This window comes from Pseudomonas sp. LBUM1668 (genome assembly GCF_059695715.1).
Genome location: NZ_CP166787.1, coordinates 3951722 through 4008637 on the forward strand (window position 1 = coordinate 3951722; position 56916 = coordinate 4008637).

52 protein-coding genes (2 of these 52 only partly in view) are annotated in these 56916 nt (G+C 58.7%); 19 read left to right on the top strand and 33 right to left on the bottom strand.

Translation table 11 applies throughout. The features are described from left to right. From ACA061_RS17805 to galE, 3 genes are all read right to left on the bottom strand, one after another. A protein-coding gene (locus ACA061_RS17805; protein WP_210699617.1) for a polysaccharide biosynthesis/export family protein crosses the window boundary here: on the bottom strand, positions 1 to 23 show its 5' portion. 1093 nt of this gene lie to the left of the window's left edge; 23 of the gene's 1116 nt are visible here — the first part of the coding sequence; the start codon lies at positions 21 to 23; its stop codon lies beyond the left edge, outside the window. Between the two features lie 91 nt (positions 24 to 114). Beyond that, positions 115 to 351, bottom strand: a complete 237-nt coding sequence (locus tag ACA061_RS17810) for a hypothetical protein (RefSeq protein WP_497299771.1) — start codon at positions 349 to 351, stop codon at positions 115 to 117. A 231-nt stretch (positions 352 to 582) separates the two neighbouring features. After that, positions 583 to 1599, bottom strand: coding sequence for a UDP-glucose 4-epimerase GalE (galE, locus tag ACA061_RS17815; protein ID WP_150604476.1), 1017 nt, complete (start codon positions 1597 to 1599; stop codon positions 583 to 585). Positions 1600 to 1989: 390 nt separating this feature from the next. Here galE and galU point away from each other — a divergent pair, with 390 nt between their 5' ends. Both galU and ACA061_RS17825 read left to right on the top strand, forming a co-directional pair. Then, on the top strand, positions 1990 to 2823 hold the full coding sequence (gene galU / locus ACA061_RS17820) for a UTP--glucose-1-phosphate uridylyltransferase GalU (RefSeq protein WP_042560129.1): 834 nt from the start codon (positions 1990 to 1992) through the stop codon (positions 2821 to 2823). 47 nt (positions 2824 to 2870) lie between these two features. Continuing rightward, complete coding sequence (locus ACA061_RS17825; RefSeq protein ID WP_150617585.1) at positions 2871 to 3281, top strand: phosphohexomutase domain-containing protein; 411 nt, start codon at positions 2871 to 2873, stop codon at positions 3279 to 3281. A 262-nt stretch (positions 3282 to 3543) separates the two neighbouring features. Here the strand turns inward: ACA061_RS17825 and ACA061_RS17830 are convergent, their stop codons facing one another. From ACA061_RS17830 to ACA061_RS17865, 8 genes are all read right to left on the bottom strand, one after another. After that, entirely contained in the window at positions 3544 to 4674 is a 1131-nt protein-coding gene (locus tag ACA061_RS17830) for an SGNH/GDSL hydrolase family protein (protein WP_497299772.1), read from the bottom strand. A gap of 153 nt (positions 4675 to 4827) precedes the next feature. After that, complete coding sequence (locus ACA061_RS17835; RefSeq protein ID WP_150604479.1) at positions 4828 to 5871, bottom strand: acyltransferase family protein; 1044 nt, start codon at positions 5869 to 5871, stop codon at positions 4828 to 4830. 12 nt (positions 5872 to 5883) lie between these two features. Further along, positions 5884 to 6987 carry a hypothetical protein gene (locus ACA061_RS17840; protein ID WP_150604480.1) on the bottom strand — a complete coding sequence of 368 codons (1104 nt, stop codon included), beginning with the start codon at positions 6985 to 6987 and terminating at the stop codon, positions 5884 to 5886. After that, positions 6978 to 8210 carry an MATE family efflux transporter gene (locus tag ACA061_RS17845; RefSeq protein WP_497299773.1) on the bottom strand — a complete coding sequence of 411 codons (1233 nt, stop codon included), beginning with the start codon at positions 8208 to 8210 and terminating at the stop codon, positions 6978 to 6980. The genes ACA061_RS17840 and ACA061_RS17845 overlap by 10 nt, the downstream gene beginning before the upstream one ends. Continuing rightward, the gene (locus ACA061_RS17850; RefSeq protein ID WP_150592508.1) at positions 8207 to 9319 is read right to left on the bottom strand and encodes a polysaccharide pyruvyl transferase family protein; all 1113 of its coding nucleotides are present in this window, start codon (positions 9317 to 9319) and stop codon (positions 8207 to 8209) included. Before ACA061_RS17850 ends, ACA061_RS17845 begins: the two co-directional genes overlap by 4 nt. 15 nt (positions 9320 to 9334) lie before the next feature. Continuing rightward, the gene (locus ACA061_RS17855) at positions 9335 to 10417 is read right to left on the bottom strand and encodes a glycosyltransferase (RefSeq protein ID WP_497299774.1); all 1083 of its coding nucleotides are present in this window, start codon (positions 10415 to 10417) and stop codon (positions 9335 to 9337) included. 27 nt (positions 10418 to 10444) lie between these two features. Continuing rightward, positions 10445 to 12673 (bottom strand): polysaccharide biosynthesis tyrosine autokinase, encoded by a 2229-nt coding sequence (locus ACA061_RS17860; protein WP_150617581.1) that lies wholly within the window; start codon positions 12671 to 12673, stop codon positions 10445 to 10447. A gap of 39 nt (positions 12674 to 12712) precedes the next feature. Beyond that, entirely contained in the window at positions 12713 to 13153 is a 441-nt protein-coding gene (locus ACA061_RS17865) for a low molecular weight protein-tyrosine-phosphatase (protein ID WP_150604485.1), read from the bottom strand. A gap of 291 nt (positions 13154 to 13444) precedes the next feature. Between ACA061_RS17865 and ACA061_RS17870 the strand changes: the two genes are divergently transcribed. Together ACA061_RS17870 and tal are read left to right on the top strand one after the other, a co-directional pair. After that, a complete protein-coding gene (locus tag ACA061_RS17870; RefSeq protein ID WP_210553165.1) occupies positions 13445 to 14407 on the top strand; it encodes a cellulase family glycosylhydrolase in 963 nt (320 codons plus the stop codon). A gap of 202 nt (positions 14408 to 14609) precedes the next feature. Beyond that, complete coding sequence (tal, locus tag ACA061_RS17875) at positions 14610 to 15536, top strand: transaldolase (RefSeq protein WP_064392803.1); 927 nt, start codon at positions 14610 to 14612, stop codon at positions 15534 to 15536. Between the two features lie 205 nt (positions 15537 to 15741). Here the strand turns inward: tal and rssC are convergent, their stop codons facing one another. After that, complete coding sequence (gene rssC / locus ACA061_RS17880) at positions 15742 to 16224, bottom strand: anti-sigma factor antagonist RssC (protein WP_042560140.1); 483 nt, start codon at positions 16222 to 16224, stop codon at positions 15742 to 15744. After that, positions 16224 to 17405: a two-component system response regulator RssB gene (gene rssB / locus ACA061_RS17885; protein ID WP_210553166.1), complete on the bottom strand. Its 1182-nt coding sequence runs from the start codon at positions 17403 to 17405 to the stop codon at positions 16224 to 16226. The genes rssC and rssB overlap by 1 nt, the downstream gene beginning before the upstream one ends. Before the next feature lie 274 nt (positions 17406 to 17679). Between rssB and ACA061_RS17890 the strand changes: the two genes are divergently transcribed. Further along, positions 17680 to 17979 carry a PilZ domain-containing protein gene (locus tag ACA061_RS17890; protein ID WP_042560142.1) on the top strand — a complete coding sequence of 100 codons (300 nt, stop codon included), beginning with the start codon at positions 17680 to 17682 and terminating at the stop codon, positions 17977 to 17979. A gap of 55 nt (positions 17980 to 18034) precedes the next feature. On the opposite strand, the gene ACA061_RS17895 is transcribed toward ACA061_RS17890, so the two are convergent. Further along, positions 18035 to 18724, bottom strand: a complete 690-nt coding sequence (locus ACA061_RS17895) for an MlaA family lipoprotein (RefSeq protein ID WP_150604489.1) — start codon at positions 18722 to 18724, stop codon at positions 18035 to 18037. Between the two features lie 197 nt (positions 18725 to 18921). Between ACA061_RS17895 and pcrP the strand changes: the two genes are divergently transcribed. Next, entirely contained in the window at positions 18922 to 19542 is a 621-nt protein-coding gene (pcrP, locus tag ACA061_RS17900; RefSeq protein ID WP_210553167.1) for an HAD superfamily inactivated hydrolase PcrP, read from the top strand. A 109-nt stretch (positions 19543 to 19651) separates the two neighbouring features. Continuing rightward, on the top strand, positions 19652 to 19915 hold the full coding sequence (locus ACA061_RS17905; protein ID WP_150592516.1) for a DUF4404 family protein: 264 nt from the start codon (positions 19652 to 19654) through the stop codon (positions 19913 to 19915). 134 nt (positions 19916 to 20049) lie between these two features. On the opposite strand, the gene queF is transcribed toward ACA061_RS17905, so the two are convergent. Both queF and copI read right to left on the bottom strand, forming a co-directional pair. Continuing rightward, positions 20050 to 20880 carry an NADPH-dependent 7-cyano-7-deazaguanine reductase QueF gene (queF, locus tag ACA061_RS17910; RefSeq protein WP_210699612.1) on the bottom strand — a complete coding sequence of 277 codons (831 nt, stop codon included), beginning with the start codon at positions 20878 to 20880 and terminating at the stop codon, positions 20050 to 20052. A 61-nt stretch (positions 20881 to 20941) separates the two neighbouring features. Further along, positions 20942 to 21475, bottom strand: coding sequence for a copper-resistant cuproprotein CopI (gene copI, locus ACA061_RS17915; protein ID WP_497299775.1), 534 nt, complete (start codon positions 21473 to 21475; stop codon positions 20942 to 20944). Between the two features lie 174 nt (positions 21476 to 21649). On the opposite strand from copI, the gene ACA061_RS17920 reads away from it, so the two are divergent. Both ACA061_RS17920 and ACA061_RS17925 read left to right on the top strand, forming a co-directional pair. Further along, on the top strand, positions 21650 to 22330 hold the full coding sequence (locus ACA061_RS17920; RefSeq protein WP_150598069.1) for a heavy metal response regulator transcription factor: 681 nt from the start codon (positions 21650 to 21652) through the stop codon (positions 22328 to 22330). Further along, positions 22330 to 23679: a heavy metal sensor histidine kinase gene (locus ACA061_RS17925; protein ID WP_497299776.1), complete on the top strand. Its 1350-nt coding sequence runs from the start codon at positions 22330 to 22332 to the stop codon at positions 23677 to 23679. The genes ACA061_RS17920 and ACA061_RS17925 overlap by 1 nt, the downstream gene beginning before the upstream one ends. Positions 23680 to 23778: 99 nt before the next feature. On the opposite strand, the gene ACA061_RS17930 is transcribed toward ACA061_RS17925, so the two are convergent. The 3 genes from ACA061_RS17930 to ACA061_RS17940 form a co-directional block, all read right to left on the bottom strand. Next, a complete protein-coding gene (locus ACA061_RS17930) occupies positions 23779 to 25023 on the bottom strand; it encodes a lipoprotein-releasing ABC transporter permease subunit (protein WP_497299777.1) in 1245 nt (414 codons plus the stop codon). A 63-nt stretch (positions 25024 to 25086) separates the two neighbouring features. After that, complete coding sequence (gene lolD / locus ACA061_RS17935) at positions 25087 to 25770, bottom strand: lipoprotein-releasing ABC transporter ATP-binding protein LolD (protein ID WP_191626485.1); 684 nt, start codon at positions 25768 to 25770, stop codon at positions 25087 to 25089. A gap of 7 nt (positions 25771 to 25777) precedes the next feature. Next, positions 25778 to 27028 (bottom strand): lipoprotein-releasing ABC transporter permease subunit, encoded by a 1251-nt coding sequence (locus tag ACA061_RS17940; RefSeq protein ID WP_150604496.1) that lies wholly within the window; start codon positions 27026 to 27028, stop codon positions 25778 to 25780. Between the two features lie 94 nt (positions 27029 to 27122). Here ACA061_RS17940 and ACA061_RS17945 point away from each other — a divergent pair, with 94 nt between their 5' ends. Both ACA061_RS17945 and ACA061_RS17950 read left to right on the top strand, forming a co-directional pair. Next, positions 27123 to 27704, top strand: a complete 582-nt coding sequence (locus ACA061_RS17945; RefSeq protein ID WP_210553171.1) for a PilZ domain-containing protein — start codon at positions 27123 to 27125, stop codon at positions 27702 to 27704. 14 nt (positions 27705 to 27718) lie between these two features. Continuing rightward, complete coding sequence (locus ACA061_RS17950) at positions 27719 to 28441, top strand: glycerophosphodiester phosphodiesterase (RefSeq protein ID WP_042560155.1); 723 nt, start codon at positions 27719 to 27721, stop codon at positions 28439 to 28441. A 42-nt stretch (positions 28442 to 28483) separates the two neighbouring features. On the opposite strand, the gene sthA is transcribed toward ACA061_RS17950, so the two are convergent. Both sthA and ACA061_RS17960 read right to left on the bottom strand, forming a co-directional pair. Further along, positions 28484 to 29878 carry a Si-specific NAD(P)(+) transhydrogenase gene (gene sthA / locus ACA061_RS17955; RefSeq protein ID WP_007907752.1) on the bottom strand — a complete coding sequence of 465 codons (1395 nt, stop codon included), beginning with the start codon at positions 29876 to 29878 and terminating at the stop codon, positions 28484 to 28486. A 201-nt stretch (positions 29879 to 30079) separates the two neighbouring features. Next, positions 30080 to 31126: an FAD:protein FMN transferase gene (locus tag ACA061_RS17960; protein WP_497299778.1), complete on the bottom strand. Its 1047-nt coding sequence runs from the start codon at positions 31124 to 31126 to the stop codon at positions 30080 to 30082. Between the two features lie 74 nt (positions 31127 to 31200). Here ACA061_RS17960 and ACA061_RS17965 point away from each other — a divergent pair, with 74 nt between their 5' ends. After that, positions 31201 to 32499 (top strand): MFS transporter, encoded by a 1299-nt coding sequence (locus tag ACA061_RS17965; RefSeq protein WP_210553173.1) that lies wholly within the window; start codon positions 31201 to 31203, stop codon positions 32497 to 32499. Between the two features lie 185 nt (positions 32500 to 32684). Here the strand turns inward: ACA061_RS17965 and ACA061_RS17970 are convergent, their stop codons facing one another. Next, positions 32685 to 34148, bottom strand: a complete 1464-nt coding sequence (locus tag ACA061_RS17970; RefSeq protein ID WP_497299779.1) for a glyceraldehyde-3-phosphate dehydrogenase — start codon at positions 34146 to 34148, stop codon at positions 32685 to 32687. A gap of 354 nt (positions 34149 to 34502) precedes the next feature. Between ACA061_RS17970 and mfd the strand changes: the two genes are divergently transcribed. The 3 genes from mfd to ACA061_RS17985 are packed head-to-tail and all read left to right on the top strand — an operon-like array spanning position 34503 to position 41231. Then, positions 34503 to 37952: a transcription-repair coupling factor gene (gene mfd / locus ACA061_RS17975; protein ID WP_150604501.1), complete on the top strand. Its 3450-nt coding sequence runs from the start codon at positions 34503 to 34505 to the stop codon at positions 37950 to 37952. A 10-nt stretch (positions 37953 to 37962) separates the two neighbouring features. Beyond that, positions 37963 to 38529, top strand: coding sequence for a CsiV family protein (locus ACA061_RS17980; RefSeq protein ID WP_150604502.1), 567 nt, complete (start codon positions 37963 to 37965; stop codon positions 38527 to 38529). A gap of 11 nt (positions 38530 to 38540) precedes the next feature. Further along, positions 38541 to 41231, top strand: a complete 2691-nt coding sequence (locus ACA061_RS17985; RefSeq protein ID WP_210699607.1) for a DEAD/DEAH box helicase — start codon at positions 38541 to 38543, stop codon at positions 41229 to 41231. A gap of 137 nt (positions 41232 to 41368) precedes the next feature. Here ACA061_RS17985 and ACA061_RS17990 read toward each other — a convergent pair whose 3' ends face one another. The 3 genes from ACA061_RS17990 to ACA061_RS18000 all read right to left on the bottom strand — a co-directional run bounded on the left by ACA061_RS17990 (position 41369) and on the right by ACA061_RS18000 (position 43995). Further along, complete coding sequence (locus ACA061_RS17990; RefSeq protein WP_210553177.1) at positions 41369 to 42106, bottom strand: S-methyl-5'-thioinosine phosphorylase; 738 nt, start codon at positions 42104 to 42106, stop codon at positions 41369 to 41371. 12 nt (positions 42107 to 42118) lie between these two features. Further along, positions 42119 to 43129: a beta-N-acetylhexosaminidase gene (gene nagZ / locus ACA061_RS17995; protein WP_497299780.1), complete on the bottom strand. Its 1011-nt coding sequence runs from the start codon at positions 43127 to 43129 to the stop codon at positions 42119 to 42121. A 158-nt stretch (positions 43130 to 43287) separates the two neighbouring features. Continuing rightward, complete coding sequence (locus ACA061_RS18000) at positions 43288 to 43995, bottom strand: TetR/AcrR family transcriptional regulator (RefSeq protein ID WP_150604506.1); 708 nt, start codon at positions 43993 to 43995, stop codon at positions 43288 to 43290. Positions 43996 to 44224: 229 nt separating this feature from the next. Between ACA061_RS18000 and lexA the strand changes: the two genes are divergently transcribed. Together lexA and sulA are read left to right on the top strand one after the other, a co-directional pair. Then, positions 44225 to 44833, top strand: a complete 609-nt coding sequence (gene lexA / locus ACA061_RS18005; RefSeq protein WP_016775490.1) for a transcriptional repressor LexA — start codon at positions 44225 to 44227, stop codon at positions 44831 to 44833. A gap of 10 nt (positions 44834 to 44843) precedes the next feature. Further along, positions 44844 to 45317, top strand: coding sequence for an SOS-induced cell division inhibitor SulA (gene sulA / locus ACA061_RS18010; RefSeq protein WP_150604507.1), 474 nt, complete (start codon positions 44844 to 44846; stop codon positions 45315 to 45317). 97 nt (positions 45318 to 45414) lie between these two features. Here sulA and ACA061_RS18015 read toward each other — a convergent pair whose 3' ends face one another. From ACA061_RS18015 to ACA061_RS18045, 7 genes are all read right to left on the bottom strand, one after another. Then, entirely contained in the window at positions 45415 to 45648 is a 234-nt protein-coding gene (locus ACA061_RS18015; protein ID WP_150592597.1) for a hypothetical protein, read from the bottom strand. A 106-nt stretch (positions 45649 to 45754) separates the two neighbouring features. Beyond that, entirely contained in the window at positions 45755 to 46279 is a 525-nt protein-coding gene (locus ACA061_RS18020; protein WP_210553178.1) for a DUF6586 family protein, read from the bottom strand. A 143-nt stretch (positions 46280 to 46422) separates the two neighbouring features. Continuing rightward, a complete protein-coding gene (topA, locus tag ACA061_RS18025; RefSeq protein WP_150617570.1) occupies positions 46423 to 49056 on the bottom strand; it encodes a type I DNA topoisomerase in 2634 nt (877 codons plus the stop codon). 114 nt (positions 49057 to 49170) lie between these two features. Beyond that, the gene (locus ACA061_RS18030) at positions 49171 to 49407 is read right to left on the bottom strand and encodes a DUF1653 domain-containing protein (RefSeq protein ID WP_042560169.1); all 237 of its coding nucleotides are present in this window, start codon (positions 49405 to 49407) and stop codon (positions 49171 to 49173) included. 98 nt (positions 49408 to 49505) lie between these two features. Continuing rightward, positions 49506 to 50681, bottom strand: coding sequence for an acetyl-CoA C-acyltransferase FadA (fadA, locus tag ACA061_RS18035; RefSeq protein WP_042560170.1), 1176 nt, complete (start codon positions 50679 to 50681; stop codon positions 49506 to 49508). Positions 50682 to 50713: 32 nt separating this feature from the next. Then, positions 50714 to 52861, bottom strand: a complete 2148-nt coding sequence (gene fadB / locus ACA061_RS18040; protein WP_150598230.1) for a fatty acid oxidation complex subunit alpha FadB — start codon at positions 52859 to 52861, stop codon at positions 50714 to 50716. Between the two features lie 528 nt (positions 52862 to 53389). Then, positions 53390 to 53827 (bottom strand): hypothetical protein, encoded by a 438-nt coding sequence (locus ACA061_RS18045; RefSeq protein ID WP_210699606.1) that lies wholly within the window; start codon positions 53825 to 53827, stop codon positions 53390 to 53392. Positions 53828 to 53930: 103 nt separating this feature from the next. On the opposite strand from ACA061_RS18045, the gene ACA061_RS18050 reads away from it, so the two are divergent. Next, a complete protein-coding gene (locus ACA061_RS18050) occupies positions 53931 to 54368 on the top strand; it encodes a universal stress protein (protein WP_042560173.1) in 438 nt (145 codons plus the stop codon). 174 nt (positions 54369 to 54542) lie between these two features. Here ACA061_RS18050 and ACA061_RS18055 read toward each other — a convergent pair whose 3' ends face one another. After that, positions 54543 to 56459 (bottom strand): ATP-binding cassette domain-containing protein, encoded by a 1917-nt coding sequence (locus tag ACA061_RS18055; RefSeq protein ID WP_150617568.1) that lies wholly within the window; start codon positions 56457 to 56459, stop codon positions 54543 to 54545. A 214-nt stretch (positions 56460 to 56673) separates the two neighbouring features. Between ACA061_RS18055 and ACA061_RS18060 the strand changes: the two genes are divergently transcribed. Further along, a protein-coding gene (locus ACA061_RS18060; protein WP_150617567.1) for a transglycosylase SLT domain-containing protein crosses the window boundary here: on the top strand, positions 56674 to 56916 show its 5' portion. Its footprint extends 1686 nt past the window's final position; 243 of the gene's 1929 nt are visible here — the first part of the coding sequence; the start codon lies at positions 56674 to 56676; its stop codon lies beyond the right edge, outside the window.

Sequence of the window (56916 nt, forward strand, 5' to 3'; positions counted from 1 at the left end):
AAAAGAGAAAAACTACGAGTCATAATGGCACTACGCTATTCAAGGGCGGATCTAAAAAAAGAAGTCACCCGACTTGCGTCGGGCGACCCTGTACTGCACTAACAAAAACTACTGTTAGTTATGCGTGCCGGTTGTACCGGTGGTACCCGTCGTACCGGTGGTACCGCCGTTGGCACTGCCACCGCTGTTGGACGCCGCTACTGCACTGGCGACCATTGCAGTACTGGCTGCAGGGGCTTGCGAAGCCGCTACACTACCGCCTACATTGGTCGCCGCAGTAAGCGGCGCTTCAGCTGCGGCAGCCCAGTTGCTCAACATCGTCAACAGGGCAATTGCCATCACTTTCTTCATATCAACTCCTTTCTAACATTCGACCTGTTAAAAACCGGCCGGTGCTAGAGGTGGTAGAGTTCAAGTCCGCGAAAAATGCGAACAAGATCCGTTGTTCTTTCACAGTCCTACGCAACTGATAAAAGTCGAACGGCATGTTTATATCTACGGACTTGCAAAAGGCATTTCCAGCGTATTTTCCCGACGATATCTAACACCTGACCGAAACTAACATTGGGCATCAAAACGACATTATCGGAGATAGCCCTTCGGATGGTTCGATTGCCAGCGCCATGTATCGGTGACCATGTCCTGCAAGTTGCGCGTGGCTTTCCAGCCCAGCTCTTGCGCAGCTTTGGATGCGTCGGCCCAACTCTCGGCGATATCCCCCGAACGTCGCGGCATCACCCGATACGGCACGGGTTGCCCGCAGGCCTTTTCGAACGCGTGCAACACCTGCAACACGCTGTAGCCATCGCCGGTGCCGAGGTTCCAGGTATGAATGCCGCTGCGTCCGGAAATCGACTGCAAGGCTTTCAAATGCCCGTCCGCCAGGTCGACCACGTGGATGTAATCACGCACACCGGTGCCGTCGACCGTGGGGTAATCGTCGCCAAAAATCGACAACTCTTGCAGGCTGCCCACCGCTACCTGGCTGATATAAGGCAGCAGGTTGTTGGGAATGCCATTCGGGTCTTCACCCATATGGCCGCTGTGATGCGCGCCGATCGGGTTGAAGTAACGCAGCAAGGCGATGCTCCAGCGCGGCTCGGACTGGCACAGATCGCGCAGGACGTTTTCGACAATCAGCTTGGATTGCCCGTAGGGATTGGTCGGAGTACCGGTCGGAAAGTCTTCGCGGATCGGCATCTGCGCCGGCTCGCCGTAGACCGTGGCCGATGAGCTGAATACCAGGCGAAACACCCCCGCCGCCGCCATCGCCTGACACAACGTGATGCTGCCGCTGACGTTGGTCTCGTAATACTCAAGCGGCTTGCGCACGCTCTCGCCGACCGCTTTGAGACCGGCGAAATGCAGCACGCCGTCGATGGCATGCTCGTTGAATATCCGGTCAAGCAACGCCCGGTCGCAGACATCACCGCGAATCATCTGCGCACTTTTGCCGCAGATGGCCTCCACCGCATGCAGTGCCGCATCGCTGCTGTTGCAAAGATTATCCAGCACGACAACTTCATAACCTGCTTCAAGCAGCGCAAGTGTGGTGTGCGAGCCGATATAGCCGGCGCCACCGGTTACCAGAATCTTCATAGCGCGGTCCGTGATTGGAGAAGTAACAAGTAGCGTGTCAAGCCTGTTGTTGTGGAGATGTGTCGCAATCCACACAAACCAGGCGACAACAACCGAAAACAAAACTAGTTCAATGACTGGCAATAAATATTTTTGCAGGTCACACTGTATTGCCCGGTACTTATTAGCACTGCAAGTGCGCTCATCACTATCAACAGATACCGACTAAAAATAACTAATAACGTGCCATCCGACATCTCATAACATTGTCGCGATTTACCGGCGCATTCAATTGCTATTAATAACCTGACTCAGGTATTAAAGCAGTCGTTCAATAACTATTGAAACTTGCACTCCTTCGTTAGTGCGCGCACCCGTTGGCTGTGTTCCATGACTGTCCAGGATACTTTTATGATTCGTAAATGTTTGTTCCCCGCTGCCGGATATGGCACGCGTTTCTTGCCAGCCACCAAAGCCATGCCGAAAGAGATGCTGCCGATCGTCAACAAGCCGTTGATCGAATACGCCGTCGAAGAAGCACGCGATGCCGGCCTGCAACACATGGCCATCGTCACCGGCCGGGGCAAGCGTGCGCTGGAAGATCATTTCGACATCAGCTACGAACTCGAACACCAGATCCGCGGCACCGAGAAAGAGAAATTCCTTGCCGGCACCCGCGAGCTGATCGACACCTGCACCTTCTCCTACACCCGTCAGGTAGAAATGAAGGGCTTGGGCCACGCGATTCTCAGCGGTCGTCCGTTGATCGGCGACGAGCCATTCGCCGTGGTCCTGGCCGATGACCTGTGCCTGAACCTGGAAGGTGACGGCGTGCTCACGCAGATGATCCAGCTCTACAAGAAATTCCGCTGCTCGATCGTTGCGATCCAGGAAGTCCCTGCCGATCAAACGCACAAGTACGGCGTGATCGCCGGCGAGCTGATTTCCGATGGCATTTATCGGGTCAACAACATGGTCGAAAAACCGGCGCCGCAGGATGCGCCTTCGAACCTGGCGATCATCGGTCGTTACATCCTGACGCCAGACATTTTCGACCTGATCGCCGACACCCAACCGGGCAAGGGCGGCGAGATCCAGATCACCGACGCCTTGATGAAACAGGCGCAAAACGGTTGCGTGCTGGCCTACAAGTTCAAGGGGCTGCGCTTCGACTGCGGCGACGCCGAGGGTTACCTGCAAGCGACCAACTTCTGCTACGAAAACGTCTACCTCAAGGGCCGCTGAGACGGCCCACCCATCCACCGCCCACTTTTCATTTCAGGCAGGCCTCTATGAACATTGCACAACATTCGGCAGACATTGAACGTGAGGTGGGCAACCTCGGGGTAGTCAGTTGGTTGTCGCGCCATCAGCCGTTGCCCAGCGCCAACGAGTCCTGGCTGGGCAGCATTTTGCTGGTGGAGCGCATCGGCATGTTTCCGTCCTCCGGCGATATTCGCCGGCCACTGGCGGATCCCTATCCCCTGCTCGCTCACCTGAAAAAGCTCTATGGCGAGCAGGCGCTGGAAATCGATGACCGCGACGGCCTGAAAGTGATTTTCAGCGACTGGCGCTTCCGCGTGCGCATCTGCTGCAACGACCCGGCGATCATCATCAACGTGGAGACGCGTTGTGATACGCGGTTGATGCCGCAGAAGCTTGCGGAGTTGTTGAGTCAACTGGACGGCTTCGAAAAAGCGTAAGCCCCAACGCTCACCTGTTGATTTTATATCCCCGCTATCCACGCTATCCCGGTTATCCCGGTTATCCCGGTTGCCCCGGTTTGCTCGGTTGGCTCGGTTGCCCCTGTAGGAGCTGCCGAAGGCTGCGATCTTTTGATCTTGGAAAACAAAGTCAAAAGATCGCAGCCTTCGGCAGCTCCTACAGAGGTATGCGTTTTCATGCCTTCACACGCGGAACAGAGGTATGCGTTTTCCTGCCTTCACACGCGGGACAGGGGAACGATCACAGTGGGGAAGCGGCGCAACCGTCCTTGGCGCCAGTGATCCAGCCGTAGAAATAATCGGCAATCACCTTTCCACCCGTAGCCGGCACTGGATGAATCTTGTCCGGGCCGATCATCGCGGCCGCATAACGTTTGACGTCGCTGCCGAACGCGCATTGCAGATTGGCGTACCCCAGATGTTGGGACTGAGCCCAAGGCTGCAGAACCTGCGCATACGCCGACATCGGATAAGCACTGGAGCGCGTGGTGTCCTGACGCATGATCAGGTTGATGCTCGCCGCTGGCTGAATCTCGCGGATCATTGCCACCAGACCCTGCACGTTGTGCAAATACGTCTCGGGCTTCACGCCAAAGCCCTGATCGTTGCCACCGAGCATGATCAGATAAACGTCGGCAGGAATCTTCGACACGGCCGCTTTCCACTGTGTCTGCCACGTCGGATCGCTGTGATAGAAGTCAGCAGATGCCGCGCCGGACGCCGCCAGTTTGGACACCCGCACGCCGCCCTGATCGTTGCTCATCCACAGGCCGAACAGGGTTGGCGCGCCTTTAACCACCTCCAGCCGAAACGCCCAATCCGCCGCTGTCGGCGTGTCCGGCAATGGCACCTCTTGTACGCCGGAACCGGCGAGCTTCAAGGGTTTCCAGTCTTGCGCTGGCGTCCAGCGATAGCGAATCTCACTGGACTTACCGTTGCCCAGATAAAGTAATTTCGCTTGGGTGACGGCTGTGTTGATCGCCGGTGTCGGGCTGGCATCGACCTGCAACCATGCGCCGGGCCGTCCGGTCACTGTGCGGCTATCGGGGCTGGCCTGGCCGAGGCCGGAGACCTTCCAGTCGCCGCCAAAATACTTCTCGCTGCTGCGGGTGTATTTGAAGTGTGTGCCGCCCAGCGCGGCGCCGTGGTTGAAACCGACGTAGCCAGGCCCGGCGAAGCCCACCTCCCCGGCCACTCGCTGCACCAGTTTGTTCAGATAGAAATCCTGCCCGGCGCTGTAGCTGTCGCCGATCACCGAGACTGCCAGCACCTTGCCAGCCTTGCCTTCACGCCATTGCGCAAAACGCTCACGCGCATCCCCCACCTCAACCACCGACGCTGCAACGGGCTGAGCGTCACCAACTGCCAACATGCATAAATTCCTTCATTCAATAATGCCCCCTGTAGGAGCATTCGAGTGAAACGAGGCTGCGATCTTTTGATCTTGCTTTTGAAGATCAAGATCAAAAGATCGCAGCGTGCCGCAGCTCCTACAGGGATACCGCTCAGTGTGCTCGCGAAGCTTTCAGCTATTGATTGGCGCCACCGGAGTGATGATCGCTGGTGGTTTTTTCTTCGCCGCCCGCTCCCCCAGAAACAGCACCGAGGTGAAGTTGAACCGACTGAAAATCATCGACAACACCACTGGTCCAAGCAACCCGCACGCCACGCCGCCGAACACCAGCAAGCTCTCATCCTTAACGCCCAGACGTCCCAGCACAAACCGCGAAGTGGCGGCGAACAAAACATGGAACAGGAAAATCGCATAGGAATACCCGCCCAGCCACGTCAGCCCCTTCGAGCGCATATCGCTCGACAGCAGCGCGAAGCAGGACACGCACCCGACCGTCAGGCCAATCACACTACGGCGATCAACAATCAGCTCGCGATCCACTGCCGCGACATACAACAGCGTCAGCGAGATCAGCACAAACACCAACGGCCCGATCATCTTGAAGCGCTGTCTCAACGCGTCGACATTCTCTTGGCCGATCATCCCCGCCACGAAAAACGGCAGCAGGTAGATCGCGCCGTTGATGCCGAACGCATCGAAGGTGAACGGTGGCAGCAGAAATATCGCTGCGGCAAAGGCAAACAGCAGATACAGGCGCATTGGCGAGCGCAGCAGACCCCGCCACTCCAGCAAGCCGACGAACATGAAAATGATGAACACCGCCTGCAAGAACCAGAAGTGGTTGATCGGCACCCAGAACGACAGCAACGCGTCGATCACACCGACATCCTTGTTCACCCCCGGGCCTACCGCCTGCAGCACCGAGAACGGCACACCCACACAAAACAGCGGCACGATCAGGCGCCGAACCTTGCCGGTGAAGAACGTAGAAAAGTCATTCCCGCGGATTTTGTAAATCGAGTAGATGTAGCCGGAAATGAAGGTGAACAGCGGCATGCGCACATACACCATCGAGTCGGCGAGCACTCGAAACGGTGAGCCCAGATCGATCTTCAAACCACCGCCCAGCGGGCCGATGACGTGATAGAGCACCAGCAGCAGGCACGCCAGGCCGCGCAGGGTTTCGATCTCCAGGGACTTTTTCTTGCTCGACATAAAGCACCTGCCTCAATTCAGAATTCTTGATTCAACCTGCACCGGTTTGTTCGCGCGCAGCATCAGGCCCAGGCCCACAAACAGCACTGGCACGACCATCGAGAAGTGCCGGGCGAAGGAGCCGAAGTCCGGTTCGAACAAACCCTGCACCAGCAAAAACGCCAGCGGAATCGCGATCAGTTCCTTGGGTTTGGTCTGGATCGGTGTGCCCTTGTAATCGGTTGATGTGATGACTTTGAACAGCAGCAGCGTGGTCATGATCATCAAGGCGACGAAGATCGCCTGGCCCGGACCGGAAAGCAGAATCAGCTCCACGGGGAACGACAGCCGGAAGAAGATGATCATCGAGTCCAGCGCTTGCGAGACGAAGTCACTGCCGCTGAGCCACGACACGATCAACGATTTCGAGCCCTCCTCCCCCGCCGTGCGCAACTCGTTGTTGCTCGCACGAATCGACGACACCGGAAACCCGAGCGCCAACTGAATCGCCGTGGCGACCGCCAGGTAGAACAGGAACAGCATGAGGAAAAAGGTCGTTCGCGAGACGTACTTTTTCATCACGCAGACGCCGACCCAGGACAGCGAAAAGAGAATCCAGTACGGCCGGATCAATACGCCGTAGATCACCGCCGAAAGGAAAAATCCGCCGCGATATTTACGTGTCAACGAGCTGAGCAAAATGCTCAGCACCGCCACCGAGACGATGATTTCCTTGGTCAGGTTTTCCAGAAAAAACGAGCGGACGATGCCCCACAGACACAAGGTGCCGAAGATCGCCAGCGGCATGCGCCGAAACACCACCACCGGAATGGCCGTGAGGAAGAAGTTGCAGAACATGCCGTAGGCCCAGGCGTTGGTCAGATCGATTCCGGTGGGCCGCAGCAGGAACGCCGAACACTCGTAGGACGAGCGATCCGGCGAGAACGGATTCCAGAAATTGCAGTTGTCGGCGCGTGCATAGGACGACCATAACGTCATGGCATCCGGCCCGGGCGCGCGAGGGACCAGCAGCGGCATGGCCACCGACAGAAACAGACCGGTGAAGAGGATCAGGAACGAGACGTACGAATCGAGTTTCTTGCCACGAAACTCGATGCACGGCAGCTTCAGGCCCATGACACAGCGGCCTTCTTCGCGCCGGTCACACGCGTCAACACGGCAATCACGCCAAGCTGCACGATGATCGCAAAGACGTTGCCCCACGCCGCGCCATAGATCGAATAGTGCTTGATCAGCATGTAGCTGACCGGCACCGAAACCAGCAAACAGATCGCCGCGCTGGCGAGTGACACGCGACTGTTTTTCGAGGCAATCAAACCACCCCAGACGATGTCGCCAATCGCGCGCAAGGCGAAGGAAAAGATCAGCACTGCGAGGATCGCGTTGTCCGGACGTGGCACGCTGGTCGCGACGTAATCGAGCACCACGTTGAAGAACAGATAAATCGCCACCGCCACTGCAGCGGACACCACCAGCGAGCGCATGACCCATTTGTTGACGAACAATTGCCTGACCGTGAACGCTTGCTGATCGGCCTGAAAACGCTTGGCCAGCACCGGAATGCCGACCACCGCCACCACCGCGTAGGACAACGCTTGCAGGGTGTTGGCCGCCGACCACGCGTACACGTATTTACCTAGGCTGGCGTAGGGTTCGAGGTCGATGATCAGAAAGCGTTCGGCGTACTGACTCAACGCGATCAGACCGGTGCCGAGGTAGAACGGCAATCCGGCCTTCCACACAGTCGCGGTGGCCAGCGTTCCGGCTTCTCGCCCGCGATGAACGTTCACCACAATCAGGTAGCCGGCGATGATCACCAGCACGTTGGCGACCACCCACAGCCACAACACGCTGGCAATGCCCGACACCCAGCCGAGCATCATCCCGCCCACCGCCAACAACGCCCACAGACCGGTCTTGATGAAAAACAGCAGCGCGCCCGCCGTGGCTTTCTGTGCGGAAAACACGAACGAGTTGATTTCGAACGACAGGTGTTCGGTGAGCAATACCAGGGTCACGCAGAGGATCAGCGCCATCGGCGCCTCGACTGCCTGGAACACCGAATAAATCAGCACTGTCACCACCGACAACACCAGCCCCACCGCCAGATACAGCAGCAAAACCTTGTCGACGACCCGGCGCGAACTGCCGCCGACACTGATCAGCCGATTGATTTCCGAACTGAAGCCGACGCTGTAGAACTTCGAGGCAATCAACGATGCCGCGACCACCACGCCGTAAAAGCCCAACGCCTCATAACCGAGGTAATGAGTGATCGCCAACACCAGCAAAAACTTCGCGCCCAAGGCTCCGCCGCGAAGCAGTAGCCGAAATATCATCGAACGATCCCTTTGATGATCTCGTCCATGGCCACGGTTTTTGCCTCGATCTCGCGGCAGGTGTCGGTCAGGCGCTTGCCGAAATTCGACAGCGCGTTCGGCGCGTAAACCGTGTTGATGATGGTATCGACATTGATGTCGCCGCCGTTGATCACCCAGTCCTCGACGCCCATGTCCTGATAAGCGCCGAAGCCCTTGCGCTCGTAGCTGATGTGGTACGCCGGAACACCCGAGAGCAGCGATTCGATCGCGCCGTGCAAGCGCACGGAAATCACCAGATCCGGCTGATACTTGGCAATTGTCGCCTTCAGTGACAGCAAGTCTTCGCTGATGCCCAGTTCGCGATAGAACGCGCCGTCATCGTTGCCGCGCACGGCACTTTGCACGGCGCAGACCACTTTGCTTTTGTTCTTCAGGCGTTGCAGCAACACCTTCAGATTGGCGACGTAGGCGACCTTCTTTTCCTTGCTCCACTCTGGAGGCTTGCGCAGCACGACGCACACCGTGGCCGGCGACGCGGCGCAACGGGTGAACTTGGGTTGCTGCAGAATTTTGCTGGCCAACGATTGCACCGCCAGATCCGGCGCGCGGTAGACGTTTTCACAGGCATCGAAGATCGCCGACGAACGATTGTCACGCACGAACACCGCATCGGCACTGGCGTAATGCTCGACGATTTTGCTGCTCTCGCCATGGAACGGGCCGATGCTTTGCGGCAGGTACACCGACGGCACTTTGCTGAGGATCGCGGTTTCCAGTTGCTTGGCGTGGCCGAGTTTCAACTTGATGTGCTCGAAAGCACTTTTCGAGCGCATGTAACCGCCGCCAACGCCGACGATCAGGTCGGTTTTACGCAACAGATCGGCGAGCCCGGCGTAGGACTGATTGAGAAACACCGCTTGTTTGACCCGCCCGAGCCCTTTGGCTGCCATCACCGGCGCGTCAAAACGTGGGTGCGGCAGGTAGCTGAAGGATTGCGGATCGGACGCCACAACGCTGATCGCGGTGTCGTCACCAAAGTTGCGCTGCACCAGGGCAATGGCCAGATCGACAAGAAGACCGTCACCGGAGTTGGACGCACTGTAGCCATGCAAAATCGTTACGTTCATAAGCTTGAGTTCTACTTAATAAGTGGGAGCGCGATACAGATCGTAGGTCTGGCGGATCATCAACGCGGCGCTGAAACGCTCGCGGACAATGCTGCGGCCCTCGTTGCCGAGGTCGAGCAAGCGCGGCTTCTGGATTTTCGCCAGCACATCCGCCAGCGCCTGGTGATCACCGGTCGGGAAGACGTAACCGGACACCTCGTTGCTGACCAGCTCGGGCAGCGACGTGCAGTCGCTGGCGATCACCGGCAGCCCCATGGCCATGCCTTCCAGCGGCACCATGGCAAAACCTTCCCAGCGACTCGGGACGATCAACGCATCGGCTTGTTGATACAGCGCGTGCACTTCGCTCGGTGTCACCCACGGCAGGTATTCAACCGAATCCATCGGCGGGCACTCGACCGAGTCTTCGTTGACCGCACTGCCGACCACGGTCAGTTTCAGATCGCTGCGCTGCACCTTGGCGTAAGCCTTGAGCAACACGTCGAAGCCTTTCTGGTAGTCGAGGCGACCGACAAACAACAAATGAATCGGCTCGGGATTGGCGATTTTTTCCGCCTCGTCCCGGCGATGAATGCCGTTGTAGATAAGGCGCATGCGCTTGCGCTCGATGCCGAAACGCGCGGCTTTATCGAGTTCGTACTGGCTGACGCAAATGATCACGTCGGTGACCTTCTGCAAGACGCGCTCGATCCACGCATAGACTTTCTGCTTGATCGGCGAGCTTTCCATCAGGAACGAAAACGCATGCGGGCAGTAGACGATCTTTGGCTTGCGCCAAGGTCGCAGCAGCACGCAAACGCAACGGCCGATCACCCCGGAAAAGGTGCTGTGCAGATGCACCACATCGGGTTTTTCCTTGAGCATCACCTGCGCCAGGCGCCAGGCGAAACGCAGCAGCGACGGCACGTTGCGCCCGGTCCGGGCGAAGGTGCGGACCTGCTGCGCAGCAATGCCGTGCAGCTCTTTTTCCTGATCCTGCGGGACCAGATAAACCAGCTCGTAATTGGCAACGTCGTCTTCGGGCGACGTCGAAATCGTGCGAATGACCGTCGCGACTCCACCTTTGATTGTCTCAGCTACATGCAGTATTTTTTTCACAACTCACCCACCTCATGTATGGACAATTCAGGATTTGTCGGACGCGTATTCGTAGTTGTAATAGCCGTAGCCGCCGTTGCCGTAGTAACTGGCCGCGCGCTTCTCGACACCGTTGAACACCGCACCTTTCAACTCGATGCCGTTCTGCGCGAAGCGGCGAATGGTCAGTTCGATTTCTTTGGCAGGGTTCACCCCGAAGCGCGTGACGATCAGGCTGATGCCAGCCTCACGACCAACAATCGCCGCATCGGTTACCGCCAGCAGCGGCGGCGTGTCGATGATCACCACGTCGTACAGCTCACTGAGCTCAGCCAGCAGCTCGCGGAAGTTGGCGTGCATCAACAGCTCGGAAGGATTGGGCGGCACCTGGCCGCGACTGATGAAGTGCAGGTCAGCGCCTTCGATTTTCTTGATCGACTGCTCAAGGCTGCAGCGCTTGACCAGCAGATCCGACAAACCATTGGCGATCGGTACGTCGAGGGTTTTGTGCAGATGCCCTTTGCGCATGTCGGCGTCGATCAGCACCACACGCTGACCGCTTTGCGCCATGACGGCGGCAAGGTTGGAAGAGACGAAAGTCTTGCCGACCTGCGGGCTCGGCCCGGAAATCATGATGCGGTTGTTGGTCGAGTCCAGGCCGGCAAAGTGCAGGCAGGTACGCAGGCTGCGGATCGACTCGATGGACAGATCCGTCGGGTTGCGCAACGCCAACAGATACGCCGGTTTGTCCACGCCATCGCGAGCGCGACCTTTTTTGCCATCCTCTTCCTGTTGCAGCGCGCTGTAAGGAATCGACGCGTACACCGGCAAGCCAAGTTGCTCGATGGCTTCCGGCCCTTCCAGACCCCGGCTGAGGGATTTGCGCAGCAGCACCAACGCCACACCGACGAAGGCGCCGAGGAAGGTTGCGATCAGCACGATCAGGGCTTTCTTCGGTTTGACCGGGCTGGTCAGGTCGACGTCGGCAGTGTCGACCAGGCGCACGTTGCCGACGGCGCCGGCGCGGACGATGTCCAGTTCCTGGGATTTGTTCAGCAGTTGCGTGTAGATCTGCGAGGCCACTTCGACATCGCGGGTCAGGTTCAACAGCTCCTGTTGCGTGGCCGGCAAATCCTGAACCTTGCCTTCAAGCGACTTCTGCTGTTGCGTCAGTTCGCCGATCTGGCTCATCAGTGCGCGATAGGCCGGATGCTGTTTGGTGAACTTGCGATCCATCTCCGCCTGCTGCATTTTCAGCTCGGAGATACGCGTCTCGAGTGCCACTGTCTGACCGAGCACAGACTGGGTTTCCAACGAGATGTTCACGGTCTTGCCGTGCGTCTGGTAGGCGTTGAGCGCATCACTGGCCTTGGCCAGATCGCGTTTGACCTGCGGTAGCTGGCTTTGCAGGAAAGCCAGGCTCTGCGCCGCTTCGGCAGACGTGCGACGCACATTCTGCTCGACGTACAGCGCGGCGATCTTGTTGAGGATCTTCACTGCCTCAGGCGCATCGGCGCTGGCCAGCGCGAGGCGGATGATGCCCGACTCTTTGCCCTGCTCGGAAATATCCAGCGCATCCTGGTAGCTCTGGATAGTCACGATCCGTGGATTGCGCACCACCTGGAACTGCGTGCCAGGGTTGGCCGACAGATGAGCGATCAGCCCTTCTACGTCATCCTGGGCGAAGGCTTCGCCCACAACACCTTCTACCAGCAAGTTGTCGTTTTCATCGAACAGCTTGAAATGCTGCTGCTCGCCGGCAATCAGCGTGAGCTTTTTGCCCAACAGTTCTTTGGGCAGGTTGAGCTTGGCGATCTCGACACGCTCGCCGCCCCACGCATAGCTGTTCATACCGAACTTTGGCGGCGCGACGCTGAACTCGGTTTCGCCGCGATAACGGCGGGCGAGAAAACCGCCAATCAGCGGGAACGTATTAGGTGTGACATCGATATCCAGACGCAGGTCATCGACGGTTTTGCCGATCACCGCGCGGGACTTGATGATGCCGATTTCGGTCACCGACGGCGATTGCCCACCGAGCATGCTGTTGAGGTCGGAGAAACCGAGCATGTCGTTCTTTTTCGGTTCGACCTGCACCAGCGCGTTCGCCAGGTAAACAGGCGTGGCCAATACCGCATAGGCAACGCCGGCGGCCATGAAGGCACCGGTGAGTGCGCCGATCAACCATTTCTGGTCAATCAAACTGCCGAATATGCCGAGCAGATCAATACTGTCTTGATCATTGTCACGGTTGGCGATTACTGACGGTAACTGCATAAGTCTGTTCTTACCATTCACTGATCTGAAGAATATTCATCAACGTACAAGACGTTGTGCCCATGCGCTGACAGCATCTTCAATCAATGCATGGGCATGAATAAAAGCGGCCTTGCCTTGACGGTACGGATCTTGTACTTCTCGTTCGCTCTGCCACTTGCCGAGCAGAAAAACTTTGCCTCGCGCGTGGGAGGCAATTTTCAATACTTGATTAACGTGTTGTTTTTCCATGACCAGAATCAGGTCTGATTCATTGACGATGTCCGGGGTCAGTTGGCGCGCCTTGAACGGTTCGGCGTCGTGCCCCTGCTCTTCAAGAATCTGCCGGGCTGTGGCTTCCATCGATTCGCCGACCCGAGCGGACAGCCCTGCGGAGGACACCGAGATCGCCGAGGGCGCCAGCGCGTTACGCAGCAACAGTTCTGCGGTCGGACTTCGGCATATATTGCCGACGCAGACGACAAGGATCTTTTTAAACAAGGTTTACTTTCCTGTGTAATATCAAACTGCCAACATCTAGAGCGAACTTTAATGAACCCGCTAGATCTTCCTGCACTCAGAAAATAGATTCACCCTGTTAGTACCAGAACACTAAGTACCACAGCGCTTAAAAGCCCCCCAACCAGAATTAGCGGACTAAAAATAACTGTGATTTTCACGCGAATGATTTCCGACAAAAAATAACATTCGCGCACTTCGCGGGTTTGTTAGTTTCAAACAACAGACGTCCAGAGAACTATTCGCCGTTGTCATTCTCATTGGAGAGCAGACATGAAATCAGCCCATCTCAAACGACTCAGTGCCTCGCTGTTATTGGCGCTCAGTGCCGTACCCCAAGTTCATGCCAGTGAACTGTTTCCCAACCTCCCCGCCAAGACCGTCGGCATCCAGGTCAAGATCCAGAACTTCTCCGCCGAGGACGCCGCCCACATCAAAGCCGCAGGCTTCAGTTTTGTGCGCTTGGGCGTATGGAGCGACAGCCTCAGCGCCAAGGCTTATCAGAAGCAGGTCAGCGATGCCTTTGCAGCCGCGCAATCCGCCGGCCTGCCGGTGTTACTGACGGTGCGCGCGATCAAGCCGTTGACCCCTACACCCGACAACGTCGGTGAACTGACAAAGGCTGGCGAATCGTTCGCCACCGCACTGACAGGCCTGGAGAAAACCTACAGCTCACAACTGGTGGCGATCGAGATCTGGAACGAGCCCGACCTTGAAACCTACTGGCCAACACGCAATTTCGCTACGACGTTCGTGCCGTTCATGAGCGCCGTGTGCAAGTCGCTGCAGGCCACAGCGCAAACCACGCCAGTGGTCGGCTTCGGTTTTGCCCGGGCACCGACCGCAGGCTCTGCATCAACGGTGGCGCTTAACAGGATCGTCAGTGAGTACCCGAAATGCCTCGACGCGATTTCCTATCACCCGTACGGCATGACGGCCACGCAAATCAGCACTGCACAGTCATTCATCCAGCAAAACTTTCATCTGCCCGGGGTCATCAGTGAATGGGGCATCTCGGCGCTCAGCTCCAACGGCGGGATCGACGGGCAGGCGAGCAAAGTCAGCGCGTTTATTGCCGATGTGAAAAAACTCAACATCCCGCTGACCTCCATCTACGAATGGCGCAACAGTGACTCGGGCAGTAACGAGCGCGAGAAGAACTTCGGCCTGGTGACCTCGGGCGGGCAACCGAAGCCGGCGAAAATGGCCGCCGCCACCCAGCTGAATACGCAGTAGGCCGCGTGCGACTGATCTGTACGCAGGTCAGTTGCTTTGAACCTGTCAGGGGTTTTGACGTCGTATTCATCGACACCGCGCCCCTCCTTTCAAACAATCGTTTTCAGGTTGTTGCCTCAGGGGCCATCGATCCACGTACGCGCCCTTGAGTGGCTGTCAGCGCTCGGGTAATGTCGTCAGACCCACAGGACAGAGCACACCCATGACTTCCAAGCTGGAACAACTCAAACAATTCACCACCGTTGTTGCCGACACCGGCGACTTCGAAGCGATCTCCCGGGTCAAACCGGTAGACGCCACCACCAACCCTTCCCTGCTGCTCAAAGCGGCGGCCATCCCTGCATACGCCGAGCTGCTGAACGCCTGTGTCAGCGACTGCAAGGGCGATGTTGGCCTGGCCAGCGACCGTTTCGGCGTTGCGGTGGGTCAGGAAATTCTCAAAGTGATCCCGGGCCGTATCTCCACTGAAGTGGATGCGCGCCTGTCGTTCGACAAGGATGCCGTACTCAAGCGTGCGCATCGCCTGATCGAGCTTTACGACAAGGCCGGCATTGGCCGCGACCGCGTGCTGATCAAGATTGCATCGACCTGGGAAGGCATCCGTGCCGCCGAAGTACTGGAGAAGGAAGGCATTCAGACCAACCTGACCTTGCTGTTCTCCTTCGCCCAAGCGGCCGCCTGCGCCGATGCCGGTGTGTTCCTGATCTCGCCGTTCGTGGGCCGCATCTACGACTGGTACAAGAAGGCCAACGGCAACGACTACACCGGCGCCGATGATCCGGGCGTGCAGTCCGTTACGCGCATCTACAACTACTACAAGGCCAATGACTACAAGACCGTGGTCATGGGTGCGAGCTTCCGTAACCTAAACCAGATCGAGCAACTGGCTGGCTGCGACCGCCTGACCATCAGCCCGGACCTGATCGACAAACTGGCGGCCGACACTGGCAAGCTGGAGCGCAAACTGGCGCCAGGGCACGCGGGTGAAGCGCGCCTGAGCCTCAACGAAGCGCAGTTCCGCTGGTTGTCCAACGAAGATGCGATGGCCACCGAGAAACTGGCTGAAGGCATTCGTCAGTTCGCCCGTGACCAGGAAAAGCTTGAGGCGTTGCTGCAAGCCAAGCTGTGATCTAATTCGGCAAATGCAAAAAGGGCGAACCCTGTTGGGTTCGCCCTTTTTTGTGGCTGCTGGATATTGGCGGTGTTTTTGCGAACGCTATCGCGAGCAGGCTCACTCCTACAGGGGATCTGCGGAGTGATCGCGATAGTGAGTTGAAATGAGGACTCTGTAGGAGTGAGCCTGCTCGCGATGGGGCCGGTCCGGCCCCCACCACTCAATGGCGCTCGAGAGCATTCACCAGATCGTGAAACGCTTCACGATTGGAATCATTCAGCCCCATGAGGATCTTGTGAGCTTCCAGCACCTTGATTCGCACCACTTCTTCCGACTGATCCTGATCCGGCAGGTCATCGAGGCACTCCGGGCACGGCACCGGGTGGTTGACGATGTTGAACACCTGCTCAAAACCCATCGATTGCAGCAGACGGGTGATGTCATCGTGGGTGGTGACGACAGTCGGCAGCAAACCAACCTTCTGCCGCGACAGGATCGACAGCTTGGCCAACAGGCCCAACGTCGTGCTGTCGATGCTGCGGGTTTCGGTCAAATCGATCACGATCGCGTTGAAATTCAGCGCGGTGAAGATTTTCTCAATAGTCGCATCCAACGCCGAACACAGGGTCAGGCGAACTTCACCGACGAACTTCAGGACGAAGGTGCCATCCTGCTCGGCGAACTGGATTCTACCGGTACTCATTAAAGATTCCTGCTCAACACCAACAGGGCGATATCATCCGGCATCTCCCCCAGCGTGGCCAATCCAAATACTTGCCGCAGACCATCCAGGCTGCCGCCCGCCGACTTCACCCGTTCAGGCAAAGCGGCTTCTTTTTCCTTGAGCGTGGGTTCTGGCAAAAGATCCAGAATGCCGTCAGACATCAGCGTCAGGCTGAACGTCGGTGGCAGCTCAAGCACGTGATCTTCGTAGGTGGCTTCATTGAAGAGGCCCACCGGCAGACCGCGCCCTTCAAGATATCGAACACTGTCAGGCGTGTACAACACAGGCAACGGCAGATGGCCGCCGATGCTATAGGTCAACAAACCGGTCTCCTCGTCGATGACTCCACCGACCATTGTGACGTGTTTACCCAGCTTACAACTGATCAGCCCCCGGTTGATATGACCAAGGACTTCCGAAGGCTTGAATTCCGGCAAAGTGCCGTTGCGCTTGGATTCGAACAGCAAGCGCGTGGTCATGAACTTCAGCAGCACGGTGACGAAGGCTGAAGAGGCGCCGTGACCCGATACATCCGCCAGATAGAACGCAACCCGGCGCTCGTCGACACGGAAATAGTCGACGAAATCACCCGACAGGTACAACGACGGGATGATCTGGTGGGCAAACTTGAACTCGTCGATGCTCCACGGGCTTTCCGGCAGCATGTTCATCTGCACTTGGCGACCGGCGTTCTGGTCTTCCTGGAGCAGGTTCAGGCTGGCTTCGAGCTCGCGGTTGGCCTTTTCGAGCTTCTCGCGGTAGCGCTGGTTTTCCAGCAGCAGGCGCGCACGATCCAGGGCCCGGCGCACGGAGTGCTCGAGCACAGCCAGATCTTCGAGAGGCTTGATCAGGTAATCCGCCGCGCCCAAGCGCAGCGCCTCGACCGCGTCGTTCATCACGCCGGCACCGGAAACCACGATCACCGGCGTTTGCGGTGACCGCTCGGTGACCTGACGGATGAGTTCGAGACCGCCCATCTGCGGCATGCGCAGATCGCAGATGACCAAGTCGGGCTTGTCTTGCTCGAATACCTGAAGACCCTGTTGGCCGTTACTGGCCTGCAGGACGCTGAAACCACTGTCTTCCAAATAGGCCGCGAGGCTCGCGCGCACTACTTCGTCATCATCGATTATCAGCAGCGTGGCACTGGTTTTTGGCATGTGGGCAAACGGCGCCAGAATTAGGTTGGCGTAGTTGGCGGGGCAACGGCCCTGCGCAGACTACTGGATTCGCTTTCTAGCCTCTCTGCTGCACCGCTTTCGAGCGTTGGCTGCGTACACGGTTGCACCAGAGGTGCCCTTCTAAGGCGCAGACGGTACTCCCATCCGCGGGGCGTTTCAAGCATGTGCCGATGGTCGCTTGACGACTTTACTTGTCAAATCACCGAGAGTTATAAGAACTGCTCAAACCGTAACCCAATGGAAGGTCAGAACCATGAGTCAAACCGGTCGGGACTACAGCGAAAAGCGCGATTTCATCCGCATGCGTGTCGATGCCGATGTCGTGTTGATTCATGAAGGGGATCAGGTCTCGGCCGTGTGCATCGACCTCTCCAGCAGTGGCATGCAGGTTGAAGCACCGCGTAGCTTCAAGGTCGGTGATCGTTTGTACGTGAGCATTGACTCCGAGCATTCGGCACTCAGCGGCCTTGAAGCCGAGACCGAAGTGGTTTGGGTCAAGGCTCAGGAAGGCGACAGCCAAAAGCTTGGCCTGAGCATCCTGAAGATGAAATAAGCGCTCACAAAAAAAGGCGACCCGAGGGTCGCCTTCTTTTTTTCACCGATCGAAATCAAAAATCGTCTTCAACCTCGCCATCCTTCACCTTGAACTCGCGATTCTGCAAGTAGGCGTTGCGGATGAAGGTGTACTTGTCGCCGCTGATCAGCTTCTCGCTGGACAGCAGGCTGGCGCGGGTGTCGACGATGTTCAGGCCGAATATCGAGTTACGCACGGGCACATCGTTGATGTAGCGGTACATGCCGGTGAAGCCGTCGACATACTTGGACGGTGCGTCACGCAGGGTGCTCGGGCCCATCAGCGGCAGCATCACGTACGGGCCGCTGCCCACGCCCCAGTAACCGAGGGTCTGACCGAAATCTTCGTCGCTGCGGGTCAGGCCCATTTGGGTGCCGACGTCGAAGAAGCCGAGCAGGCCGAATGTGGTGTTGAAGATCAGGCGCGCTGTGTCGACGCCAGCCGCGGCAGGTTTGGCCTGCAGAATGTTGTTCGCCAGGTTGGTGACGTCACCGACGTTGCGGAACATGTTGTGGATGCCGTCTTCGACAAATTGCGGCGTCACGAACTCATAGCCCTGCGCCAAAGGCTTCAGTGCATAGGTGTCGACGAAGTCGTTGAACTGGAAGATCGGACGGTTGACGCTTTCCCAAGGGTCTTCTTCCGTTGCCGCTTGAGTGGCGAACGGCGCCAGCACCAGGCCGGCATATACACAAAGCTGAGCGAGCGAAGGGCTCCAGCGCATAGAAAAACTCCTTGGATTGGTACTGGCACAGGCATCTCGACCTGAGCGGTAAGGCGGCTAGTATAAGCGCAAAAGTCCTTTTGAGCAGTCCGGGAATGAAGCGACTTGTAGGAGTTTTCCGAGCCTTCGATTCACACCGCTGTCATCCAACTGTCATCGGCAAGTTTTAGCCTGACGGGTATTTCAGGGACGTAGCCATGTCACACGCCGAAACCTTGCCCTTCGCCCCGCCCGGCCTGAACGCCATACTGTTCGGACTCAGTGGTTGCCTGGTGGATTTCGGTGCCCGCGCCCGACAACAGAGCACCGCCCTGCCCGAACATGCCGCAACCACACCGGGCGCGCTCGAAAGTCTGCAAAGCTTGCAGCGTCAGCAAATTCCTTGCGCGTGGCTCGATGACCTGCCCCCTGCCCTTGCGCAACCGCTATCGACGGCCTTACCGGCGTGGATCAAACCTGCGCAACATTCGGCAACAATCAATCCATGGCCCGCCCCCAATGCCTGCTGGCAGGCGCTAATGGACTTGAACGTTGGCAGCCTGGACGGTTGCGTACTGGTCAGCGGCGAGCCGCGATTGCTGCAATCTGGCCTCAATGCCGGGTTATGGACAATCGGCCTGGCATCCTGCGGTTCGCTGTGCGGTCTGGCGCCGGGCGAGTGGCAAGCCTTGAGCCAGAACGAACGCGAACAGTTGCGCGGCAAAGCGACGATGCAGCTGTTCGGCCTCGGCGTGCACTCGGTGATCGATCATCTGGGCGAGCTGGAAACTTGCCTTGCGGACATCAGCCTGCGCCGCCTCAAAGGCGAAAAGCCCTGATCGGGATCATGCAGGGTGATCGAGAGTGGATTAATCTAAAGGTCAGCCATAGACCTTTGGCGCGTGGCTGCGGTCAATGCCAGTGCCTCTCGATAAAAAGGAAACCACCATGCCCGCTCAAGAACTTCAAAAACAGCTCGATACCCTGCGCGAGCAGCTGGATCAGAATCCGCCGCTGTCGGAAGCCGAACGGGAAGATCTGCGTGCTCTGATGGTGCAGGTTGAATCTCAAATCCAGCTGGAGGCTGCAACCCAGGACGCCAGTATCGTCGATGGGGTGAATCTGGCAGTCGAGCGTTTCGAAGTCGATCACCCGACCATCGCCGGCACCCTGCGCAACATCGTCAATACGTTGGGCAGCATGGGGATCTGATTCCCCGACGGACAAAAAAGCCCTGCCAGCGATGGCAGGGCTTTTTCATTTTTACAATCCAAAGATCGCAGCCTTCGGCAGCTCCTACAGGTGATCCCATGCAAGAGCTGCCGAAGGCTGCGATCTTTTGATCTTTATTGACGAACCAGACGATGGTTCGGCAACTGCACGCTCTCGGTGCTGCGATACGGGTTGATATCCAGCCCACCACGACGCACATACCGCGCAAACACCGTCAACTTCGCAGGTTTCAGCAACCGTTGCAGGTCGAGGAAAATCCGCTCGACGCACTGCTCATGAAAGTCCGAGTGCTGGCGGAAGCTGACGATGTATTCCAGCAGACTGGCGTGATCAAGCGCCGCGCCGCGATACTCCACCACCACACTGCCCCAGTCCGGCTGACTGGTCACCGGGCAATTGGACTTGAGCAGGTGGCTGTGCACGCTCTCCTCGACGACGCGCGAATCATCGCAACGCAGCAGTTCCGGACGCGGATGCTCATAGTTGCTGACGCTGATCTCCAGGTCATCAATGCACACACCCGGCAACGCCACCACACCTTCGGCTTCGACCTCTTTGAGGCTGCGAACCCGCACGCCGACCGGTTTGCCGGCCGCGGCCGACAGATCCTTGACCAACGTCGCTTCCAGCGTGGCGCTATCGGCGAACGGCGTCTGGTTCAGCGAGTTCAGATACAGCTTGAACGACTTGGATTCGATGATATTCGGCGAGTCCGCCGGAATGCTGAATTCGCCGATGGCCACCACCGGTTTGCCCGACGGCAACAGCCACGACAGCTCGAAGCAGTTCCAGAAATCCACGCCTTTATACGGCAGGGTTTCGGCGGTCAGGCCCAGCTCCGCCCATTTCGCGGTGCGCGGAATCGGGAACAGCAAGGACGGCGTGTAGGTGGCGATGTATTCGCTGGATTTGCCCAGCGGCGAGTGTTCGGCTGCGGGATGCATGGCGGAAACCTGACTGAAGAATCAGCGGATTCTACCAGTCTTTGCGCCCGCCTTTGAGTGCTTACTGACTGACAGTCAGTTTGCCGACCATACCGGCCTGATAATGGCCAGGGATGTTGCAGGCAAACTCAAGCCCCGTAGCCTTGCTGAAGGTCCAGGTCAACTCAGCGGTTTTACCCGGTTCGACCAGCACACTGTTCGGGTCGTCATGCTTCATGCCATGGCCCATCGCCGCGTGATCCATACCCGCCATGTCGTGGGACATTTCCTTGATGGCGGTAGGCGTGAGCATCCCGCTCTGCTGCATCTGCAACATTTCCTTCTGGTGACTGGCATGCATCGCCGCGTCACCGAGGTTGAATTCGTGCAGTAACTGGCCTTTATTCACCAGCACAAAGCGAACGGTCTCACCGGCCTCGACCTTGATAGCCTTCGGTTCGAACGACATATCGCCCATCACCACTTCAATACTGCGGGTGGCTTTGCTTGCCGCGGCCGGTTGACCGAAATCGTAGGTGTGCCCTGGCGCGGCCGACAATGGCGCGCTCAATGCCAATAAACAGGCGGTCAACACCAGGGATTTACGCAAAAACATGGTCGTACTCCAACAAGATAAGGTTCAGCTTGTGGGAAACTCTAACCGGCCTGCGCTGGCATCTACCTGACAGGCAGATTACAACTTTGTCAGGTTGGCGGATGCCGCCTGCTGTCACGGTATAAAGCTTTCGTTGCTACACACCGAATCACATTGAATCAGCCCGAGTCGCCCATGAAACTGTTGATCGTCGAAGACCAAGCGAAAACCGGCCAATACCTGCGTCAGGGCCTGACCGAGGCCGGCTTCAACACCGAACTGGTGGCCGACGGCGACAGCGGTCAGCAACTGGCCTTGAGCGGTGATTACGCATTGCTGATCCTCGACGTGATGCTGCCCGGGCGCAATGGCTGGCAGATCCTGCAAGCAGTGCGCAGTGCTGGCCTGGATACGCCGGTACTTTTTCTGACGGCCAAAGATGCGGTGGAGGACAGAGTCCACGGCCTGGAGCTCGGCGCCGACGATTACCTGGTCAAACCGTTCGCCTTCTCCGAACTGCTGGCCCGGGTGCGTAGCCTGTTGCGTCGGGGCAGTGCCACACCGCAGGAAACCAGCCTGCAATTGGCCGATCTGCGCCTGGACCTGATCCGCCGCCGAGTCGAACGCCAGGGCCAGCGCATCGACCTGACCGCCAAGGAATTCGCCCTGCTGGAAATGCTTCTGCGCCGCCAGGGGGAAGTGCTGCCCAAATCGCTGATCGCCTCGCAGGTCTGGGACATGAATTTCGACAGCGACACCAACGTCATCGAAGTGGCGATCCGGCGCCTGCGCCTGAAGGTCGACGACGAATTCCCCAACAAACTGATCCACACCGTGCGCGGCATGGGTTATGTACTTGAAGAGCGCCCAGCCTGATGCGCCGGTTGTCGTTGAGTTCACGCCTGGCCTTGTTGTTTGCTGCCTGCACCGCTGTGGTCTCACTGTTTGCCGGGGTGCTGTTCAACCGCGCCAGTGAGGCGCATTTCATTGAGCTCGACCAGCAATTGCTCGACGGCAAACTGATCGGTCTGCGCCGCGCCTTGCAGGATGTTCAGGCCGGTGAAAGTGAGGCGCGACTCGCGGATGAACTCAGCCGTCAGGCCGATCTGTCGTTGCGCATCACGGGCGGTGACGGAAAACGCTGGTACGACAGCTCGATCAAGGTGCCAGACGTCTTGCCGGAACAACCCGGCCTGTCGACCGTGAGCAATAATGGCACCGATTACCGAGTGCTGAATGCCCCGCTCTACCCGGATAAACCCGATTCGCCACAATTGACGCTGTTGCTGGACATCACCCATCACCAGCACTTTCTGCAACGCATGCAGCATCTGATCTGGCTGACCGTGGGGCTTTCAGCGCTGGCTACCGCGTTGCTCGGTGCCTGGGCCGCGCGCAGCGGCTTGCGACCACTGCGGCGCATGAGTGCGGTGGCGCGTGGGATTTCGGCGCAATCGCTGAATGCCCGACTGTCGGAAGCGCAAATGCCTCCAGAGCTCGCGGAAATGGCCCACAGCTTCAACGCCATGCTCGCTCGCCTCGACGACTCGTTTCAGCGTCTCTCGGCGTTTTCGGCCGACATCGCCCATGAACTGCGCACGCCACTGTCAAACCTGCTGACCCACACCCAGGTCACCCTCACCCGCCCGCGGCCGATCGAGGATTACCGCGAAGCGCTGCACAGCAACCTCGAAGAACTGCAGTGGATGGCGCAACTGGTCAATGACATGTTGTATCTGGCCAAGGCTGATCACGGTTTGCTGATACCCAAGCGTGAACCACTGGCGTTGGCGGATGAGGCGGATGCGCTGCTGGAGTTTTTTGCGCCACTGGCCGAGGACTGCGCAGTGACGTTGAGCCGTGGAGGCACTGCGCAAATCGAAGGTGACCGCAGTATGTTGCGCCGAGCGCTGTCGAATCTGCTGGATAACGCGCTGCGATTTACACCCGCCTCGGGGGAGGTTCGCTTGGTGATCCAGGACCTGCCGAATGCTGTGCGTGTATCGGTCGAGAACACCGGGGACGGGATTTCAGCGGAACTGTTGCCGCGATTGTTTGATCGTTTCTATCGGGCCGATCCGGCGCGGCAGGAAGGTAGCAGCGAACATGCGGGCTTGGGATTGGCGATTACTCAATCGATCGTTCGGGCCCATGGCGGGACGATTCATTGCGAATCGGATCGGGGTTGGACGCGGTTTGTGATTGAGTTGCGTAAAGAAGATTGAAACTGTAGGAGCTGCGGCACGCTGCGATCTTTTGATCTTAAAGATCAAGATCAAAAGATCGCAGCGTGCCGCAGCTCCTACAGTATTTCGCGTCAGTGCTTACGAATATCTAAGCGCATGCGCCGGCTCGATCTTCGCCGCCCGCCACGCCGGATACAGCGTCGCCAAAAAGCTCAAGACAAACCCGGCGGAGCAGATCAGCAGCACGTCACCACCCTGCAATTCAGACGGCAGATTGCTGACGAAATACACATCGGAGCTGAAGATGTGCTGCCCGCTCACTCGCTCGAACCAGCCGACCAGCTCACTGACATTCAGCGCCGCGATCACGCCCAGCACACCACCGATCAGCGTGCCGACAATGCCGATCACCGTGCCCTGCACCATGAAGATCGCCATGATCTGCCGGGGCGTGGCGCCGATGGTGCGCAGGATCGCAATGTCCGCGCCCTTGTCGTTCACCACCATGATCAATGTGGCGATGATGTTGAACGCCGCCACCGCGACGATCATCAACAGCAACAGGCCGATCATGGTTTTTTCCATCTTCATGGCGCTGAACAGACTGCCCTGAGTGTGGGTCCAGTCGTCCGCCTTGAAATCGGCGCCAAGACCGGCGGCGATGTCTGAAGACACTTTCGGCGCGGCGTACAAGTCTTTGACTGCCAGACGCACGCTCTGCACCTGATTCGGCTCCCAGTGCTGCATGGTCGCGGCATCGGCGACGTGGATCAGGCCCATCGAGCCGTCCAGCTCGGCACCTACCTTGAACACGCCGACCACGTTGAGTCGCTGCATGCGTGGGGTAATGCCGCCCGGCGCGGTGCTGACTTCCGGCACGATCAGGGTAATTTTGTCGCCGACATTCAGGCGGAAACGGCGAGCGGTGATTTCACCGATGACCACGCCGAACTCCCCCGGCTTCAGCGCGTCGAGACGGCCCTGCACGATGTGCTGGGCGACGATCGACACTTTGCCTTCCTGGGCCGGATCGACGCCGCTGATCTGGATAGGCTGCATCAACCCCTTGTAGGAGAGCATGCCTTCCATCTCGGTGAACGGCACGGCGGCGGTCACTTCGGGATTTTTCATGGCCGCGGCGGCTACCGGCTGCCAGTCGTCAATCGGCTTCACGCCAACGATGGTCGCGTGCGGCACCATGCCGAGGATGCGCGAGCTCATCTCACGCTGGAAGCCGTTCATCACCGACAACACCACGATCATCGCCAGCACGCCGAGGGCGAGGCCGATCATCGAGGTCATCGAAATGAACGAAACGAAGCGATTGCGGCGCTTGGCGCGGGTATAGCGCGTGCCGATAAAGATCGATAACGGTCTGAACATTCGCTGGGGCACCGTATAAAAATAAAAGACCCGACGCCTTTTCAGACGTCGGGTTTCAGCCAATCAGATGGGCGTCAGGCAGCCATTTTGCAAATGCAGAACGCGATCCATCTGGCGAGCCAGGTTCATGTCGTGAGTCACCACCAGGAACGCCGTGCGCATCGAGGTGCTGAGTTCCAGCATCAAATCCTGGATGCCCTGGGCGGTGTGGGAGTCGAGGTTGCCGGTCGGCTCATCGAGCATTACCAGCCCCGGCTTGTTCACCAGTGCCCGGGCAATTGCCACACGCTGGCGTTCACCGCCGGACAGCTCAGAGGGTTTGTGTTCCAGGCGATGGCCCAGCCCCACTCGCTCCAGCAACGCAGTGGCACGCTGACGCGCCTCCGGGATCGACGTCTTGCCGATCAGCAGCGGCATGCAGACGTTTTCCAGTGCGGTGAATTCCGGCAGCAAGTGGTGGAACTGGTAGACGAAGCCCAGCGAACGGTTACGCAGCAGACCGCGTTTCTTCTCGCTCAGCGCCGACAATTCTTCGCCATCGAGCCAGACACTGCCCTTTGTTGGCGTGTCGAGGCCGCCCAGCAGGTTGAGCAAAGTACTTTTGCCCGAGCCCGAGGTGCCGACAATCGCCACACGCTCGCCCGGATTCAACTCCAGTTGCAGACCGGCCAGCACTTCTACCGATTCCGGGCCTTCCTCGTAGGATTTGCCCAGGTTGCGGCAGCTCAAGATTGCTTTTTCACTCATGCCCGACTCACTCATAACGTAGCGCCTCCGCCGGCTGGGTGCGCGCGGCACGCCAGGCGGGATACAGGGTGGCGAGGAAACTCAAAACCAATGCAGCGGCGCAGACCATGACCACGTCCTGGCTCTGCACCTGCGACGGAAGATAATCAATGAAATACACGTCAGCATTAAGGAACTTGTGCCCGAGCAGCCCTTCGAGGGCCGAGATCGCAGCGCTGACGTTGAGCGCGGCGAGAATCCCGAGCACCGCGCCGATCGCTGTGCCGACCACGCCAATGACCGTGCCTTGCACCATGAATGTGCGCATGATCGTCCCCGGCGTGGCGCCGAGGGTGCGCAGAATGGCGATGTCGCCCTTCTTGTCGTTCACCACCATCACCAGCGTGGAAATGATGTTGAACGCCGCCACCGCAACGATCAGCAGCAACAGCAGACCGATCATGGCTTTTTCCATGCGGATCGCCTGATACAGATTGCCGTGTGTGCGGGTCCAGTCACGGGCGTAGAAACGGTCTTCGCCAAGTTGCTGGGCGATGTTCCATGCCTCACGCGGTGCCTGAAACAAGTCGTCGAACTTCAGACGCAGGCCCTGCACCTGATCAGGCTTCCAGCGATGCATTTTCGCCAGATCCTGCAGATTGGTGACGCCCAGATAACCGTCGAGCTCGCCGGCGCCGACATGGAAAATGCCGACCACGGTGAAGCGCTTCATGCGCGGGAACATCCCGGCCGGGGTCACGCTGACCTCCGGGGCGACGAAGGTGACCTTGTCACCCAGACCCACGCCGAGCTTGGTCGCGGCCTTGTCGCCGATGACGATGCCGAAGCTGCCCGGCGTCAGGTCGTCGAGTTTGCCCTGCTTCATGAAGTTGTCGATGATCGAGACATTGCGTTCAAGCGCAGGGTCAATGGCGTTGAGCAACACCTTGGAGACTTGGCCGTTATTGGTCAGCAGGCCCTGCATCTGGGTGAACGGCGCGACGGCGGCCACCTGCGGGTTCTGCTTGACCTTGGTGGCCAGGCTTTGCCAATCGTTGATCGGATCAGTGGATTCAATGGTCGCGTGGGGGACCATGCCCAGCACGCGGGTGCGCATCTCATGATCGAAGCCATTCATCACCGAGAGCACCACGATCATCACGACTACGCCAAGGGCGAGCCCGATCATCGAAGTCAGGGAAATGAATGACACAAAATGATTGCGACGCTTTGCACGGGTATAACGCGTGCCGATAAATACGAAGAGAGGTCTGAACATGTCGGGGCTTGTTCGGAGGGAAAAGGAACGTCCTTGTGGCGGGGGTCGATAACCAGCTTTACACTCAGACCACCGCCGCTACCATGGGTTCGCCATGTCGACATTAGATGAAGAAGATCGCCGCGAATACTACCGTATCGAGGACACGATCGCACTGGAAATTCGGCCCCTGTCCGCTCCCGAAGCCGCAGGCCAGGAAGTGTTGCAGGATGCTTCCCCTCTATTCAACCTGCTCAGCGAACTGCACCTGAGCGAATTCGAGTCGCAGCACCTGTTGCGCCAGATCAGCGAACGCGATCGGGCCATCGCCGCGTTCCTGAAATCCCAGAACAAGCGCATCGACTTGCTCAGCCAGGTGGTCGCCCTCACCGTGCTCGGCCAGATCGGCGATCCGCAACCGGTGATCATTTCCGAGGGCGGCATCGACTTCCAGCACCCGACGCCCATCGCCACGGGGGCACACCTGTCGATCAAGCTGGTGCTGATGCCCCAGGCGCTCGGCCTGTTGCTGCGTGCCCGCGTCACCCATTGCGACCGCAAGGGTGAGGGTTATGACGTCGGCACCGAGTTCGAACACTTGACCGATGCCCAGCGCCAGTTGCTTGCCCGCTATATCTTGCAGAAGCAGGCCCAGGAACGTCGTCTGGCCCGCGAACAAAACGAATCAGGCATTTAAATTAAGGAAGAACCGTGACCCTCATCTACGGCCACCGCGGCGCCAAGGGCGAAGCACCGGAAAACACCCTGACCAGTTTTCAGGAATGTCTCAAGCACGGCGTGCGCCGCTGCGAACTGGATCTGCACCTGTCAAAGGACGGCGAGCTGATGGTCATCCACGACCCGACCCTCAAGCGCACCACCGACCGTCGCGGCAAGGTCGTCGAGCAGACTGCCGCCGATCTGGTGACGTTTGACGCGCGCAAGGGCGGCCCGGGCTGGATCAAGCCGTGCCCGATTCCGACGCTGGAAGAGTTGTTCGAGAAGTGCGATTTCGAGCACTGGCAGCTTGAAGTCAAAAGCGCTTCACGCACTCGCGCTGCCACCACCGTGTTGGCAATTCGGGAAATGGCGCAACGCCACGGCTTGCTCGACAAGGTGACCATCACCTCGAGCTCGCGGGAAGTGTTGAAGGCGGCGCTGGATCTGGTGCCGGACGTGTCGCGCGGTCTGGTCGCCGAATACGCCTGGCTCGACCCGTTGAAGGTCGCGCAAAGCTACGGCTGCGAGATTCTGGCGTTGAACTGGACGCTGTGTACGCCTGAGCGCCTGCAAAAAGCGCAGCGTCAGGGCCTGCATGTGTCGGTGTGGACCGTCAACGAGCCTGCGCTGATGCGCAGACTCGCCGACTTCGGCGTTGACAGCCTGATTACAGACTTTCCCGGTTTGGCCACTGCCACCCTCGAGAATTGCTGAAATCGGTCTCCCCGGCCGGCTCAGGCCACCGGCCGGAGCCCGTCAAAAAAGCCGGTTGAGGCCGTCGTACGCCGCTACCCGATAGGCTTCAGCCATGGTCGGGTAGTTGAACGTAGTGTTGACGAAGTACTTCAGCGTGTTCAGCTCGCCCGGCTGGCTCATGATCGCCTGACCGATGTGAACGATCTCCGACGCCTGATAACCGAAGCAGTGAACGCCCAGTACTTCCAGGGTTTCACGGTGGAACAGGATCTTCAGCATGCCTTGCGGTTCGCCGGCAATCTGCGCTCGCGCCATGCTCTTGAAGAATGCCTTGCCGACTTCGTACGGCACTTTGGCCTGAGTCAGCTCCTGCTCGTTCTTGCCGATCGAGCTGATCTCCGGAATGGTGTAGATGCCGGTCGGCACGTCGTTGACGAAGCGCCAGCTATTGTTATCAACAATGCTGCCAGCGGCCGAACGGCCCTGGTCGTGAGCAGCACTGGCCAGGCTCGGCCAGCCGATCACGTCGCCCGCGCCGTAGATGTTCGGCACGCAGGTGCGGTAAGCCTCATCGACTTCGATCTGGCCACGGCTGTTGACCTTGACGCCGATGTTTTCCAGACCCAACTGATCGGTGTTGCCAGTACGACCGTTGCACCAGAGCAAGGCGTCGGCCTTGATCTTCTTGCCGGACTTCAGATGCAGGATCACGCCGTTGTCGACGCCTTCAACGCGATCGTAATCTTCGTTGTGGCGCACGGTGATGTTGTTGTTGCTGAAGTGGTAGCTCAACGCCTGGGAGATTTCCGAGTCGAGGAAGCTCAGCAACTGACCGCGGTTATCCACCAGTTCAACCAGCACGCCCAGACCACTGAAGATCGACGCGTATTCGCAACCGATCACGCCGGCGCCGTAAACGATCAGTTTGCGCGGGGTGTGGCCGAGGCTGAGGATGGTGTCGCTATCGTAAATACGCGGGTGGTGGAAATCGATGTCCGCCGGGCGATACGGGCGTGAACCGGTGGCGATGATGATGTGCTTGGCCACCAGTTTCTCGACCACGCCATTGGCGCAGACCACTTCGATGGTTTGCTCGTCGGCGAAGCTGCCGGTGCCGAAGAACACGTCGACACGGTTACGGGCGTAGTAGCCAGTACGCGAGGCGACTTGTTTGGAAATGACTTTCTCGGCGCTTTTCAACACGTCCGGGAAGGAGAACCAGCGCGGCTCGCCGATGGCCCGGAACATAGGGTTGGTGTTGAACTGCATGATCTGCCGCACCGAGTGACGCAGTGCCTTGGACGGGATGGTGCCGAGGTGGGTGCAGTTGCCGCCGACCTGGCGACGGCTGTCGACCATCGCGACCTTGCGCCCTGCTTTGGCGGCGTTCATTGCCGCGCCTTCTCCCGCCGGGCCGGAACCCAGCACCACCACGTCGTAGTTGTAGACAGCCATGCGTACTCCTCAGAACAGGCCGCGGTGCCAGCAGCACCGGCGGCTAAATCACGCCGAACGGCGGCGTGAAGGAACAATTGGGGGTCAGTAAAGAACCCGGACACAGTCTATAGAAGCGTCAACGCCGCGCACATTAACCCTTGGTCGCGTCGTAGGCTACTTTTGCCTGCACTACAACGCCAGCTTTCGTATTGTTCTCAGTCAATTTTTTGCGCCAGCGAGTCGATCGAAAGCCTTGCTGGTGCGGATGACAAAACCTGTATCGGCACGAATGACAAAGAATGCACCAATGTCATGTTTTTCGGCATAGGCCCACGCCCTTTCAGGCCCGAGAATCAGCAACAGCGTCGATAGTCCATCGGCCATCAACGCTGAAGGATGAATGACCGTGACCGACGCCAGGTCGTGTAGGACGGGCGCGCCACTGCGTGCATCGAAGGTGTGGGAATAACGCCGACCGTCCTGCAGGAAATAGTTGCGGTAGTCACCCGAAGTGGAGACGCCGTAGCCGTCGACATTAATGATGCGCTCGGCGACCTGCTGATCATCGCGAGGCGCTTCCAACGCGATGCGCCATGGCGAACCGTCGAGTTTTTTGCCCTTGGCCTTCAGTTCGCCTGTGGCTTCAACGAGGTAATCGTCGATACCCATGGCCTCGAGCCGGGTGGCAATCGTGTCGACGGCATAACCGGCGGCGATGCTGTTGAAGTCGACTTCGACGGCGGCGTCCTTGCACAACTGCTCGCCATCGATGCGCAGATGCTGGTGACCGACCCTGCGCAACACTTCAGCCAACGCAGCGGCGCCCGGGACCTTTTCTTCGCGACCTTGCGGGCCGAAACCCCACAGATTCAGCAGCGGCTCCACGGTCAGGTCGTAGGAACCTTCGCTTTGCTCTGACAGCTGTTCGCCCACGCGGACCAATTCGAGGATAGGCGCGGGCATTCTCTGACACGTATTGGCGGGCAATGCGTTGAAGCGCTCGATGTCCGAGTCACTGCGATACGTGGACATTTGCCGCTCGATTTCACCGAGGATGCCCTCCACTTCGCTGCGCAATCGCGTGGCATCCGCCTGACCTGCATGGCGCACGTACTTGATCGAATACGTGCTGCCCATGGTCGCGCCGCCAAAGTTTTCAAGGCTGTCGCCGTTGCCGCAGCCGGACAAAACAGCGACCAGCACCACAAGCCCTCTGCACCGTCCAGTTAACAAATCTTCATCTCCCTGCAAAACCGCGGCGGCCATTATGGACTACAGAGCGCGCTCGCTCCGAAACGGATGCAACGCCTTCATACAAATTCAATAGTGAGTATCTGCAAATGTCCTCGACCACGGGCAACGGCAAAGCGATTTTTCGCGTTGTCAGCGGCAATTTCCTCGAAATGTTCGACTTCATGGTCTACGGCTTCTACGCCACGGCCATCGCCAAAACCTTCTTCCCGGCCGACAGCGCCTTTGCATCCCTGATGCTGTCGCTGGCCACGTTCGGCGCCGGCTTCCTGATGCGTCCATTGGGGGCGATTTTCCTCGGCGCCTACATCGACCGCCATGGCCGGCGCAAAGGCCTGATCATTACCTTGGCGATGATGGCCGCCGGCACCGTGCTGATTGCCTGCGTCCCCGGCTATGCAACGCTTGGCGTGGCAGCACCGTTGCTGGTGCTGTTTGGTCGCCTGTTGCAGGGTTTCTCCGCTGGCGTCGAATTGGGCGGCGTGTCGGTCTACCTGGCCGAAATCTCCACCCCCGGCCGCAAGGGCTTTTTCGTCAGTTGGCAATCTGCCAGCCAGCAGGCTGCCGTGGTATTCGCCGGCCTGCTCGGTGTCGGTCTCAATCACTGGCTGAGCCCGGAGGAGATGGGAGAATGGGGCTGGCGCGTACCGTTTCTGATCGGCTGCATGATCGTACCGGTGATCTTCGTCATCCGTCGTTCGCTGGAGGAAACCCCGGAATTCCAGGCGCGCAAACATCGCCCTACCCTGCGCGAAATCGTCCGTTCAATCGGTCAGAACTTTGGCATTGTCATCGCCGGCATGGCGCTGGTGGTGATGACCACCGTGTCGTTCTACCTGATCACCGCCTACACCCCGACGTTCGGCAAATCCGAACTGCATCTGTCGGATCTGGACGCCTTGCTGGTGACGGTCTGTATCGGCCTGTCGAACTTCTTCTGGTTGCCGGTGATGGGTGCGGTGTCCGACAAGATCGGACGCAAACCCCTACTGCTCGCGGCGACAATTCTGGCGATTCTGACGGCTTATCCGGCGCTGTCGTGGCTGGTGGCCAATCCGAGTTTCAGCCATCTGCTCATCGTCGAACTGTGGTTGTCGTTCCTGTATGGCTCTTATAACGGTGCGATGGTGGTGGCGCTCACGGAGATCATGCCGGTGGAAGTGCGTACGACCGGATTCTCGCTGGCCTACAGCCTGGCGACGGCAACGTTCGGTGGTTTTACGCCAGCAGCGTGCACTTATCTCATTCATGTGCTGGGTAACAAAGCTGCGCCGGGGCTCTGGCTCACGGGTGCGGCGGTGCTGGGGTTGATTGCGACGCTGGTGCTGTTTCGTGGCAACAGGCATGAGCTGCGTACTGCGCAAGCGGCTGTGGTCGGCGGCGCCTGACAGGACGCCATCGCTGGCAAGCCAGCTCCCACAGGGGTTTCGGGTGTGAATGCGATTGTGCAACCTCCCAAGAAACCTGTGGGAGCTGGCTTGCCAGCGATGAGGCCGGTACAGGCAATAGAGATTTACAAGGCATAAAAAAACGCCCCGACCTAAGTCGGGGCGTTTTCATGTGCAGCTAAGGCTTAGCGCGGGAACGCTGGCGGGTTTACACCGGCCATGTCTTCCATCACGCGAACCACCTGGCAGCTATAACCGAACTCGTTGTCGTACCAGACGTACAGAACAACGCGGTTGTCCTGAACGATGGTCGCTTCAGCGTCGACCACACCGGCGTGGCGCGAGCCAACGAAGTCGGTCGAAACCACTTCCTGCGAATTGACGAAGTCGATTTGCTTATGCAGATCGGAGTGCAGCGCCATGTAGCGCAGGTACTCGTTCATCTCTTCACGGGTGGCGGCTTTCTCAAGGTTGAGGTTGAGAATGGCCATCGACACGTTCGGCGTTGGCACACGGATCGCGTTACCGGTCAGCTTGCCGGCCAGTTCAGGCAGGGCCTTGGCAGCAGCGGTGGCAGCACCGGTCTCGGTGATAACCATGTTCAGCGCGGCGCTACGGCCACGGCGATCGCCCTTGTGGAAGTTGTCGATCAGGTTCTGGTCGTTGGTGTACGAGTGAACGGTTTCGACGTGCCCATTGATGATGCCGAACTTGTCATTCACAGCTTTCAGCACCGGCACGATGGCGTTGGTGGTGCAGGAAGCGGCAGACACGATCTTGTCTTCAGCGGTGATTTCACCGTGGTTGATGCCGTGAACGATGTTCTTCAGCTTGCCTTTACCCGGCGCGGTCAGAACAACGCGGTCGATACCCGGGCATGCCAGGTGCTGACCCAGGCCATCAGCGTCACGCCATACACCGGTGTTGTCCACCAGCAGCGCGTCTTTGATGCCGTGCTGGGTGTAATCCACCTCAGTCGGATTCTTCGCGTAGATCACCTGGATCAGGTTACCGTTGGCGGTGATGGTGTTGTTTTCTTCGTCGATGGTGATGGTGCCGTTGAACGAACCATGGACCGAATCGCGACGCAGCAGGCTGGCGCGTTTGGTCAGGTCGTTGTCGGCGCCTTTACGCACGACGATGGCCCGCAGACGCAGACCGTCGCCACCACCGGTTTTTTCGATCAGGATGCGCGCCAGCAGACGGCCGATACGACCGAAGCCGTACAGCACAACGTCAGTGCCTTTGCGGGCCGAGGCGTTTTGCTGGCCAACCACATCAGCCATTTCTTCACGAACGAACTGCTCGGCGCTGCGGCCATTGCCTTCGTTGCGGAATTTGAACGCCAACTTGCCCAGGTCTACCGAAGCCGCGCCGAGCTTGAGCTCGCTCATGGCTTTGAGCAGGGGGAATGTTTCGTGGACGGAGAGTTCGCTGTCGTCGGAAGAACGGTGGCGCGCAAAGCGGTGAGCTTTGAGAATCGCGATGACAGACTGGTTGATCAGGCTGCGGCCATAGATCGAGCTCACCACGTTGTTATTGCGGTAGAGCTGACCGATAAGCGGGATCATCGCTTCTGCGAGTGCTTCACGGTCGATCCATTCACCAAGACACTGGTCGGGCTTCTGAGTCACGGTAACCTTCCACATGTAGGGGCAGAAAAAAGGGGCTACATTATGCCGCTCAGAACCTCTTGTAGCAATGCGCGCTTGTCGCGCAAACGCTAACAAATTTCCGTTCAAAAAAATTACGCCCTTCTCCAGCCCAGTAAATACGCGGCCTCCAGCACAGTCAATTTTTCGACGACTGTTAGACGATGTCTGTAACCCTCCGAAACACCACGCGGTTTCGGCACTACATAACCGCTAAAAAAGTGCTGGTTTTTATGGTTACCACTACATTTCACCCAAACATCGAAGATAGACACAGTCTGCAACTGACAGGCAGCATCGGACGCCGCTACAATTACCGACTTTGTCGCAACGCCTGGAGCTCAACCTTCCGTGCCTGTTCTGCGTCTACCGCAACTCCCTGCCGAGGCAGGTAAACAGCATTGGGGCAATTTGCCCGGTGCCGCCCTGAGCCTGGCGATTGCCGAGGCTGCCAGCGCTGCCAAGCGCTTCACCCTGCTCCTGACCGCCGACAGCCAAAGTGCCGAACGGCTGGAACAGGAGCTGAGTTTCTTCGCCCCGGATTTGCCCGTCCTGCATTTCCCCGACTGGGAAACCCTGCCCTACGATCTGTTCTCGCCGCACCAAGACATCATTTCCCAGCGCATTGCCGCCTTATATAGGTTGCCGGAGCTGGCGCATGGCGTGTTGGTGGTGCCGATCACCACGGCTCTGCATCGTCTGGCGCCGACCAAGTTCCTGCTCGGCAGCAGCCTGGTGCTGGATGTCGGCCAGAAGCTCGACGTCGAGCAAATGCGCTCGCGGCTCGAAGCCAGCGGCTATCGCTATGTAGACACCGTCTACGAGCACGGCGAGTTCACCGTGCGCGGCGCGTTGATCGATTTGTTCCCGATGGGCAGCAAGCTGCCCTATCGCATCGACCTGTTCGACGACGAAATCGAAACCCTGCGCACCTTCGATCCGGAAAACCAGCGTTCCATCGACAAGGTCGATTCGGTCAAGCTGCTGCCGGCCCGTGAGTTCCCGCTGCAGAAAGACGCGGTCACCCGCTTCAAGGCGCGTTTCCGCGAGCGCTTTGACGTTGATTTCCGTCGCTGCCCGATCTTTCAGGATTTGAGCAGCGGCATTACACCGGCCGGTATCGAGTACTACTTGCCGCTGTTCTTCGACGAAACCTCGACCCTGTTCGATTACCTGCCCCAGGACACGCAAGTGTTCTCGCTGCCGGGCATCGAGCAAGCGGCGGAGAACTTCTGGAACGACGTACGCAATCGTTATGAAGAGCGCCGCGTCGATCCTGCTCGTCCTTTATTGCCACCTGCCGAATTGTTCCTGCCGGTGGAAGATTGCTTTGCCAGGCTGAAGAGCTGGCCGCGCGTAGTTGCCAGTCAACAGGACGTGGAAGTCGGTGCCGGTCGCGAGCGCTTCCCGGCACAAGCGCTGCCGAATCTGGCGATCGAAGCCAAGGCCACGCAACCGCTGGCAGCGCTGGCAGGTTTCCTCGACGAATTCCCGGGACGCGTGCTGTTCACGGCAGAATCGGCGGGCCGTCGCGAAGTCCTGCTGGAGTTGCTCGAACGCCTGAAGCTGCGACCGAAAACCGTCGACAGCTGGCCGGATTTCGTCGCAAGCAAGGATCGCCTGGCGATCACCATTGCGCCGCTCGACGAAGGCCTGATGCTCGACGACCCGGCGCTGGCATTGGTCGCCGAAAGCCCGCTGTTCGGTCAGCGAGTCATGCAGCGCCGCCGTCGCGAGAAGCGCGCCGACGGCAACCACGACGCGGTGATCAAGAACCTCACCGAACTGCGCGAAGGCGCGCCGGTGGTGCACATCGATCACGGTGTCGGCCGCTACCTGGGCCTGACGATTCTGGAGATCGACGATCAGGCTGCCGAATTTCTCACCCTCGAATACGCCGAGAACGCCAAGCTCTACGTGCCGGTGGCCAACCTGCACTTGATCGCCCGCTACACCGGCAGCGACGATGCACTGGCCCCGCTGCACCGTCTCGGCTCCGAGACCTGGCAGAAAGCCAAACGCAAAGCGGCCGAGCAGGTGCGCGACGTGGCCGCCGAACTGCTCGACATCTATGCCCGTCGGGCCGCTCGCGAAGGTTATGCGTTCGCCGATCCGAAAGCCGACTACGCGACATTCAGCGCCGGTTTCCCGTTCGAAGAAACGCCCGACCAGCAAACCACCATCGAAGCAGTACGCGCCGACATGCTCGCGCCGAAACCGATGGATCGCCTGGTCTGCGGCGACGTGGGTTTCGGCAAGACCGAAGTGGCCATGCGCGCGGCATTCATCGCCGTGCACGGCGGCCGCCAGGTTGCGATCCTGGTGCCGACCACCCTGCTCGCCCAGCAGCATTACAACAGCTTCCGCGACCGCTTCGCCGACTGGCCAGTGAGCGTGGAAGTGATGAGCCGCTTCAAGTCCGCCAAGGAAGTGAATGCGGCGATTGCCGATCTGGCGGAAGGCAAGATCGACATCGTCATCGGCACGCACAAACTGCTGTCCGACGACGTGAAAATCAAAAACCTCGGGCTGGTAATCATCGACGAAGAGCACCGTTTTGGTGTGCGTCAGAAAGAACAGCTCAAGGCTCTGCGCAGCGAAGTCGACATTCTGACCCTGACGGCCACACCGATTCCGCGCACGCTGAACATGGCGGTGTCGGGCATGCGCGACCTGTCGATCATTGCCACGCCGCCGGCGCGACGCCTGTCGGTGCGCACCTTCGTCATGGAGCAGAACAAGAGCACGGTCAAAGAGGCCCTGCTCCGCGAACTGCTGCGTGGCGGACAGGTTTACTACCTGCACAACGATGTGAAGACCATCGAGAAGTGCGCCGCCGATCTGGCCGAACTGGTGCCGGAAGCACGAATCGCCATCGGCCACGGGCAGATGCGCGAGCGCGAACTCGAACAAGTGATGAGCGACTTCTATCACAAGCGTTTCAACGTGCTGATCGCTTCGACCATCATCGAGACCGGCATCGACGTGCCGAGCGCCAACACCATCATCATTGAACGCGCCGACAAGTTCGGTCTGGCGCAACTGCACCAGCTGCGTGGCCGCGTCGGTCGCAGTCACCACCAGGCTTACGCCTACCTGCTGACGCCGCCGCGCCAGCAAATCACCTCAGACGCAGAAAAGCGTCTAGAGGCGATCGCCAATACTCAGGATCTCGGCGCCGGTTTCGTGCTGGCCACCAACGACCTGGAAATCCGTGGCGCCGGCGAACTGCTCGGCGATGGCCAGAGTGGCCAGATTCAAGCCGTGGGTTTCACGCTGTACATGGAAATGCTTGAGCGCGCGGTTAAATCGATCCGCAAGGGCGAGCAACCGAATCTCGATCAACCGCTTGGCGGTGGCCCGGAAGTCAATCTGCGGGTACCGGCGCTGATACCGGAAGACTATCTGCCGGACGTCCACGCCCGCCTGATCCTGTACAAGCGCATCGCGTCGGCCACCGACGAGGAAGGTTTGAAGGATCTGCAAGTCGAGATGATCGATCGTTTCGGCCTGCTGCCGGAGCCGACCAAGAATCTGGTGCGCATCACAGCCCTGAAGTTGCAGGCTGAAAAGCTGGGCATCAAGAAGGTCGACGGTGGCCCGCAGGGTGGACGCATTGAGTTTGAAGCGCAGACCCCGGTCGACCCGATGACCCTGATCAAACTGATTCAGAGCCAGCCAAAACGCTACAAATTCGAAGGCGCCACGATGTTCAAGTTCCAGGTGCCGATGGAGCGTCCGGAAGAGCGCTTTAATACTGTAGAGGCGCTGTTTGAGCGCCTCATCCCGAAAACTGCTTGAAGGACGCCGCATGCGCCTGTTTCGCTCACTGACTTTGCTACTCACTTTCGTAGCACCCATGGCGTTTGCCGATGACCTGTACCAGGTCGAAATGATCCTGGTGCGCCAGAACGCTGTGCCGGCAATCGTCAGCCGCGCCGCGCCGGAAGACTGGGCGGCCGGCGCCCAGCGTTTGGGCGACGACAGCAAACGTACGCCGGCGCTGAATGACGTCGTCACCAAACTCACTGCCAGCGGCGAGTACAGCGTATTGATGCACAAGGCCTGGCAGCAAACCCTCGGTGAATCGCCGGTAAAAGTCGCGGTCAGCGAAGGCAACGAGCAATTCGGTCAGTTCCCGATCGAGGGTACGCTTGAGATGAAACTCGGGCGCTTTACCGACGTGGCTGCGGATTTTTGGGTCAATCAGATCGACGCCAATGGCCTGGTCACCGCCAGTGAGCGCCTGAAACAGGACAGCCACACCAAAAACGGCCAGCTCAATTATCTCGACAACGGCCATCTGGCCCTGCTGATCAAGATCACTTCCCTGACCGCGCCTGCGCCACGGGAAGCGCCTGAAGTCGTTCCGGACTGATCGAAGTCCTTATGTCCCCGCCCCTGAGTAAACCGTTGGCACCCTCCTGGGTCAGCCGATTCAAGGAACAGAGCCTGGAGCGTGGTCGCCGCTACGCCCTGGAAAACCGGGTACGCATTGCCCAGGTCGGCGATGCGACCATTACCGCCAGTTGCGAAGGCTCTGGCGGTAACGTCTACCGTCAGACCATTCACCTGCGCGAGTCAGCCAAAGGCACTTTGCTGTTGGTCGACGCCGCGTGCACCTGCCCGGTTCGCAGCAACTGCAAGCATTGCGCAGCGGTGCTGCTGAAAATCCAGGAAACCCTCGAGTACCCCGCCGCCGCAAAAGACGCCGAGCTGCTGGAAAAACTCCAGGCAGTGCTGGAAAACCGTGGCCCGAAGGCGCCACCGCAAGTGCTGGTCGACAACGTGCAACCAATGCCTCGCCTATGGCTGGCCAGCGTCGAGTTCAGCGCATTTGAACCGCGCAACGGCAAGATGCAACGCTACATTCAGCATCGCGCGGCGTTGTCGTTCAGCTATCTGGACGAATACGTCAGCGGGCAGAAAAACAGCGACATCCTGATCCGCCAGGAAACCCAGACGCTGCGGATAAAACGCCACCCGGAAGTCGAACAGTCCTACCGCGAACAGTTAAGAATCCTCGGCTTTCGTATCGCCACCCGGCAGAGCAAAGCCCTGCCGGAAAGCGCTGGCGAACTGTATGAAATGGTCAATGACAGCGCCTGGCTGACCTTTACCCTCAACGAACTGCCAAAGCTGCGTACCCAAGGCTGGGAATTGCAGATCGACGAAGAGTTCGGCTTCGACCTGACCGCCGTGGATGACTGGTACGCCACGGTTGAACAGGCGCCGGAGCGCGACTGGTTTGACCTGGAACTGGGGATCATCGTCAACGGTGAGCGCCTGAGCTTACTGCCAATCCTGCTCAACCTGATGCGCTCGCACGCGGAAATCCTCAATCCGGAGCGCCTCGCGCGGCGCCGTGACGACGAGCTGATTCTGGTCAACATTCCACAGCGCAACCTCGAGCACGGACCGTTGCAGGTGGCGCTGCCGCTGGGCCGGCTGAAACCGGTGCTGGCCACGCTCGGCGAGTTTTACTTGCAGGAACCTGGCGAAACCACCCTGCGCCTGAGCAAGGCTGACGCCACGCGTCTTAATTCGCTGGAGGGCCTGCCGCTGCTGTGGGAGGGCGGCGAGCAGATCCGCACGTTTGCCCAGCGCCTGCGCGATATCCGTGATTTCAGCATCGAGGCCCCCGAAGGCCTGAACGCAACATTGCGTCCGTACCAACTCGAAGGCTTGAGCTGGATGCAGTCGCTGCGGCAACTGGAAGTGGGCGGGATACTCGCGGATGACATGGGTTTGGGCAAAACCCTACAGACGCTGGCGCATATTCTCAGCGAGAAAATCGCCGGGCGCCTGGATCGTCCGTGCATGGTGGTGATGCCTACCAGCCTGATCCCGAACTGGCTCGATGAGGCGGCGCATTTCACGCCGCAACTGAAAGTGCTCGCGCTTTATGGCGCCAGTCGCAAAAAGCACTTCGACAATCTGGCTGACTTCGACCTGATCCTCACTACCTACGCGCTGCTGCCCAAGGACATTGAACGTCTGGTGCAACAGCCTTTGCATGTCTTGGTGCTGGACGAGGCACAGTACATCAAGAACCCCAACAGCAAAGCGGCGCAGGCGGCGCGCGAGTTGAATGCGCGTCAGCGTCTGTGCCTGAGCGGTACACCGCTGGAAAATCACTTGGGCGAGCTGTGGTCGCTGTTCCATTTCCTGCTGCCGGGCTGGCTAGGCGACGTTAAAAGCTTCAACGCCGACTACCGCGTGCCGATCGAAAAACGTGGCAGCGAGGTCAGACTTCAGCACCTTAATGGTCGGATAAAACCGTTTCTGCTGCGTCGCACCAAAGAACAAGTCGCAACCGAGTTGCCGCCCAAAACTGAAATCATTCACTGGGTCGATCTCAACGAAGCGCAGCGCGACGTGTACGAAACCATGCGCCTGGCCATGGATAAAAAAGTCCGCGACGAGATCACCCGCAAAGGCGTGGCGCGCAGCCAGATCATCATTCTTGAAGCGCTGCTCAAGCTGCGTCAGGTTTGCTGTGATTTACGCCTGGTCAATGGCGCCACCCTGCCCGCCCGCGGCAGCACTTCCGGCAAGCTCGACAGCCTGATGGAAATGCTCGAAGAGCTATTCGAAGAAGGTCGGCGGATTCTGCTGTTCTCGCAGTTCACTTCGATGCTGTCACTGATCGAGGATGAACTGAAGAAACGTAAAATCTCCTACGCCCTGCTGACCGGGCAGACCCGCGACCGGCGTACCCCGGTGAAGGAATTCCAGAGCGGCAATCGTCAGATCTTTCTGATCAGCCTGAAGGCCGGTGGTGTTGGCTTGAACCTGACCGAAGCGGATACGGTGATTCACTACGACCCGTGGTGGAACCCCGCGACCGAAAATCAGGCGACCGATCGCGCGTACCGCATCGGTCAGGAGAAACCGGTGTTCGTCTACAAGATGATTGCCCGAGGCACGGTGGAAGAGAAGATTCAGCACTTGCAGAAAGAGAAGTCTGATCTGGCAGCGGGTGTGCTGGACGGGCGCAAGGCTGGAGACTGGAAGTTGCAAAATGACGATATTGAAGCGTTGTTTGCGCCGTTGCCGGACAAGCTCGACAAGCGCTGAGATCTTCAGCGCCAGTTAGATCGTCATCGCTGGCAAGCCAGCTCCCACAGTGATTTTGGATTGAACACTATTTTGTGAACAATACAAAAACCTGTGGGAGCTGGCTTGCCAGCGATGGAGTCAACTCGCAGGCCTGATCAGCCCTTGAGCACCCGCGCCAACGTCGACTTCACCTTGCCCATCCCGTCATGCAACGCCTGCTCGATCTCGGCCATGGTGATCACTTGCGTGGTCTTGCCCGCCGCCGGGTTCACCACCAGCGCCAGACAGGCGTAATCCAGATCCAGCTCGCGAGCCAATGCTGCTTCCGGCATGCCGGTCATGCCAACAATGTCGCAACCATCACGCTCCAGACGTACGATCTCGGCCACGGTTTCCAGGCGTGGCCCCTGCGTGCAGGCATAAACACCCTGATCGCTGTACTCGCAACCTTCGGCAGCCACTGCCGCAATCAATTGCTGACGCAGCGGCTCGCTGTAGGGAAAGCTGAAATCGATGTGAGTGACCTGTTCCAGGTCATCGGCGAAAAAGGTGTGCTCGCGACCGCTGGTGTAGTCGACGATTTGATGTGGTACGCAGAAATGCCCGGTGCCCATCGCCGGATGAATCCCGCCCACGGCGTTGACTGCGATGATCGCTTCGGCGCCGGCCTGCTTCAACGCCCACAGGTTGGCGCGGTAGTTGACCTTGTGCGGTGGAAAGCGATGCGGGTGCCCGTGACGCGCGAGGAACAGCACTTCCTTACCGGCGTATTCGCCAATCTGCACGTCGGCCGAAGGCGCACCATATGGCGTGTCCACTGCCAGCGACTGGCGAATGCTCAAGCCCTCGAGCTGGGTCAGGCCCGTGCCACCGATGATTGCGTAAACCGTCATAACGAAAAATCCTTAGTCGATCAGCTGAGCATCTTTGAGCGCGCCGATAGCGGTGAGCCAGCGCGGACTCTGGCGATAATCGGTACTGGCAAATGCCTGACCGCGCATACGGGCGATCCGGGCGGACGGTTTGACCTTCAGGCGTTGCGCGGCGCTCAAGGCGAGTTCGGCAGCGGCGCGGTCGTTGCACACCAGGCCCATGTCGCAACCGGCAGTCAGCGCAGCTTCGATGCGACTGGCGGCATCGCCGACCACGTGAGCGCCGGCCATCGACAGGTCGTCGCTGAAGATCACGCCGTCGAACTGCAACTCGCCGCGCAGGATGTCTTGCAACCAGCGTCGCGAGAATCCTGCTGGCTGCGAATCCACCTGCGGATAGATAACGTGCGCCGGCATGATCGCGGCCAGTTGTTTGCTGAGTTTGGCGAACGGCACGAGATCGTTGGCGCGGATCTCGTCAAGGCTGCGCTCGTCGTTGGGGATCGCAACGTGGGAGTCGGCTTCGGCCCAACCGTGACCGGGGAAATGCTTGCCAGTGGCGGCCATGCCGGCACTGTTCATGCCGCGAATAAAGGCGCCAGCGAGCAACGCGGCACGCTGCGGATCACCTTCAAACGAACGAGTGCCGACCACGGCGCTGCGTTGATAATCCAGATCAAGCACCGGCGCGAAGCTCAGGTCGAGGCCCACGGCCAGCACTTCGGTGGCCATGATCCAGCCACATTGCTCAGCCAGGTATTCGGCATTCGGGTTGTCAGCGATGGCGCGCATGGCCGGCAGGCGTACGAAGCCCTGACGCAGACGCTGCACGCGACCGCCCTCTTGATCCACCGCCAGCAGCAAATCCGGGCGAATCGCACGGATCGCCGCGCTAAGCTCACGCACTTGGCGCGGATGCTCGATATTGCGCGCGAAAATGATCAGGCCGCCCACTTCGGGCTGACGCAACAATTGGCGATCTTCGGCCGTCAGCCAGGTACCGGCGACGTCCACCATCAACGAGCCTTGCAGGCCAGCAGTCATAGAAATTCCTTGAAAACGAAAAACCCGATCCGCAACAAATCGCTACCGTGAGCAATGCTCGGCAGGTCAGCAATTTCTTTTAGGATCGGGTTCAGAACGAGAGTCGGCATGGGCGGCTAGCTTAGCGGATACAAGCTGCCGCGCCCACCCGTGCGCGGTTAAACCTTGGCGGCGACCGGCGTTGATTTGCTGCGCGGGCGCAATTGCGCAGTGGCCATGGCAGCGTCGGTGACACCGGAATCGGCGCGCATGCCCGCCGCGAGGAACGGCACCATCAGGCGCATGACCTGCTCGATGGAGGTATTGACGCCGAAATCGGTCTCGGCAATCGCGCGCAACGCCTTGATGCCGGACATGCTGAACGCGGCGGCGCCGAGCATGAAGTGCACGCGCCAGAACAATTCAATCGGGGGAATGTTAGGTGCTGCTTCGTTGACCAGCAGCATGTAGCGACGGAACACCTTGCCGTACATGTCTTCCAGGTAACGGCGCAGGTGCCCCTGGCTTTGGCTGAACGCGAGACCGAGCAGGCGCATGAAGATCGACAGGTCGTTACCGCTGCGAGGCTGAACCACGAGGGCTTGTTCGACGAGGATTTCCAACAACTCTTCGAGGGTCGGCTTGTTTTCAGGTTTGGCCTGACGGCGTTCCAGCTCTTTATCGAGACTGGCGCAGAAAGGCCCGAGGAAGCGCGAGAACACCGCCTGAATCAGCGCTTTCTTGGAGCCGAAATGATAGTTGACCGCAGCCAGGTTGACGCAAGCCTTGCTGGTGATCAAACGCAATGAGGTTTCAGCGAAACCTTTCTCCGCGAACAACTGCTCGGCAGCATCAAGAATGCGTTCAACGGTTTCCGACTGGGCCATGGCTACTCCGCCTGACAAACACTTGTTTGAAACATACGTTTCAGCCTGTGTCTTGTCAAGCCTGTCGGTTCTTTTTGGGAATGGTCAGTCATCTATTTAACCACACAAGGGCGACGCATTAATAAGCACGTCCGCTGACCGTCTGGCGGCAGGTAAAAAAACGGGCATTGCCAAGACCGATTCACTGTATATAATCCCAGTCACTGTATAAAAAGACAGAGCGATCATTATGCTAAAGCTGACGCCACGCCAAGCCGAGATTCTGGCCTTTATCAAACGTTGCCTCGAAGACAACGGTTATCCGCCAACACGTGCGGAGATCGCTCAGGAACTGGGCTTCAAGTCGCCCAACGCGGCAGAAGAACACCTCAAAGCGCTGGCCCGCAAAGGCGCCATCGAGATGACTCCGGGTGCCTCACGCGGTATTCGCATCCCTGGCTTCGAAGCCAAGGCGGATGACTCTACCCTGCCGATCATCGGCCGTGTCGCTGCCGGCGCGCCGATCCTCGCCCAGCAGCACATCGAAGAATCCTGCAACATCAATCCGACCTTCTTCCATCCACGCGCCGATTATTTGCTGCGTGTACACGGCATGAGCATGAAGGACATCGGCATTTTCGACGGTGACCTCCTCGCAGTCCACACCACCCGCGAAGCGCGTAACGGCCAGGTCGTTGTCGCCCGTATCGGCGATGAAGTGACGGTCAAACGCTTCAAGCGCGAAGGCAGCAAGGTCTGGCTGATTGCCGAAAACCCCGAGTTCGCCCCTATCGAAGTCGACCTGAAAGATCAGGAACTGGTGATCGAAGGCTTGAGTGTCGGCGTAATCCGCCGCTAAAGGAGGCTCTATGCAGTTCCCACACACACCTCAGCAAACACAACTGCCTTTATTCGAAGCGTTTCTGGCGCAACCGATGGCGCCGATCCTCAAAGAAGTGGTCGAGCGCGAATGGAATGCCGAACCTGAAGTATTCAGTGAGCTGTCTCTGCGCGGTGCGGCCGGGAACTGCCTGAATCTGCTGGCTCCGATCCTTCGCGAATTGAGCGAGGATCAGGACGCTCGCTGGCTGACGTTGATCGCACCGCCCGCAAGCCTCACGCAGACTTGGCTGCGCGATGCCGGCCTGAACCGCGAACGCATTCTCCTGCTGCAACCGCGCGGCACTCAAAGCGCTCAGCAATTGGCGTGCGAGGCATTACGTCTGGGCCGCAGCCACACAGTCGTTACCTGGCTCAACCCGTTGAACACAAGTTCACGGCAGCAGTTGGTCAGCGCTGCGCGCACGGGCGACGCTCAGAGCCTGAACATTCGATTGGGTTGATTTGCAAGTTACACGCGCTGTGTGAAGCGCAGGGCTTCTCCAGGGATAGAGAAGCCGATCTGAAGCGGTAGTGACAAAAACCAAAAGCCGTCGGGAATCAATGAAGAACCCGCGACCCTTCATCTTTATCAAACTCACCTTCGATCATTCGGCCTGCCATCTGCACGCCAACGCTCAACATCGCTTTTGCGATTTCCACGTGCTGGCCCTGCAGGAATGTCTTGGCGTCCTCGGAGAAATCCAGAGTCACCAGAGACCCCTCGTCCTCAGCCCTGCGCAGTTCGATTCGGCCGTCGGGTAACTCGACAATTTCTAGAAAGGACGTTGGCATATAGGTCTGTTCTCCACGAAAGGCAGGCATTATATAGACATCATTCAGGCTTCGCTCATGATCTTGACCAGCAGCATGTTTCAGATTGCCACCGTGTCAATCATCGTCAGCACTCGTTCAAACCCTCGCGAAAACGAATAGCCAGGCTCTTGAGGTTCTGCCGCCAATCCTCAAGCTCCTCTCGGCTCAACTCTTGCGGCGCCTCTTCTTCATCCAGATTAACGGCCTGAATCAACGGCTGTGTCACATCGCCCTTGGGCTTATGTGGCACGCGAGGCGGTTGGAACAATGCCGAATGCGCTGCCAGCAGTTTTGCCAACCAGGTTTGCGGATTGCCTGCCAGCTCAACCATTTCCGCCAGCTCGGGAATCGCGATCGACTCGAGCACTTCACGCGTCAACAGCATCTCGGCCCGTGGTGCGCTAGCCTGAGGCAGGCGATAGAACCCGGCAATTTCATGGCACAGCCCCAATAGCGCGCCATAGAGGTGGAACAACGCCGACTCACGTCCAGCCTGAATCAGCGCCAGAGAGTTCATCGCCCGCCCTTCTTCAGCTCGAGCCAGAGCTTCCAGCGACAGGCCGGCGAAATAGATTTTCTGATTGGTGCGGGTATAGAGCTCGTGGGCCATGACGGCAGCCTCCACAACGAAATAATTGCTTCACACAGACCGGACAGTGTCGTGGATCAACTGATCACACCGCAAGCACAAAACAAAAAGGCCGCATGAAAACCCGAGGGTTCTCATGCGGCCTTTCAGTATCAGACTAACGTTTACTCAGCCTTGGCCTTCGTAGAGCGCTTGTCTTCAACAGTCCACTTGCCGCCGTCGTAGTAAGCCTTCCAACCGGTAGGCTTGCCATCGACTTCGGTCTGCACGTACTGTTCCTTGGTCTTGCGGCTGTAGCGGATAACCGCTGGCAGACCATCAGGATCCTTCTTCGGCGCTTCACAGAGGAAGTGGTACTTCGGATCGATCTCATCCTTGTGCGGCACAATCTCGATCACCAGCGGAGCGCGAGTCTCGCGGTTTTTCGGGAACTGACTGGCCGCCAGGAACAGACCGGACGCACCGTCGCGCAGGATGTAGGTGTCGTTGACCTTTTCGCATTTCAGCTCAGGCATCTTCACCGGATCCATCTTCGGCGGCGCCGCGTCACCGCTCTTCAGCAGTTTGCGGGTGTTCTTGCACTCCGGGTTGGTGCACCCGAAGAACTTGCCGAAACGGCCGGTCTTGAGCTGCATCTCGCTGCCGCACTTGTCGCACTCCAGGCTCGGACCTTCGTAGCCCTTGATGCGATAACTGCCCTCTTCGATTTCGTAGCCGGCGCAATCCGGGTTGTTACCGCAGATGTGCAGCTTGCGCTTCTCGTCGAGCAGGTAAGCGTCCATCGCCGTGCTGCAGATCGGGCAGCGATGCTTGCCACGCAACACCAGCGACTCCGACTCACCCTCATCGTCCGCAGCGATCTCGTCGCCCGGCACGAGGTTGACGGTGGCCTTGCAGCGCTCTTTCGGCGGCAGGCTGTAGCCCGAGCAACCGAGGAACACGCCGGTCGATGCGGTACGGATCTGCATCGGACGGCCGCAAGTGGTGCACGGAATGTCGGTCATGACCGGCTGGTTGGCACGCATGCCGCTTTCAGGATTCTCGGCTACTTCGAGTTTCTTTTTGAAGTCGCCGTAGAACTCGTCCAGCACGTTCTTCCAGTCGCGCTCGCCTTGGGCCACGTCATCGAGGTTCTCTTCCATGCCGGCTGTGAAGCCGTAGTCCATGAGGTTCGAGAAGCTCTCCGAGAGACGCTCGGTAACGATATCGCCCATCTTTTCCGAATAGAAACGACGGTTGTGCAGGGTCACGTAACCGCGATCCTGGATGGTCGAAATGATCGCAGCGTAAGTCGAAGGACGACCAATGCCGCGTTTTTCCATTTCTTTAACCAGGCTGGCTTCCGAATAACGCGCCGGCGGCTTGGTGAAGTGCTGGGTCGGATCAAGCTTGATCAGCTTCATCACGTCGCCCTGCGCCATATCGGGAAGAACGTCGTCATCGCCAGGTTTGGCAATCTGCGGCATTACACGGGTGTAACCGTCAAACTTCAGGATACGACCCTTGGCGCGCAGCTCGAAATCACCAGCGCCGACACTGACAGTCGTCGACAGGTATTGCGCCGGCAGCATCTGGCAAGCCAGGAACTGACGCCAGATCAGCTCATAGAGACGCTCGGCATCACGCTCCATGCCCGCCAGCTTGCTCGGAATGGTGTTGGCATCGGAGGGACGAATGGCTTCGTGAGCCTCTTGTGCGCCTTCCTTGCTGCTGTAGACGTTCGGCGTTTCCGGCAGGTACTTCTTGCCGAATTCGTCTTCGATGTAAGCACGCGCCATCGTCACGGCGTCTGCCGAGAGGTTGGTCGAGTCGGTACGCATATAAGTGATGTAGCCGGCTTCATACAGACGCTGGGCCATCATCATGGTTTTTTTCACGCCGAAGCCCAGGCGGTTGCTCGCGGCCTGCTGCAGGGTGGACGTGATGAACGGCGCCGACGGCTTGCTGCTGGTCGGTTTGTCTTCGCGCTTGACGATGCTGTAGCTGGAGGACTTGAGTTTCTCCAGTGCAGCCATGGCCTGAGCTTCGTTGAGCGGTTTGAAGGCTTCGCCCTTTTCACGCGCTACTTCGAAACGTACGGTCGAGCCTTTGGCGCTGCCGAGATCGGCATGCACTTCCCAGTACTCTTCCGGGTTGAACGCGCGAATTTCACGCTCACGCTCAACCACCAGTTTCACGGCAACCGATTGCACACGACCGGCGGACAGGCCACGGGCGATCTTGGCCCACAGCAGCGGCGAGACCATGTAGCCCACAACGCGGTCGAGGAAGCGACGCGCCTGCTGAGCGTTGACGCGATCGATGTCCAGCTCGCCCGGCTTGGAGAAGGCTTCCTGAATCGCCTTCTTGGTGATTTCGTTGAACACCACGCGCTTGTAGCGGCTGTCGTCACCACCGATGGCTTCGCGCAGGTGCCATGCAATGGCTTCCCCCTCGCGATCCAAGTCGGTTGCGAGATAGATGGTGTCAGCATCCTTGGCGAGCCGGCGCAGCTCTTCGATGACCTTTTCCTTACCCGGGAGGATCTCGTACTTGGCTTTCCAGCCATGATCGGGATCGACACCCATACGTGAGACCAGCTGCTTGCGCGCTTTCTCTTTCGGCGTGAGCACCGGACCTTCGCCTGCGGCAGCCTTGCCGCGCTTGGCGGCTGGCTCTTTGCTGGCGCTAGCCGAACCGCTGGTGGGCAGGTCTCGGATATGGCCGATACTCGACTTCACCACGTATTGGTTGCCCAGATACTTGTTGATGGTCTTGGCCTTAGCCGGGGATTCCACAATGACCAGCGATTTGCCCATGGATCAGAAAATTCCTGAATTCTAGAAGTGAAAGGCGGTTGGCGCCTGACGCGGCACCGCTATATATAGTTGATACAAGGTGAGGTCAAGCGCAGGGTATTGCGCGCACTCCCCTTATGCCTTGGAAAACAGGCTCGGTTCGGCTTGCACCAAAGCAAAGCGTGGGACCTGCTCGCCGTCAACCTCGACGGACTCCAGAAACATGCTCAAGGGACGAACCCAAAAGCCGTAATCGCCATACAGGGCTTGGTAAAACACCACTTCTTCTTCCGTCTCGGAATGCCGCGCAACATTGAAAACGCGGTACTGCGGACCTTTGTAATGCTGGTAGAGCCCAGGTTGTATCGGCATGGTTTGGCCCTCCCTCAATTTTTTTCAAAATAAAAACAAAATAAATCCGCAAAAACAAAAACCGGGGCACTTGGCCCCGGCTTCCATCGACGAGACGCTTAGACGCGTTCGAAGACGGTGGAGATGCCTTGGCCGAGACCAATGCACATAGTGGCCACCCCGAAGGTGCCGCTATTCTGCTTCATCACGTTCAGCAAAGTGCCGGAAATCCGAGCACCGGAGCAACCGAACGGGTGACCCAGGGCGATCGCGCCGCCGTGCAGGTTAACCTTCTCGTTCATCTTGTCGAGCACTTTCAGATCTTTCAGCACTGGCAGAGCCTGTGCGGCGAAAGCTTCGTTGAGCTCGAAGAAGTCGATATCGTTGATGCCAAGGCCCGCACGCTTCAGGGCTTTTTGTGTTGCCGGAACTGGACCATAGCCCATGATTGCCGGATCCACACCTGCCACCGCCATCGAACGGATCACTGCCATAGGCTGAATACCCAGGTCCTGAGCACGCTGCGCCGACATCACGATCATGCACGAGGCACCATCGGTGATCTGCGACGAAGTACCGGCCGTCACGGTGCCGCCCTTTGGATTGAAGGCCGGCTTGAGGGCCGCCAGACTTTCCAGAGTGGTTTCCGGACGAATGGTTTCGTCGTAGTCGAACAGTTTCAGGAAACCGTTCTCGTCATAACCCTGCATCGGGATGATTTCGTCTTTGAACTTGCCTTCCAGAGTCGCCTTGTGGGCGAGCTGGTGGGAGCGCACGCCAAAAGCGTCCTGCTGTTCGCGAGTGATGCCGTGCATCTTGCCAAGCATTTCAGCGGTCAGGCCCATCATGCCCGAGGCTTTCGCCGCGTACAGCGACATGTGCGGGTTCGGATCGACACCGTGCATCATGCTCACGTGGCCCATATGCTCGACGCCACCGACGACGAACACGTCACCGTTACCGGTCATGATCGCTTGCGCAGCAGTGTGCAGCGCGCTCATCGACGAGCCACACAGGCGGCTGACAGTCTGACCGGCAGCCGTGTGCGGGATCTGGGTCATCAGCGACGCCATGCGCGCGATGTTCCAGCCCTGCTCCAGGGTCTGGTTGACGCAGCCCCAGATCACGTCTTCGACTTCGTTCGGATCAACCTTGACGTTGCGTTCCAGCAATTTGCTGATCAGGTGCGCCGACATGTCTTCGGCGCGGGTGTTGCGGTGCATGCCGCCCTTGGAGCGGCCCATCGGAGTACGACCGAAGTCGACAATCACGACGTCTCTTGGATTCAAGCTCATAAAATTTCACTCTCGCTCAAAAGTTGGGACGCTTAACCGAAGAACCGTTGGCCGGTTTTGGCCATTTCACGCAGTTTCGCGGTCGGGTGGTACAGCGCGCCCAAATCAGCGTACTGGTCAGCCAGGGCAACGAACTCGGCAACACCGATCGAATCGATGTAGCGCAGCGCACCGCCACGGAATGGAGGGAAACCGATACCGTAGACCAGACCCATGTCGGCTTCGGCGGCAGTTTCAACAATGCCGTCTTCCAGGCAACGCACGGTTTCCAGGCAGAGCGGGATCATCATCCAGTTGATGATGTCTTCGTCAGTGACTTCGCGCTGCTCGTAAACGATCGGCTTGAGCACTTCCAGTACCGACGGGTCGGCAACTTTCTTCTGCTTGCCCTTCTTGTCGGTCTCGTAGGCGTAGAAGCCCTTGCCGTTCTTCTGGCCCAGACGCTTGGCTTCGTAAAGCACGTCAATGGCCGAGCGGCGGTCATCTTTCATGCGGTCCGGGAAGCCTTCAGCCATGACGTCACGACCGTGGTGACCGGTGTCGATGCCGACCACGTCCATCAGGTATGCCGGGCCCATCGGCCAGCCGAATTTTTCCATGACCTTGTCGATACGGACGAAGTCCACACCGGCGCTGACCAGTTTGGCGAAACCACCGAAGTACGGGAACAGTACGCGGTTGACCAGGAAGCCCGGGCAGTCGTTGACGACGATCGGGTTCTTGCCCATTTTCTTGGCGTAGGCAACGGTGGTGGCAACAGCCAGCTCGCTGGACTTCTCGCCACGGATCACTTCCACCAGCGGCATCATGTGCACCGGGTTGAAGAAGTGCATGCCGACGAAGTTTTCCGGACGCTTGAGGGCCTTGGCCAACAGGCTGATGGAAATGGTCGAAGTGTTGGACGCGAGGATGGTGTCCTCTTTGACCTTGTCTTCAACTTCAGCCAGCACGGCTTGCTTGACCTTCGGGTTCTCGACCACGGCTTCAACGACCAGATCGACGTGACCGAAATCACCGTAGGACAGGGTCGGACGAATGCCGTTGAGCACTTCAGCCATTTTCGCAGGGGTCATGCGACCTTTATCAACGCGGCCAACCAGCAGTTTGGCGGCTTCGGCCAGACCCTGCTCGATACCGTGCTCGTTGATGTCCTTCATCAGGATCGGCGTGCCTTTGGAGGCCGACTGATAAGCGATACCGCCACCCATGATGCCGGCGCCCAGTACAGCGGCCTGCTTCACGTCTTTGGCGATTTCGTCGTAGGCCTTGGCCTTTTTCTTCAGTTCCTGATCGTTCAGGAACAAACCGATCAAGCTCTGCGCGGCAGAGGTCTTGGCCAGTTTGACGAAACCGGCGGCTTCAACTTCCAGCGCCTTGTCGCGACCGAAGTTCGCAGCTTTCTGGATAGTCTTGATGGCTTCAACCGGCGCCGGATAGTTCGGGCCAGCCTGACCGGCCACGAAACCTTTGGCGGTTTCGAAAGCCATCATTTGTTCGATAGCGTTCAGCTTGAGCTTTTCCAGCTTCGGCTGGCGCTTGGCCTTGTAGTCGAACTCGCCGGAAATGGCGCGTTTGATCAGCTCAAGGGCAGCTTCCTGCAGCTTCTCTGGAGCAACCACGGCATCGACGGCGCTGACTTTCAGCGCGTCTTCCGGGCGGTTTTCCTTGCCGGAGGCAATCCACTCGATGGCGTTGTCGGCACCGATCAGGCGCGGCAGACGTACGGTGCCGCCGAAGCCTGGGTAGATGCCCAGTTTGACTTCCGGCAAACCGATCTTGGCCTTGGTGGACATGACGCGATAGTCAGCCGCCAGACACATTTCCAGACCGCCACCCAGGGCGATGCCATTGATCGCGGCGACAGTCGGAACGTTGAGGTCTTCGAAATCGCTGAAGATCTTGTTGGCTTCGAGATTGCCAGCAACCAGCTCCGCATCCGGCAGCTTGAAGTTCTCGACAAATTCGGTGATGTCGGCGCCGACGATGAACACGTCCTTGCCACTGCTGACGATCACGCCTTTGATCGAAGCATCTGCCTTGATGGTGTCTACGGCCTGACGCAGTTCGTTCAGGGTTAGACGGTTGAACTTGTTGACGGACTCACCCTTGAGGTCGAATTTCAATTCGACGATGCCACTTTCAAGAGCTTTAACCGTGATGGCTTTACCTTCGTAAATCATCAACTGATCTCCACGATATGGAAGCTGAACAGTACACGTCGGACGCAGGCGAATGGCTAGGCAGGACGCTTTTTCGTCGATGCTGACACCAATTCACCCGGCACACCCGCCAACGCGATAGTCGGGATTCTGTAGGAGCGGTCTGTAAGACAAACGCTCAATTCATACGCCCGTTTGATTTGGGTACGTCACCTTCACGGAATTTCCAACAATTGTCAATCGCCCAAAATGCGGGTTGAAATGCGACTTTGCGGTCATTTCCGTACCACACAGATCCACAACACGCGCCTGCATGTGGAGCCATTCATAGAATCAATAGTTAGAAAAGTCGCCCTAATTCGCAGCGAGCCCTGTTTAAAAGTCTACGCTCACGGGACGATAGATAAATGCGCTGCCCGTTTGAAGCCGGGGTCAGTGGTAAAAAAGTTTCCGGCCTGCCTGGCCAACCCCGCCCGATGAATCATGTCGGGCTTTTTATTGCTCGTCTGCCGGACGTTTCGCACCGTTGCAGTGCGAAAAATCCGAGAGCTACGCCAGCGCTTTCAGAGTGGCGTCAATATCCAGCAAAACCGTGGCTTCGCCCTTCTCGCCCCAGTACAAGGCGATCATCTGCTTATCCGCCTCGATCTTGTAGACGTTGCCTGGCAACTTTTCGAAATGATTGAGCAGCGCCCGATCCTCGCAGACTTCCTGCCACTGATTGACCCACACGCCTGGCGATTTTTGCCAGTACGTCCAGCATGCCGGCTGACTACCGCGACGCGGCCGATGGTACTGCGCACACGGATTCGGCGGCTCTTGAGACAGCCAGTGCGGCCACTCCTGAGGCGCCAGCTGCATGGCCAGGCCAATACGACGCGCCTCCATACGCAGAGCGATTCGACCGCTCTGCGCGCGCGATGGGCGCAACCATGCCAGTGGGCTCAATACCACCAACAGGATTGACACCACTATCCAGACCGTCATATCTGTACTCCCGTTTTCTGATGAGCCCATTGCGTCACTTTGGAACCAATGCGCTTGAAACCAGCCATACTTACCAATATTGAAACCTTACGAGGAGCGCCTCATGCCCTACCACCACATCCTGGTCGCCGTAGATCTGACTGAAGAGTGCGACCCCGTCATCCACCGCGCCCGCGAGCTGTCGGTGAGCAACGGCGCTAAGCTGTCGCTGGTGCATATTGTCGAACCGATGGCTATGGCTTTTGGCGGCGACGTGCCGATGGACCTGTCACAACTGCAACAGCAGCAGTTCGATCAGGCCAAGGAACGCCTTGAGCGCCTGAAGCTCAAGTACACCGAACTTGAAGGCGCCAACTGCCACTTGACCTACGGCCAGCCGCGTCAGGAAATCCATCACTTCGCCAAGGAACAGCAATGCGATCTGATCGTGGTCGGCAGCCATGGCCGTCATGGTCTGGCGCTGTTACTGGGCTCGACAGCCAATGATGTGCTGCACGGCGCGCCTTGCGATGTGCTGGCGGTGCATCTGGTCAAACGCTGATAACACCGACCCATGTAGGAGTGAGCCTGCTCGCGATAGCATCTGGAAGTCGACGAGGATGTTAAATGCCAGAACGCTATCGCGAGCAGGCTCACTCCTACAGAACATCGCATGCTACATATGAAAAGCCCGGCGCTCATCACTGAGCGCCGGGCTTTTTAATGGCTCAAGCAATCAGGCATCCAGCTCGGCCCAACGCTCCACCAACGCTTCCAGTTCCGCCTGCAATTGCTCGAGCGAGGCGATGACCTTGGCAGTCTCTGCCGCAGGACGCTGATAGAAACCGCTGTCGGCCATTTCAGCCTCAACGGCAGCGATCTGCTGTTCCTTGGCATCGATATCGCCCGGCAACGCTTCCAGCTCGCGCTGCAGCTTGTAGCTCAGCTTCTTCTTGGCAGCTGGAGCAGCAACTGGCGCAGCAGCGGCCGGCGCAGCCGTAACCACGGCCGAGTTCAGGTCAGCCTTGCCCGACTTGCTCTCGGTCACGCCCAACAGACGCGGCGAGCCGCCCTGACGGATCCAGTCCTGATAACCGCCGACGTATTCACGCACCTTGCCTTCACCTTCGAAGACCAGGGTGCTGGTGACCACGTTGTCGAGGAATGCCCGGTCGTGGCTGACCATCAGCACAGTGCCGTTGAATGTCAGCAGCACTTCTTCGAGCAGCTCGAGGGTTTCCACGTCGAGGTCGTTGGTCGGTTCGTCGAGTACCAGCAGGTTCGCCGGCTTGCTGAACAGTTTGGCCAGCAACAGACGCGCACGCTCACCACCCGACAGCGCCTTGACCGGCGTGCGAGCACGCTGCGGGCTGAACAGGAAGTCACCGAGGTAGCTCAGCACGTGGCGGCTCTGACCGTCGATGTCGATAAAGTCGCGACCTTCGGCGACGTTGTCGATCACGGTTTTTTCCAGATCCAGCTGATGGCGCAACTGGTCGAAGTACGCCACGTCGATCCGCGTGCCCTCTTCCACTTTGCCGCTGGTTGGCTGCAAGCCGTTGAGCATCAGCTTCAACAGGGTGGTCTTGCCGGTACCGTTGGCGCCAAGCAGACCGATACGGTCGCCGCGCTGCAGAACCATCGAGAAATCCTTGATCAGGAACGGGCCGCCCGGATGAGCAAAGCTCACGTTCTCGAGCACCATCACCTGCTTGCCGGACTTGTCGGCGGTGTCCAGCTGAATATTGGCCTTGCCGGTACGTTCACGACGCTCGCTGCGCTCAACGCGCAAAGCTTTCAAGGCGCGCACGCGGCCTTCGTTACGGGTACGACGGGCCTTGATGCCCTGACGGATCCACACTTCTTCCTGGGCCAGACGCTTGTCGAACAGCGCGTTGGCAGTGGCTTCGGCAGCGAGCTCGGCTTCTTTGTGCACGAGGAAGCTGGCGTAGTCGCCGTTCCAGTCGATCAGGCCGCCGCGATCCAGTTCCAGGATGCGCGTGGCGAGGTTTTGCAGGAAGGAACGGTCGTGCGTGATGAACAGCACGGCGCCCTGGAAATCTTTCAGCGCTTCTTCAAGCCAGGCAATCGCACCGATGTCCAGGTGGTTGGTTGGCTCGTCGAGCAGCAGCAGATCTGGCTCGGACACCAGCGCCTGCGCCAGCAGCACGCGACGACGCCAGCCGCCGGACAACTCGGCGAGGGTCTTGTCGGCCGGCAGTTGCAGGCGGCTGAGGGTGCTGTCGACCAGCGTCTGCAAGCGCCAGCCATCACGGGCTTCGAGGTCGTGCTGAACGTGCATGAGCTTGTCCAGATCGGCATCGGTGACGATGTTCTGGCTCAGGTGATGGTATTCGGCGAGCAACGCGCCAACGCCGTCGAGGCCTTCAGCCACGACGTCGAAGACTGTCCGCTCGTCGGCCACGGGCAATTCTTGCGGCAGTTCGCCGATTTTCAGACCGGGGGCACGCCACACCGAGCCGTCATCAGGCTTCTGGTCGCCCTTGACCAGTTTCATCATGCTGGACTTGCCAGTGCCGTTGCGGCCGATGATGCACACCCGCTCACCACGGGCGATCTGCCAGGACACCTTGTCCAACAACGGCATAGCGCCGAACGCAAGGGACACATCGCTGAATTTGAGCAGGGTCATGAGCTTCTCCAAAAACCGGGGGCGCATTCTACCTGACTTGAGGCTTCAGCAGGCCGGCAATTTGTCTGTCGAAGCACTCTGCACAACATTTGTTGCGAACTTGTGCCACACGGCTTGCAAAGCTTTCGCCGCTTGCTGGCAAAAGGCTAAGCTACAGACAATTCAGTGCTGATCGATGTCGGCACTTGTCATGATTTCTCTGCCCGGATGTCTCATGCGCAGTCGCCTCTTCAGTGTTTTGTCCTGTTTGCTACTCTCCGCCGCTGCCGTTCAATCCGCCCAGGCGGTGGACCTGTCCACCCAGCGCCAGTATTACGATGAAGCCAAACGCGCGCTGGCCAAGGGCGATACCGGCCCGTATATGCGTTACAGCCAGGCGCTGGCCGATTACCCGCTGGAACCGTATCTGGCTTACGACGAGCTGACCGCACGCCTGAAAAGTGCGAGTAATGCGGAA

What these genes read in the sequence shown, in the direction of transcription:
- ACA061_RS17890 (WP_042560142.1), top strand. Translation starts at nt 17,680, where the DNA reads ATGAGTCAAACCGGTCGGGACTACAGCGAAAAGCGCGATTTCATCCGC.
- ACA061_RS17845 (WP_497299773.1), bottom strand. Translation starts at nt 8,210, where the DNA reads ATGATATTTCGGCTACTGCTTCGCGGCGGAGCCTTGGGCGCGAAGTTT.
- ACA061_RS18000 (WP_150604506.1), bottom strand. Translation starts at nt 43,995, where the DNA reads ATGGCCCAGTCGGAAACCGTTGAACGCATTCTTGATGCTGCCGAGCAG.
- ACA061_RS17840 (WP_150604480.1), bottom strand. Translation starts at nt 6,987, where the DNA reads ATGGGCCTGAAGCTGCCGTGCATCGAGTTTCGTGGCAAGAAACTCGAT.
- ACA061_RS17965 (WP_210553173.1), top strand. Translation starts at nt 31,201, where the DNA reads ATGTCCTCGACCACGGGCAACGGCAAAGCGATTTTTCGCGTTGTCAGC.
- lexA (WP_016775490.1), top strand. Translation starts at nt 44,225, where the DNA reads ATGCTAAAGCTGACGCCACGCCAAGCCGAGATTCTGGCCTTTATCAAA.
- ACA061_RS18050 (WP_042560173.1), top strand. Translation starts at nt 53,931, where the DNA reads ATGCCCTACCACCACATCCTGGTCGCCGTAGATCTGACTGAAGAGTGC.
- ACA061_RS17895 (WP_150604489.1), bottom strand. Translation starts at nt 18,724, where the DNA reads ATGCGCTGGAGCCCTTCGCTCGCTCAGCTTTGTGTATATGCCGGCCTG.
- fadA (WP_042560170.1), bottom strand. Translation starts at nt 50,681, where the DNA reads ATGAGCTTGAATCCAAGAGACGTCGTGATTGTCGACTTCGGTCGTACT.
- pcrP (WP_210553167.1), top strand. Translation starts at nt 18,922, where the DNA reads ATGTCACACGCCGAAACCTTGCCCTTCGCCCCGCCCGGCCTGAACGCC.
- ACA061_RS17970 (WP_497299779.1), bottom strand. Translation starts at nt 34,148, where the DNA reads ATGTGGAAGGTTACCGTGACTCAGAAGCCCGACCAGTGTCTTGGTGAA.
- ACA061_RS17830 (WP_497299772.1), bottom strand. Translation starts at nt 4,674, where the DNA reads ATGTTGGCAGTTGGTGACGCTCAGCCCGTTGCAGCGTCGGTGGTTGAG.
- ACA061_RS17945 (WP_210553171.1), top strand. Translation starts at nt 27,123, where the DNA reads ATGTCGACATTAGATGAAGAAGATCGCCGCGAATACTACCGTATCGAG.
- queF (WP_210699612.1), bottom strand. Translation starts at nt 20,880, where the DNA reads ATGCATCCCGCAGCCGAACACTCGCCGCTGGGCAAATCCAGCGAATAC.
- ACA061_RS17985 (WP_210699607.1), top strand. Translation starts at nt 38,541, where the DNA reads ATGTCCCCGCCCCTGAGTAAACCGTTGGCACCCTCCTGGGTCAGCCGA.
- sulA (WP_150604507.1), top strand. Translation starts at nt 44,844, where the DNA reads ATGCAGTTCCCACACACACCTCAGCAAACACAACTGCCTTTATTCGAA.
- ACA061_RS17925 (WP_497299776.1), top strand. Translation starts at nt 22,330, where the DNA reads ATGCGCCGGTTGTCGTTGAGTTCACGCCTGGCCTTGTTGTTTGCTGCC.
- topA (WP_150617570.1), bottom strand. Translation starts at nt 49,056, where the DNA reads ATGGGCAAATCGCTGGTCATTGTGGAATCCCCGGCTAAGGCCAAGACC.
- ACA061_RS17860 (WP_150617581.1), bottom strand. Translation starts at nt 12,673, where the DNA reads ATGCAGTTACCGTCAGTAATCGCCAACCGTGACAATGATCAAGACAGT.
- ACA061_RS18030 (WP_042560169.1), bottom strand. Translation starts at nt 49,407, where the DNA reads ATGCCGATACAACCTGGGCTCTACCAGCATTACAAAGGTCCGCAGTAC.
- ACA061_RS17990 (WP_210553177.1), bottom strand. Translation starts at nt 42,106, where the DNA reads ATGACGGTTTACGCAATCATCGGTGGCACGGGCCTGACCCAGCTCGAG.
- sthA (WP_007907752.1), bottom strand. Translation starts at nt 29,878, where the DNA reads ATGGCTGTCTACAACTACGACGTGGTGGTGCTGGGTTCCGGCCCGGCG.
- ACA061_RS17980 (WP_150604502.1), top strand. Translation starts at nt 37,963, where the DNA reads ATGCGCCTGTTTCGCTCACTGACTTTGCTACTCACTTTCGTAGCACCC.
- ACA061_RS17835 (WP_150604479.1), bottom strand. Translation starts at nt 5,871, where the DNA reads ATGTCGAGCAAGAAAAAGTCCCTGGAGATCGAAACCCTGCGCGGCCTG.
- ACA061_RS17920 (WP_150598069.1), top strand. Translation starts at nt 21,650, where the DNA reads ATGAAACTGTTGATCGTCGAAGACCAAGCGAAAACCGGCCAATACCTG.
- ACA061_RS18020 (WP_210553178.1), bottom strand. Translation starts at nt 46,279, where the DNA reads ATGGCCCACGAGCTCTATACCCGCACCAATCAGAAAATCTATTTCGCC.
- ACA061_RS17960 (WP_497299778.1), bottom strand. Translation starts at nt 31,126, where the DNA reads ATGGCCGCCGCGGTTTTGCAGGGAGATGAAGATTTGTTAACTGGACGG.
- ACA061_RS17870 (WP_210553165.1), top strand. Translation starts at nt 13,445, where the DNA reads ATGAAATCAGCCCATCTCAAACGACTCAGTGCCTCGCTGTTATTGGCG.
- rssC (WP_042560140.1), bottom strand. Translation starts at nt 16,224, where the DNA reads ATGAGTACCGGTAGAATCCAGTTCGCCGAGCAGGATGGCACCTTCGTC.
- ACA061_RS18055 (WP_150617568.1), bottom strand. Translation starts at nt 56,459, where the DNA reads ATGACCCTGCTCAAATTCAGCGATGTGTCCCTTGCGTTCGGCGCTATG.
- ACA061_RS17825 (WP_150617585.1), top strand. Translation starts at nt 2,871, where the DNA reads ATGAACATTGCACAACATTCGGCAGACATTGAACGTGAGGTGGGCAAC.
- tal (WP_064392803.1), top strand. Translation starts at nt 14,610, where the DNA reads ATGACTTCCAAGCTGGAACAACTCAAACAATTCACCACCGTTGTTGCC.
- ACA061_RS18045 (WP_210699606.1), bottom strand. Translation starts at nt 53,827, where the DNA reads ATGACGGTCTGGATAGTGGTGTCAATCCTGTTGGTGGTATTGAGCCCA.
- rssB (WP_210553166.1), bottom strand. Translation starts at nt 17,405, where the DNA reads ATGCCAAAAACCAGTGCCACGCTGCTGATAATCGATGATGACGAAGTA.
- copI (WP_497299775.1), bottom strand. Translation starts at nt 21,475, where the DNA reads ATGTTTTTGCGTAAATCCCTGGTGTTGACCGCCTGTTTATTGGCATTG.
- ACA061_RS17850 (WP_150592508.1), bottom strand. Translation starts at nt 9,319, where the DNA reads ATGAACGTAACGATTTTGCATGGCTACAGTGCGTCCAACTCCGGTGAC.
- ACA061_RS18015 (WP_150592597.1), bottom strand. Translation starts at nt 45,648, where the DNA reads ATGCCAACGTCCTTTCTAGAAATTGTCGAGTTACCCGACGGCCGAATC.
- lolD (WP_191626485.1), bottom strand. Translation starts at nt 25,770, where the DNA reads ATGAGTGAAAAAGCAATCTTGAGCTGCCGCAACCTGGGCAAATCCTAC.
- galU (WP_042560129.1), top strand. Translation starts at nt 1,990, where the DNA reads ATGATTCGTAAATGTTTGTTCCCCGCTGCCGGATATGGCACGCGTTTC.
- ACA061_RS17940 (WP_150604496.1), bottom strand. Translation starts at nt 27,028, where the DNA reads ATGTTCAGACCTCTCTTCGTATTTATCGGCACGCGTTATACCCGTGCA.
- nagZ (WP_497299780.1), bottom strand. Translation starts at nt 43,129, where the DNA reads ATGACTGCTGGCCTGCAAGGCTCGTTGATGGTGGACGTCGCCGGTACC.
- ACA061_RS17930 (WP_497299777.1), bottom strand. Translation starts at nt 25,023, where the DNA reads ATGTTCAGACCGTTATCGATCTTTATCGGCACGCGCTATACCCGCGCC.
- ACA061_RS17810 (WP_497299771.1), bottom strand. Translation starts at nt 351, where the DNA reads ATGAAGAAAGTGATGGCAATTGCCCTGTTGACGATGTTGAGCAACTGG.
- ACA061_RS17905 (WP_150592516.1), top strand. Translation starts at nt 19,652, where the DNA reads ATGCCCGCTCAAGAACTTCAAAAACAGCTCGATACCCTGCGCGAGCAG.
- galE (WP_150604476.1), bottom strand. Translation starts at nt 1,599, where the DNA reads ATGAAGATTCTGGTAACCGGTGGCGCCGGCTATATCGGCTCGCACACC.
- fadB (WP_150598230.1), bottom strand. Translation starts at nt 52,861, where the DNA reads ATGATTTACGAAGGTAAAGCCATCACGGTTAAAGCTCTTGAAAGTGGC.